A 55,880-nucleotide genomic window follows, 5' to 3' on the forward strand; every position below is an offset into this window, starting at 1 on the left:
GTTCGTGCAGGATGCAGGCGGCCAGTGCCAGACGCTGCTTCCAGCCGCCCGACAGTTCCCCCGCCAGCTGCGTGCGGCGGTTGGACAGACCCAGCCGGTCCAGCGCCTCCACCACCCGCCGTCGACGATCGGGCAGGTCGTACATGCGGGCGACGAAGTCCAAATTTTCGGCGATGCTCAGATCCTCCCAGAAGCTGAACTTCTGGGTCATGTAGCCGACCTGCCGCTTGATCGCCGCACTCTGCCGCCGAATGTCGAGGCCAAGACAGGTGCCCTCTCCCGCATCGGGGGTCAGCAGGCCGCACAGCAGCCGGATCGTCGTGGTCTTCCCCGAGCCGTTGGGGCCGAGAAAGCCATAGATCTCGCCGGCCTCCACCCGGATCGACACATCGTTGACCACGGTCTTGCCGCCGAATCGCTTGACCAGCCCGCGCACGTCGATCGCCGGGCCGCCGGTTAGAGAGGACGCATCCGTCATTGCTCCGCCCCCGCCGACGAAACAGTGGCCGTCCATACATCCACCGGCAAGCCTGGGTTCAGCAGCCGGTCCGGTACAGCCTCCACCCGGAAGACGAGCTTTTCCCGGCTGCCGACGCTGTAGATCACCGGCGGGGTGTATTCCGCCTGGGAGGCGACCCGCGTCACCCGTGCCGACAAGCCCGTCGGACAACCGTCACAACGCACCGACAGGGCACCGCCCGGCGCCACCCCCGCCATGGCGGTCTCCGGCACGAACAGCACCAGCTTCACCCGCTCCGGTGGCAGAAGCGACACGACGGGGGAGCCGGCCGGCACCCACTCGCCTGGATTGTACAGCGTATCTTCCACCAGGGCCGCCACCGGAGCGACCGGCGCCAGATCGGACAGACGCCTCTCCGCCTGGGCAAGCGCCGCGTCCGCCTGGGTCACCGCCTCGTCGGCGGCGCGCAGCTGCTCGGGGCGGGCGGGGAGTGCCGCGACCGCAAGCTGCGCCTCCGCCTCCGCCAACTGTCCACGGTCACGGTCGAAGGCGGCGCGTGCCTGATCGAGCTTGTCGGGAGAGGAGACCTTGCGCGCGACCAGTTCCTGCTGCCGCGCCAACTCGGATGCCGAATAGCGCAGAGCGGCCTCCGCCCGCGCCTTCTGCGCGGTCAGTACAGCCACCTCCTGCGCCCGCTTGCCGGTGGCGAGGTCGGCGCGCTGCGCCCTCGCCTGGGCCAGTGCCGCCGCCAGCCGGTCACGCTCCGCCCTGGCGGTGGCGCGGTCGATGGCGAACAGCGGAGCCCCCGCCTCCACCCGCGCTCCGCGGACGACCGACAGGCTTTCCAGCATGCCGGCACCGGGAGCGGCGATGCGCAGATACTCCCCCTCCACATAGCCATGGGCGAGCGGCGGCGCCCCGCCTGCCGCGAAGGGCAGACCGATCGCCAGTGCCAAGCCCGCCAGACCGTCCAGGATGCTTCCGAGAAATCCGCTCATGGCGCATCCTCCCCTGCCCTTGCCCTATCTCCCGCATCGCTCAGCAGCACCCGGCGCAGATTGCCGAGATGGACCTCCACCAGCGCCGTCACGTCCAGCGTCGGCTCGCAATCCACACCATCGAAGGAGGTCCGCCACACCGCGCTCATCAGCAGCGGTGCGACGATCAGACGCACGTTGGGGTCGATCGGCATTTCCCGGAACTCCCCGCTCTCGATTCCCCGCCGCAGCAGGGCCGCAACCACGCCGAAGCCGCGTCGGATCACCTCGCGGTGATAGAAGGCGGCAAGCTCGGGAAAATTGCCGGCCTCGGCGATCACCAGCCGCGGGATCACCGCCATTCGGGTCGTCGCGATCAGCCGAGCCACCATGCGCAGCAGCCGCTCCAGCAACGGAAAGCAGGGGCCGCCGACCGCCGCGACCAGCGCTTCGGCCTGTTCAAGGTTGGGCAGGATGGCGGCACGGATCACCGCCTTGAAAAGCTCGTCCTTGCTGGGGAAGTAGAGGTAAAGCGTGCCCTTGCTGACGCCGGCGCGGGCGGCCACCTCCTCCAGCCGCGCGGCGGCAAAGCCGCGTTCGGCGAAGACCTCCATGGCAGCGGCGACGATCTCCTGCGGACGGGCGCCCTTGCGGCGACGCCAGCGCGGAAGGTCGCCATCGGATGAGGATTCCGGTCCTGGATCGGGCGGGCGGGCGGGCATGGCACACCCCTTTTCTAACTGACCAGTCAGTTATTAGCATGAGTCCGGCCGCTTCACAAATGGCCAAGGCCATTGTGCGGCGCAGCGAAATCTATGCAAAAGGTCTTGCCTTTCGGCGAGCAGTCACGGAAACTTTCCACCGGCTGGCAGCGTACGAATGGAGTCGCGGCCGCACCCGGCCTGGAAGACAGGCTTCAAAACAGCGCATGAACAGCGTGGCCGGACCAACGGTCGCCGCAGTTTCGGGAGGTACGGATCAAGGCGCTGACGCCGGGACCCGACGCATTGTGACGCCTGGACCATACCGTCCAGACCATGCCCGGGTCCCCAGCCGAGCGAGGGGATCGATCATGCCGAGTGCTGCCCAGTCCGCGTCCTCCTCCAGCCTGGAACTGCTGACGATCTACGAGGTCAGCAAGATCCTCGGGTCGTCGCTGGACCTGGAGCAGACCCTTCGCGAGGTGCTGCGGGCACTGTCCTACCAATTGCAGATGCATCGCGGCCGGGTCTACCTCCAGGGTGAGGACGGGGCCTTGCGGCTCGTCGCCGCGCAGGGGCTGCCGAAGGACTCGCCGGCGCAGGAGATCGACTACAACCAGGGCGAAGGCATCAGCGGGCGCATCCTGAAGACCGGCATGCCGGCCGTCGTGCCCAATCTGGCCGAAGAGCCGCTGTTCAACAACCGCTCCGGCGGGCGCGACGATCTCGACGAACAGGTGGCCTCGCTGGTCGGCGTGCCGATCAAGGCGGCCGGCACCGTCATCGGCGTGCTGACCATCGACCGCATCTCCGACGACGGCCCCAGCGGCCATTTCGGCTCCGACGTCCGTTTCCTGACCATGGTCGCCAACCTGATCGGCCAGACCGTGCGCCTGCACCGGACAGTGGCGGAGGAGCGGCGCTTCATGATGCGCGAGACCTTCCGCGTCCAGAAGGAGCTGCGGCCGGTGGTGGCGCCGGTCAACGACGTGGTCTGCACCAGCCCCAACATGGTCGACGTGCTGGCCCAGGTCCACCGGGTGGCGCCCTTCAAGTCGACCGTGCTGATCCGCGGCGAGAGCGGCACCGGCAAGGAGCTTATCGCGCGTGCCATCCACAACCTTTCGCCGCGCAAGGACGCCCCCTTCATCCGCGTCAACTGCGCCGCCCTGCCCGAAGCGCTTCTGGAATCGGAGCTGTTCGGCCACGAGAAGGGGTCCTTCACCGGCGCGCAGAAGGATCATAAGGGCCGGTTCGAACTGGCGTCGGGCGGCACGCTGTTCCTCGACGAGATCGGCGACATCTCCTCCAACTTCCAGGCCAAGCTGCTGCGCGTGTTGCAGGAGCAGGAGTTCGAGCGGGTCGGCGGGTCGAAGACGATCAAGACCGACGTGCGGCTGATCTGCGCAACCAACCTGAACCTTGAGGAGGCGGTCGGTCACGGCAAATTCCGCGCCGACCTGTATTTCCGCATCAACGTGGTGACGATCCACCTGCCGCCGCTGCGCGAACGGCGCGGCGACATCGCCATGCTGGCCAAGCATTTCGTCGGCAAGTTCGGCCGCGACAATGGCCTGAACCTCGATATCGCGCCGGAAGCCCTGGAGGTGCTGAACCGCTGCACCTGGCCCGGCAACGTGCGCGAACTGGAAAACTGCATCGAGCGCGCGGCGACCCAATGCCGCAACGGCACCATCCATGTGCCCGACCTGTCCTGCAGCATGAACCTGTGCAACTCTTCGGTGCTGTTCCAGTACCGCACCATGGGCGCCGCCGTCGGCGGGTTGGCTCCATCGATGAGCGGCGCCGTGACCAACCCGGCGCAGGGCCGCGCACAGCCGTCCGCGGTCCCACCCACCATGCCGCCAGCCATGCCGGCACCGCACAACGGAACGGCGAACGGGGCACAATGGCCGGCCTGCGCGTCGGGCTGTTCCGCCGGACCGGCGCCGGCCTGTGGCGCTTCCAAACCGCTGCCGCCCTCGGCCATCCTCCCTCTGCCCAACCCTCTGCCGACGGCATCCTCGGCACCCGTCCCCTCCGCTCCGGCCCCGCAACCGGCCCTGAATCCGGCATCGGCCGGTCCGGACCTGCCCTTGGACGAGCCGGAGTCGGGGCCGCTGCGCGACCGGCTGGTCTGGGCGATGGAGCGCACCGGCTGGGTGCAGGCAAAGGCCGCCCGGCTGCTGGGCATGACGACGCGTCAGGTGAGCTACGCGCTGCGCAAGTACAACATCGAAATCAAAAGGTTCTAAGCGGCATCAAAAGGGTCCGGAGACCGACCGGGGGCTTGGCGGAAATCCCTGCCCATCGCGCCCCACCGCGGTTTCATGTTACCCTGACGGGCCTTCGGTTCGATGGCGTGCTCCCCGATCGAACGGATTTCCGTCTTGCCTTCGCTTGAGAAGCCACTCGCCCTGCTGTTCGTCGACATCGCCGACAGCACGATGCTGTACGAGCGCATCGGCAACGCCACCGCGGCCGCGCTGACGCAGCGGGTTCTGGCCCATCTGCGCCGGCTGGTGGAGGAGCATCGCGGCGGCGTCATCAAGAGCCTGGGCGACGGGCTGCTCGCCGCCTTCCCACAGTGCGACGACAGTGCCCGCACCGCCTGCGCGATGATCGACATCCAGGACCAGTACGGGCTGCGGCTGCGCATCGGCATCCATTTCGGCTCGGTGATCGAAGGGGTCGGCGACCTCTATGGCGACGCCTGCAACGTGGCGGCCCGGGTCCAGCAGATCGCCCGGCCCGGCGAGATCCTGGCGACGCAGGCATTGGTCGATGGGCTGTCGGCCGATCCGCGCGGCCGGACCAAGCCGCTGAGCAACGTCACGATGAAAGGCAAGACGGCGCCGATCCGCGTCCACCAGATCAGGACCGTCGATGACGCTGACGACGACGCCATCGACAGCACCACGTTGGGCTTCTCCCTGGTGTCGGAGGCCGGCCATAGGATGGTCACCCTGCACCTCTCCTATCGCGGCCAGGACATCACGCTGAGCCGGGCGCTGCCCCGTGTCACCATCGGGCGGGAGGACAGCAGCGGCCTGCGCATCGCATCGCGCCAGACCTCGCGCCAGCATGCGGTGATCGACTTCACCCGCGAAAGCTTCGTGCTGACCGACCATTCGACCAACGGCACCTTCATTCGCAGCGGCGGGTCGCCGCCGGTGGTGCTGCGCCGCGATGCGACCAAGCTGGTCGGCAGCGGCCTGATCGGTTTCGGGGCGGAAGCCCTGGACGAGGGGCAGGACCATGTCGTCGCCTTCCGCGGCGAGTTGGCCTGACAGCTTTGTCGGCACCCCGACAAAGCCCTCCGCCCACCCCGCCATTGTCGCAATGACGACAGCGTCCGCTACGCCGACAATTCCACCCAATCCTCTGTAACCATTACATTTTCCACTCTGGCCCCGAACTTGCTTTTCTCCATTTCGTCCAACGGTGTCGTCCGGCACGGCAGGGAAGGAGTGGATGATGGGCAACGTGGTTTCGCTCGACAGCATCTTCGGGTTGGGAGAACTGGCCCCGCCAGCCGTGATGCCGGCAGCACCCGAGGCGGCGTCCGGCTGTTCGTCGTCGTCCTGCGGATCGTCCGACGGTCCGGCCGACATGGATCCGGCGGTGTGGGAAAAGGTGAAGAACCATCCCTGCTATTCGGAAGAGGCGCATCACTATTTCGCGCGCATGCATGTCGCGGTCGCCCCGGCCTGCAACATCCAGTGCAACTACTGCAACCGCAAATACGATTGCTCCAACGAGAGCCGGCCGGGCGTCGTCTCCGAAAAACTGACCCCCGATCAGGCGCTCAAGAAGATCCTCGCCGTCGCCCAGGAAATCCCGCAGCTGTCGGTGATCGGCATCGCCGGCCCCGGCGACAGTCTGGCGGCCGCCGGCAAGAACACCTTCGCCACCTTCGAAATGCTGCAGAAGAAGGCGCCGGACCTGAAGCTGTGCCTGTCCACCAACGGTCTGGCCCTGCCCGACCATGTGGACACCATCGCGCAATACAACATCGACCACGTCACCATCACCATCAACATGGTCGATCCCGAGGTCGGCGCGCAGATCTACCCGTGGATCTTCTACAAGCACAAGCGCTGGACCGGGCTGGACGCCGCCAAGATCCTGCACGAGCAGCAGATGCTGGGGCTGGAGATGCTGACCTCGCGCGGCATCCTGGTGAAGGTGAACTCGGTCATGATCCCGGGGGTCAATGACGAGCACCTGCTGGAGGTGAACAAGGCGGTGAAGAGCCGCGGCGCCTTCCTGCACAACATCATGCCGCTGATCTCCGACCCCGCCCACGGCACCTGGTTCGGCCTGAACGGCCAGCGCGGGCCGACCGCGCAGGAGCTGAAGGTGGTGCAGGACGCCTGCGAGGGCGGGGCCAAGCTGATGCGCCACTGCCGCCAGTGCCGCGCCGACGCCGTCGGCCTGCTGGGCGAGGACCGCGGCGAGGAGTTCACCGCCGACAAGATCGAGGCGATGGGCTTCGTCGAGTATGACGACGAGGCCCGCCGCACCTACCGCGAGCATGTCGAATCCGAGCGCGCCGGCCGCAACGCCTCCAAGGCGGCGGCCCAGGCCGACGTCCAGGAGAGCATCGGCTTCACCGTCGATCCGATCCTGATCGCCGTCGCCACCAAGGGCGGCGAGCGCATCAACGAGCATTTCGGCCACGCCAAGGAATTCCAGATCTACGAGGTCGGCCCAAACGGCGCCAAGTTCGTCGGTCACCGCCGCGTAGACCAGTATTGCGAGGGCGGTTCCGGCGACGTCGACACGCTGGACGGCGTGCTGGCGGCGATCAACGACTGCACCGCGGTGTTCGTCGCCAAGATCGGCGGCTGCCCGTCCAAGTCGCTGGCCGATGCCGGCATCGAGCCGGTCGACCGCTTCGCCTTCGACTACATCGAGGAATCGGCGCTCGCCTACTTCAAGGACTACGCCGAGCGGCTCGGCCAGGGCGTCGTCCAGTCCCGCGCCGGCCAGGACGCGGTGATCCGCACCGGGGCGCTGACCGCGCGCCGCGCCTGATCCCCCTTTTACCCGTTTTCCCCTCCACAGCCATCCCATCACCGAAGGAGAGAGCCATGGCCTACAAGATCAAATCCGCCGAATGCACCGTCTGCGGCGCCTGCGAGGCCGAGTGCCCGAACATCGCCATCAGCCTGAAGAAGGGCACTTACGTCATCGACCCGGCCAAATGCACCGAATGCCAGGGCCATTTCGACAGCCCGCAATGCGCCGCCGTCTGCCCGGCCGACTGCTGCGTCCCGGCGTGACGATCTGATCCCCTCTCCCCTTGGGGAGAGGGGGGAACTCCAGGAGCACCGCGCCATGCTGGACGAGGTGGATGAGGACTGGCTCGCCCGCCGCTATTACGGTGGGGATCTTCCGCCCGAGGCGGAACGCTGCCTGCATCTGGCCGCCGCCAGCTATGCCGACAGCGAGGCGGCGCTCGCCCATCTCGCCTGCGCGGCGGAGATTGCTCCCGGCCATCGTCTCGTCGATCTCGGCCATTACAAGTTCCACTTCTACAAGGCCAACCTCGACCAGGCGCTGGTCTATGGCGAGCGCATGATCGGCCACGCCATGGCCGCGCTCGGCGTCAACCACACTGACTGGCGCAGCGTCACCCCGGCCACAGCCGATTTCCGCGGGCTGGAGCCGGTGCCCCGCCTGTTCCTGTTCGCCCTGGTCGCCATCGGCTACCTGCTGCTGCGCACCGGCCGGATCGACGCCGGGCGGGAGGCGCTGGCCAAGGTCTGCACCCTCGACCCCGAAGACCGGTTCGGCGCCTCCCGCCTGATCGCCGTCGCCGACCGCCGCGAGCATGAGGACGAGCTTGAGGAGGCCGGCGCATGAGCGACGACATCCTTGAGTCACTGGACTGGCGGGGCGAGCCGGTTGACTGCACCACCTGCCCGCACCGCGACCGCCGGCTCGATCTGGAGACCGCTGACTTACCGCCGGGCGGCAAGCTGCCCGGCCGCTGCCTGCCGCTGAAGACTTGCGTGCAGGACCGCTATGCCAAGCGGATCCAGCGCTTCTTCGAGTGGAACCCGGACCTTGCCGCCGGCCATCTCGGCCATCCCTATTTCGAGGTGCGGGCCAACGCCGCCCGCTTCGCCCCGATTTTCCAGCTTCCCCGGCTGATCGGCGATCCGGACGAGACGGTGCGCTCGGTCCTGGCCCGGCGGCTGCCGCGCCGGCTCCTGCTGAAGCTGCGCGACGATCCCGACCGCGAGGTGCGGATCGCCGTCGCCACCCGGCTGGAGGATGCCGACCTCGCCCCGCTGATGCGCGACCCCGACTGCTCGGTGCGGCTGCGGGTGGTGCGGCGGATCCCGGACGGCATGCTGCCGGCGATGATGCATGACGAAGACCCGGAGGTGCGGGTGGAGGTCGCCCGCCGCCTTGCCATGGACTGGCTGCCCAGCCTCGCCTGGGACGACAGCCCGCGGGTGCGGCTGGTGGTGGCGCAGCGGCTGCCAACGTCGAAGCTGCACATCCTGGTGCAGGATGCCGACTGGATGGTCCGTCTCGCCGTTGCCGGACGGATCGACGCCGGGCAGCTCGGGCCCCTTCTCGACGACCCGGAGGAGGAGGTGCGCGCCATCGCCCGCCAGCGCGCCGCCGGCCTCGCCATCGCCAACGACCTTCCGCCTCTCTAGCGGCCCCTCAACCGACGGAGCACCAATCCGATGACCGGTAAAGAAACCGCCGCTCCCTACCGCCGCGAACGCGCCCGCAGTGCCGAGGACACCAACGAGCTGGTCGGTCCGCCGGTGCTGGAGCAGGGATTCAAGGTGAAGGCCCTGCGCGACGTGCGCAACGACGGCACCTATCCCGGCCGCCCAGTCGGTGACTTCCTGATCCGCGAGGGCGATGTCGGCTACGTCATCTCCATCGGAACCTATCTGCAGATGTATTACATCTATGCCGTTGATTTTTATGAAAAACGGGTCGTCGTCGGCATGCGCGCGCGCGAGTTGCAGGTCATGGACGCCCACTGCAACGACCCCCAATAACCCCATCCCAAAAGCCCGGTCCTCACCTGATTCCCAGTCCCCCCTGATTAAGGAGCCTCGCGATGTCCGACGTCGAAGCCGCCGCCAAGCCCGGTTTCATCCCGCCGCGCGAACCGCTGTACGACTGGGGCCTGCGGGTCACGGTGCAGGAGGACCTGTTCAACGACGGCAGCCACCCGCAGGTGCCGGACGGCGCGCTGCTGGCACCCAAGGGCACACCGGGCACCATCGTCCGTATCGGCCGCACCGAGGAGGGCAGCCTGCCGGTCTATCTGGTTGAGTTCCCCGGCGGCACCGTCGTCGGCTGCCTGGAGGAGGAGATCGCCCCAGCGGACGGCTCGCGGCGCGGCGTGCCCGGAATCATGTGAGGGGGGTGATGCGATGACCATTTACCTCGACAACAACGCCACCACCGCCCTGGCCGCGGAAGTGCGCGAGGCGATGTTGCCGCACCTGTTCGGCGAGTTCGCCAACCCGTCCAGCCCGCATTCCGCCGGCATGGCCGCCCGCCGCGCCGTCAGCGAGGCCAAGGCCCAGGTCGCCGCATTGATCGGCGCCAAGCCGGCCGATCTGGTGATGACCGGCAGCGCCACCGAGGCGACCCATGCCGCCATCCTGGGTGCCTTGCGCGTGATCGAGGAAACCGACCACCGCCGCGATCACATCGTCACCACCGCGGTGGAGCATCCGGCGACGCTGGCGCTGTTCGACGACCTGCGCCAGCGCGGCTGGCGCGTCACCATCCTGCCGGTGAATCGCGATGGACTGCCCTCGCTGGTCGATCTCGCCGCCGCGGTGACGGAGACGACGGCGCTGGTGTCCATGATGTGGGCCAACAACGAGACCGGCGTGCTGATGCCGGTGGAGGGCGCGTCCGCCATCGCCCATGCCCATGGCGCGCTGTTCCACAGCGACGCGGTGCAGGCGGCGGCCCGTGTGCCGGTCGATTGCGGCATCGCCGATTACCTGACGCTGTCCGCCCACAAGATGCACGGGCCGAAGGGCGTCGGCGCGCTCTATGTCCGCAAGGGTGCGCCCTTCCACGCGCTGATCCACGGCCACCAGGAACGTCGCCGCCGCGGCGGGACCGAGAATGTGCCGGGTATCGTCGGCTTCGGCGCGGCCGCATCGCTGGCCGCGCTGTGGCTCGACGAGGCCGACCTGATCGCCTTCCTGCGCGACCGGCTGGAACAGGGCATCCTCGCCCGCTGGCCCGGCGCGGTGGTCAATGGTGCCGGCGCCGCCCGGCTGCCCAACACCAGCAACATCCGCTTCGCCGATGGCCGCGGCCATCCGGTCGATGCGGAGGAACTGCTGATGCGGCTCGACCGCGCCGGCATCGCCGTGTCGATGGGGGCGGCCTGTTCGTCCGGCGGCAACGAGCCGAGCCATGTGCTGACCGCCATGGGGCTGAGCGGTGCCCAGGCCGCCGCCAGCCTGCGCTTCTCGCTGAGCCGCACCACCACCGCGGCGGAGGTGGACGCCGTCCTGTCGGAACTGCCGGCCCTGCACGCCCGGCTGATCGCCGCCTGACAGAAAATACGAATCAGAACAATAGGATGGAGTGTCGGTGATGAAGGTGATGATCCGCAAGGCGTCCGAGCAATACACGATCTACGTCGCCAAGAAGGACCTGGAGGAACCCATCGTCGAGATGGAACATCCGGGCCTGTGGGGCGGCTGGGTCAAGGTCGCCAATGGCTGGACGCTCGACCTGCCGGAGATGCCGGCGGAGACCCGTCTGCCGATCACCGTCGAGGCGAAGAAACGCGGAACGGAGTGACGCCCATGCCCCTGTCTTCCGAGCGCATCGACAGCATCGCCACGCTTGCCGGCCGGCTGTTCGCCGGAGGCGGCAATCTCGACGCCGTGGTCCGCGGCGTGCGCGAGGCCAACCCGGACCTGAAGACCGTCACCGGCGCCATGGCCGCGGTGATGGCCGAGGATCCGTTCCGGGAAGAGGCGGGCTTCGACCTGCATCTGGTGGACGGCAACAACCACTGCTGGCTTATCACCGACAAGCCGGAGCTTGCCACCGGCGTCGTGATCGCCCAACGGGACGAGGACGAGTGAATGAGCGATGCCGCCGCGGTTCTGCACCAGCCCTCCCCTGGCCCGTCCGCCGCCGATGACGACGATGTGGATGACTATATCCCGCTGACCGACCCGGACATCTCCGGTGCCGAGGTCGAGATGCTCGGCCGCCTGCTGTCATCCGGGGCCTTGAGCGACGGGCGGATGGTGCGGGCGTTCGAGGATGCCTTCGCCGCCTATATCGGCCGCGACCATGCGGTGGCGGTGTCCAGCGGCACCATGGCGACGCTGCTGATGTTGAAGGGCATTGGCATCGGCGAAGGCGACGAGGTGCTGTGCAGCCCCTTCGGCTGGCATCAGGTCCAGCATGCGGTGGCGCTGTCCGGCGCCACACCGGTGCTGGTCGACATCGATTACTGGCAGCACACCATCAACCCGGAAAAGGCGGCGGCGCTGGTCACGCCGAAAACGAAAGCGATCCTGGCCGCCAACGTCAACGGCCACCCCGCCCATTGGGACGAGCTGCGCGCGCTGGCCGACGCCAAGGGCCTGATCCTGCTGGAGGATTCGACCGAGGCCATCGGCTCGACCTATAAGGGGCAGATGGTCGGCACCTTCGGTGACGCCGCGGTCTTCGATTTTTCCGAACCCGGCATCCTGCTGGCCGGCGAGGGCGGCATGATCGTCACCGACGACCGCGACCTCGCCCACCGTCTGCGCTACATGCGCCGGCGCGAGACCGAGCACCGCAACACCGTGGTCATCACCCGCACCCTGCCCTGGCAGGCGGGGATGAGTGACCTGAACGCCGCGCTGGCATTGGTGCAGCTGAAGCGCCTGCCGGAAATCCTGACCCGCCGCAATCTGGTCATCGCCTATTACGACGCGGCGATGGCGAGCTTCGAGGGGATCAAGCCGCCCTATCGCGGGCCGGGGGCGGAGGTGGTCAACCCGCTGGTCTATTGCGTCCATCTCGGCACCCGTTTCAGCGCGTCGGGCCGCCGGTCGATCATCGAGGATCTGGACACCCACGACATCGACGCCAGCGACTACGGACAGCCGCTGCACACCCAGCAATATTACATCGAAGCACTGGGTGAGCAGGGTGCCGGCCGCGGTGCCTGCCCGGTCTGCACCAAGACCGCCGACCGCGTGCTGGCCCTGCCGCTGCACCGCAAGATCACCAGGGATCAGGTTGCCTTCATCGTGGAAACGCTGAAGGACGCGAGCGTCAACACCGGCGCCGGCGCTGCAATCTATCTGTGAAGACCCAAAGGGAAGAGGCACCCATGACCGTCACCACGCTTGCACCCGATTCCGACTCCGTCACGGTTCCGGACGCCGCCGCGGCGCTGGCCGACATCGCCGCGGCGCTGGCGGCCCGGCAGGTGGTGCCCTATCTCGGCCCCGGCGCCTTCGCCCTGCTGCCGCCCGACCAATGCCCGATCCCGCGCAACTCGGCGGAGCTGGTGCAGCGCCTGAATGCCAAAGTCGCCGCCCCTGGCCGCATCCGCGCCAACCTGACTGCGGTCGCCCAGTTCATCGAGACGCGCAAGCACCGCAAGACGCTGGAAGCCATCCTCAACGAGATTTTCCGCCAGACGGTGCCGGCCACCCCGGTGCATGCCCTGCTGGCGGCGATCCCGGCCCCGCCGCTGCTGGTCGACGTCTGGTACGACAACGTGTTGGACAGTTTGCTGAGTGCGGCGGCCGACCGGACATGGGGCCAGATCCAGGGGGTGTCGCATCCGCAATCGACCGGCGAATGGGTGCGCTACTATGCTCCCGACGGCGCCGAGACGACCGCCGACGCGGCGGCCGGCTGGGACACCGTGCTCTACAAGCCGTCGGGCGCGGTGACGCCGGCCGGCAATTACCTGATCTCCGACAGCGACTATGTCGAGATCCTGACGGAGATCGACATCCAGACCCCGATCCCCGCCATCGTGAAGGACCGCCGCGCCGGCCGGCACTTCCTGTTCCTGGGTTGCCGCTTCGACCATGAGATCCAGCGTACCTTCGCCCGCCAGATCGCCAAGCGCTCCGCCGACAGCCACTGGGCGGTGATCCCCGGCGAGCTGTCGAAGAACGAGGCGCGCTTCCTGTCGTTGCATGGAATCAAGCGCATCGACATGACGCTGGAAGAGGCGGTGGAGAGGTTGCGGGCCGAGGTTTGAGAAGAGCGGGGGCAAGGCATCCGAAGCCAGCACCCCCTACCTCCAAAGAAGCCGCACCGCAGCGCAACACACTCTCCCTCCATCCGTTATCGTGCGAAACGGATGGAGCGTGCCGGAATGGTAATGAACAGCGGCCCCAGTTTGGCCGCAGCATTTGCGACCCTGCTGCTGACCGCGTCGGCTGCCACTGCACAGGAAACCACCCCTCCCCCTGGCGACGAGCCTGCAACCTCCGGTCCGGCCATCGGGTTCTGGATCGACAACGACCTGTTTGGCGGCGGGACCGACCGCTATTATACCAACGGCTTCCAGTTCTATTACTTCTCCGGTGCGCGGCCGACCTACGGCAACATCGACTGGCTGGCCAATCTTGTGCCCTGGGTCGAGCCGGGCGGGGTGAGGCGTTACGGCTTCGCCTTCGGCCAGAACATCTACACGCCGAGCGACCTGACCGCTCGCAACCCGAACCCGAAGGACCGGCCCTATGCCGGCTGGCTCTATGGCCGGGTGTCGGTGCTGAACGAGGCACCGCGGGCGGTGGACCGCATCGACCTCGACCTCGGCATGGTCGGCCCGGCTTCGCTGGCGGAGCAGACGCAGAAGACGGTGCACAAGATCGTCGACGGCGCCACTTATCCGGAAGGCTGGAATTATCAGCTGCACGATGAGCCCGGCGTGGTGCTGAGCTACGAGCATGTCTGGCGCGACGAGAAGCCCAACAGCCTCGGCCCGCTGGAATGGGATTTCAGCCCCCATGTCGCTGGCAGCGTCGGCAATGTGCTGACCTTCGCCGCAGTCGGAACCACCGTCCGGCTGGGCGGCAACATGCCGCCGCCGGTGGGCGCGCTGGTGACGCGCCCGACCGCCAGCATTCCCTATCAGGACACCCCCTATTCGGAGCGGCCGGGGCGCTTCTCCTGGTATGTCTATGCCAGCGCCGAGGGGCGGGCGGTGGCGCGGAACATCTTCCTGGACGGCAACAGCTTCCGCGAAAGCAGGTCGGTCGCCAAGCATCCGCTGGTCGGCAGCATGCAGGCTGGCCTGACGCTGCGCTACGGCCGCTACGGCCTGACCTATGCCCAGACCTTGCAGACGCCGGAATTCCAGGGCCAGAAATCCCTGACCAACTATGGGTCTCTGCGCCTGTCGGTCCAGTTCTGACCGGTTAGAGGAAAGGCAGCGGCAGGATCAGGGTGAAACCGTCCACCGCCATCAGCACCCCGGCCACGGCCAGCGCGCGGCTCGCCCACAGGATGAAGCCGCGGTTGGTGATGGCGAAGACCGACGCCAGAACGATGGCCAGTTGCAGCATCCCTTCGGCGAAGTCGAAATAAGGATCCTGGGCCGCGGCATGGTCACGCCGCACCTCCGCCGCCTTGGCCTTGGCCAGCAGATCCTTGCGGCTGTTCTTGCCCTCGTCGGCCTCCATCCGGTCAGCCGACTGGCGGTATTCGGCGGAACGCTGCAAGGCCTTGGCCTGGGCGTCCGCCGGCATGCCGGCGGACAGCAGTTCCAGTTCATCGGCGGCAAGCCGCAGGCTGATCTGGCGCTGGGTCTTGGACTGGTAATAGGCGAAGCTGTCCGACGCCTCGATAGCGCTGGCCATCAGTTCCTTGCCGGCATTGGAGCCGGCGACGCTGACGATGGCCAGCACCGCCGCCAGGACGGAGATGTAGATGGCGGTGGACATCTTCACCCCATGCCCGCCCTCGTCCGTCTCCTCGGAATGATGATGCCCGCCCGGGCGGCGCTTGGCCTGTTCCCGCTCGTGGGCTTCGTCGATCAGGTCCTTCACCTCGGCGGCTTCCATGGTTCCCTGCCCTTCGTCCAGTGCCCCGCCGTTCGGCGGATGACGAAAGAGTTAGCGAAACACGCGAGGCGAGAAAAGCCCCGGTCTTGCCCTGATGCCGGATCCTGTGCGTTGTCACCGCCGCTTGTACCCTGCCCCACCCCGGCCCATGGGAGGAGTAGCGCTCCCGAATGTCTCTAGCGTCAACATTCGCCCCTTTCATGGGCGGCCGGTTCGGGCTATGTCAGGGACCATGAACCAGTTCGCACGCTTGGCGATCGAGGCCGGCCCGCTCGCCGCCTTCTTCGTTGCCAATTCCCAGGCCGGCATCATGACCGGCACCGCGGTCTTCATGGTCGCCATCACCATCGCGCTGGCGGTGTCCTGGCGGCTGGAACGGCGCATCCCGATCATGCCGGTGGTCGGCGCCGGCTTCGTGCTGCTGTTCGGCGGACTGACCCTGTGGCTTCAGGATGATCTGTTCATCAAGATCAAGCCGACCCTGGTCAACCTGCTGTTCGCCATCGTCCTGTTCGTCGCCCATGCGACACGGCGCAACGTGATGAAGCGCCTGCTGGGCACCGTGCTGAACCTGTCGGAGGACGGCTGGCGCACGCTTGGCATCCGCTGGGCATGGTTCTTCCTGCTGCTGGCGGTTCTGAACGAAGTGGTATGGCGGAACTTCGCCACCGACATGTGGGTCAACTTCAAGGTGTTCGGCATCATGCCGCTGACCCTTCTGTTCAGCGCCTTCCAGGCGCCGCTGATCATGCGCCACCAGTTGCCGGAAGAGCCGGCGGAGAGCGGCCCGACGGCCTGACGGGGAGCGCCTTTATCACGGCGTTCCCCACGGCTCCCTCTTGTGCGGCGCGGAAGGGGCACTCACATTGGTGGCGACCGCGACGACGTCCGCTCCGACCGTTTTTCAGAGGTATTGATCGATGGGCAGTTTCAGCATCTGGCACTGGTTGATCGTTCTGGTCATCGTGCTTCTCCTGTTCGGCGCCGGCAAACTGCCCAGCGTGATGGGCGACATCGCCAAGGGCGTCAAAGCCTTCAAGGCCGGACTGAAGGACGAGGACGAGGCGCAGCAGCCCACCACGACCGCCCAGGCGACGACGACCCAGGCCCCTCCTGCCGCGATCAACCCGGCACCGGCCCAGCCGGCGCCCTCCCAACCCACAGCGACAGCCACGCCCGCCCAGCCGGTCGACCCGACCCGGCCGCATCAGGGCTGACGCTCCTTCTTTCGTGCCCCCCGACTGCCGGGCGCGACCGCATGGCGGTTTGAAGGGGCGGCAAAATACGATAAAGAGAAGGGGCTTTCCGAAGCCGGTCCGTGTTCCGCGGCCCGGGCCACTGGAAGGCCCCTTTTTCTGCATTCAGCCGGCCCGCCATGACGGGCAAGCGCAGGTCGACCGTGACGCTCAAGCCACCGTACCGGCAGGCTCCCACCCTGACCACACCGACTTTCAAGGACGAGATGACGGCCAACGGCAAATCTTCCGAGACTCCGCCGCCGGAGAACGAGGACATCGCCAAGCTGCTTCGCGCCTTGAACGAAGATCTGCGGGCCGATCCGCAGGACGACGATCTGGACTATGAGGAGGAGGAGCCGGAAGGCCGCAGCCGCCTGCCGCTGGGCAAGATCGCGCTGGCCCTGGTGGCGGCGGGCGGCATCGCCGTCGGCGTGGTGTATCTCGGGTCGGGTGATACGGCGCCGGTGACGACGGCGGCCAGCAACTCGGCGCCGATGGTGCCGGCCCCGGCGATCACCCGCGCCCCGTCCAACCAGACAGCCGCCACCCCGACGCCCGCCGCCCCGGCGCCCTCGACCGGAAGCCTGCCGACCCCGGCCACCACGCCGCCTGCCGCTGCGACGCAGGCGCCACCGGTCCAGGCTGCACCCGCCCAGACGCCTTCCCCCCAGACGGCCCCCTCCGCCGCACCGCCTCCGCCGGTCGCGGCATTGCCCGCCAGCCCACCGCCGGTTCTAAAGGTGCCGGAACCCCCGGCCGTCCCGGCCACCGCCCCTGCTGCCGCGCCAAAGCCGCGCGTCACGGCCGAAAGCGCGCCCAGCGCCCCTGCGGTCCAAAAGCCGGAGCCTCCGAAGACCGAAACGACAAAGCCGGAAGCGTCGGCGGATACCGGGTCGCTACAGGCAATGCTGGCGCCGCCCAAGGAGGCGGCAAAGCGTCCGCCCGCGACACCGGCAACCCCCGCAACTCCTCCTCCCGCTGCCTCCTCCGGCGCCGGCGAGGCGAAGCCCACCGCCAAGGCCGCCGCCCCGTCCGTACCATCCGCTCCGCCGCCGGCCGGGCGCTATACGGTGCAGGTCGGCAGCTTCTCGGTGACGGCGAACGCCGATTCCCTGCTGCAACGGCTGCAAGGCAACGGGTTCCAGGCCTATACGGTGGACTGGACGGACAGTTCCAACCGCTCCTGGCGTGCAGTCCGCGTCGGCGGTTACCCCGATCCGGCCGCCGCCAAGCGCGAAGCGGAGCAATTGAAATCGAAGATGGGACTAAATCCGGTCGTCGTCACCACCCGCTGACCCCAGGCCGGACCGGCAGGGCCAGCTGCATGGTCCTTTCCCCTGCGACACCGTGTCATACAAGCGAAAGCCCGGCGGCGACATTTGGTCGCGGCCGGGCTTTTTCTTTCGGCCTTTACCCCCGTTCTTTGGTCGGGGGAGCCGGGAGTGCCGCTTGATCCCCACTTCTCTTTGCTCGTAACATGGACATTCCAGGGGACGAACGCATTGCCCCGGCCGCAAATTGGGAAGCCGGCACAAGACCGGCGCACCGGAGGACGCCCGCCATGAAGCCGACCATCCTGGTTGTCGACGACGAGCCCAGCATCGTCCTGTCGCTCCAGGTTCTCATGCAGCGCGCCGGGTTCGACGTGCGCATCGCCCGCGATGGGGACGAGGCGCTGCGCTCGGTGGAGAACTTCACGCCCGACCTGATCCTGCTCGACGCCATGATGCCGAAGCGCGACGGCTTCGACGTCTGCCAGACGCTGCGGACCAACCCGGCCTGGAAATCGCTGCCGATCATCATGCTGACGGCGCGCAGCCGCGACGTCGAACGGCAGAAGGGCCTGGCGCTGGGCGCCACCGACTACATCACCAAGCCCTTCTCCACCCGCGACCTGCTGACCACCGTCCGCCGTCATCTGGGCCTGCCCGCCACCGGCGGGATGGAGCCGGCGCCATGACCGCCCCGGCGCTCGACGGGTCACGACCGGACCGCAAGAGCGGCGGAGCGCCGTCGTCCGCCCCCCTTCCCCGATCCTTGCCCCGCCGCATGATCCCGCTGGCCTTCCGTGCCGCCGGTCTCGGTCTGGTTGCGCTGGCGATCGGACTGGCGGTGGCGGTGCGCGGGTCCGATGCGTCGGACCCGCTGCTGACCTACGCCGTGGTGATGACGGCCGCCTGCGCCGCGGCGGTATGGGGGCTATGGCTGGCGGTCGACCGCTATCTGCTGCGCGCCGCCGAGACGCTGAGCCGCGAAGCCGGTCTGATCGCCCACGGCAATGCGGAAGGTGCGGTCGGCGGCCGGGTGCCGCTGGCCCGCTATGGCGACCTGCTGCCGATCGCCCGCGCAGTGAACGAGCTGTCTGACAAGCTTGCCCAGGTTCGCCGCGACATCGCCCGCACCGTTGCCGAGTCCACCGCCAAGGCGGAAGAGCAGAAGACGCGGCTCGCCGCCGTGCTGCGCGACCTGCATGAAGGCGTCCTGGTCTGCAATACCAGGCACCAGATCCTGCTCTACAACCAGACCGCCCTCGACATCCTCCACCTGACCGGAGAGCTTGGGCTGGGCCGCTCGCTGCTGCATTTCGTGGTGGCGGAGCCGGTGACCCACACGCTGGAACGGCTGACCCTGCGGGTGCGCGAAGGCCGCCACCTCACCCACGAACACGGCACCACCGCCCAGTTCGTCGGCGCCACCACCGACGGCCGCATCCTGCTGGAAGGCCGGATGAGCGCCATCCTGCAAGATCCCGACCCCGCGTCGGACGAGCCGCCCACCATCACCGGATATGTGCTGACCCTGTCCGACGCCACCAGCGAGTTGGCGGCATTGGGGCAGCGCGACGCCCTGTTGCGCGAGGCGACGGAGGGCTTCCGCGCTCCGATCGCCAACCTGCGCGCGGCGGTGGAGACGCTGTACGACGCGCCCGACCTGGGCCCCGGCGACCGAGCCGCTTTTGAGAGCGCGATGCTGGACTCCTGCTCAAGCCTGTCGCAAAGGCTGGAACAGGTCACAACCGCCTACCGCAACGTCGTCACCGGCAGCTGGCCGATGAGCGACATCCACTCCAACAACCTGATCACTCTCGTCGCCCACCGGGTGGGAGCCGAGTCCGCGGCAACGGTGACGCTGACCGGCCTGCCGCAATGGGTGCATGGTGACAGCCACAGTCTTGTCCTGCTGTTCGCTTACCTGATCGGGCGGGTTCAGGCGCTGACCGGCGCCACCGCCTTCGATCTGGAGGCGGCCGGGCCGCAGGATGGTGATCGCTGGGTCTATCTCGACCTCGTCTGGCAGGGGCCCGCAGTGCCCAGCGCCACGGTGGACAGCTGGCTGGACCGGACCCTGCCCGACGGACTGGGCGGGCTCAGCGCCAGCGACGTGCTCCAGCACCATCGCAGCACCGCCTGGAGCGAACCGCTGCCCACGGACGACGGCGCCGGACGCGCCCGGCTGCGCGTGCCGTTGCCGCCGGCGCAATCGTCGCGCACCGCCCAGCCGCGACCGAAGGCCGGCGCCCGGCCGGAATTCTTCGATTTCGGGCTGCTGCACCAGCCACTGGCGACCAGCGAGCTTGGCCGCACGCCGCTGGACCGGCTGCATTACGTGGTGTTCGACACCGAGACCACCGGCCTGTCGCCCAGCACCGGCGACGAGATCATCCAGATCGCCGCGGTCCGTGTGGTGGGTGGGCGCATCCTCACGGGCGAGACCTTCAACACGCTGGTCGACCCCCGCAGGCCGATCCCGGCGGAGTCGGTCCCCTTCCACGGCATCACCGATGGCATGGTGACGGGCAAGCCGACCATCGACGCCGTGCTGCCGCAATTCCGCAGCTTCGTCTCCGGCGCGGTGCTGGTGGCGCACAACGCCGCCTTCGATCTGAAATTCCTGAAGATGAAGGAACGGACGGCGGGGGTGGCGTTCGACTGTCCGGTGCTCGACACCATGCTGCTGTCGCGCATGCTGCTGGGCAATGACGGCGACCACACGCTGGACGGCATCGCCGAGCGGCTGGGCATCGAGGTGGTCGATCGGCACACGGCGCTGGGCGACAGCCTTGTGACCGCCGCGGTGTTCCTGCGGATGATCGAGATGCTGCGCGAGCGCGACGTGCGGACGCTGGACGACGCCATCCGCGGCGCCAACATCCTGGTCGAACTGGCAGCCCGGGAACGCGCCTTTTGAACGCGCCCGACCGCATCACGGGGCCCCGCCGGTACCGTGACCGGATGATCGGCCTGTTCCTGCTGGCCGCCGCCCTGTTCAACCCGCCGCTGCTCGGCCTGTTCGGGATAGAGGGCAATATCCTGGGCGTCCCGGCGCTCTATGTCTGGGTGTTCGGGCTCTGGGCGGCGGTAATCCTGCTGGCGGCGCTCGCCGGCCGCGCGCGGTAGGGGGGCGGCATGGAGGCCGGCCTGGAGGTCAAGCTGGATTGGGCCGCCGTCCTGATCGCCGCCCTTCTCTATCTCTCCGCCCTGTTCGCCATCGCCCATTGGGCAGATCGGCGGGAAGCGGCGGGGCGGAGCGTGATCGCCTCCCCCACCATCTTCGCACTGTCGCTGGGGGTCTATTGCACCACCTGGACCTTCTATGGATCGGTTGGGCGGGCGGCGACTTTGGGCATCGGTTTCCTGCCGGTCTATCTCGGCCCCACCCTGCTGATGCTGCTGGCGCCGCTGGTGCTGCGCAAGATCCTGCGCATCGCCAAGGCGCAGCGCATCACCTCGATCGCCGATTTCCTCGCCAGCCGCTACGGCCACAGCCCCCTGTTGGGCGGGCTGGTGGCGCTGACCGCCACGGTGGGGGTGACGCCCTACATCGCACTCCAGCTCAAGGCGGTCGCCGTCAGCTTCGACGCGCTGACCGGCGGCACCGGATTCGGCACGACCACCGTCCCCTTCCTTGACCAGGGTCTCCTGATCGCCGCGGTGATGGCGCTGTTCGCCATCGTCTTCGGCGCCCGCCAGATCGACGCGGCGGAGCACCATCCCGGCATGGTCGCCGCCATCGCGTTGGAGTCGCTCGTGAAGCTGGTCGCTTTCCTGGCGGTCGGCATCTTCGTGGTCTGGGGCCTGCATGGCGGGTTGGAGAGCCTGTTCGCCGCCGCGTCCGCCAAATCGGATCTCGCCCGGCTGATGGGCAGCGCGGCTGCATTGGGCAACGCCGCATCGGGCGGTGGGCCGTGGGGTGCCTGGGTCGCCACCACCATCCTCTCGGCGGCGGCGATGCTGTGCCTGCCACGCCAGTTCCAGGTGATGGTGATCGAATCGACGGACGAACGCCATCTCGACCGCGCGGTCTGGCTGTTCCCTCTCTACCTGCTGCTCATCAACCTGTTCGTCCTGCCTGTGGCGCTGTCGGGGCTGCTGATCTTCGGCGGCGCGCTGGACCCGGACCTGTTCATGGTCGGGCTGCCCCTGACCGGCGGGGCGGGATGGCTGGCCCTGCTGGCCTTCCTGGGCGGGCTGTCGGCGGCAGCCGGGATGATCGTCGTCGAGTCGGTGGCGCTGTCCACCATGCTCTGCAACGATCTGGTGATGCCGATCCTGTTGCGCACCCGGCCGCAGGCGCTGGCCCGCTCGGCCGATCTGGCACCGCTGCTGCTGGCGGTGCGCCGCGTCGCCATACTGGCGATCCTGCTGTTCGGCTACGGCTATTTCCGGCTGGCGGGGTCGGCCTATGCCCTGGTGTCGATCGGCCTGATCTCCTTCGCCGCGGTGGCGCAGTTCGCCCCGGCGCTGATCGGCGGCCTTTACTGGCACGGTGGCACCCGGCGCGGCGCCATCGGCGGCGTCGCAGCGGGAACGCTGGTCTGGGCCTACACCCTGCTGCTGCCCAGCTTCGCGCGGTCGGGCTGGCTGCCGGCCAGCTTCATCACCGACGGGCCCTGGGGGATCGCGGCCTTGCGGCCCTATGCGCTGTTCGGGCTGGAGGGCTGGGATTCGCTGGCGCATGCGCTGTTCTGGACCGCACTCGCGAACATCGGCGCCTATGTCGGCCTGTCGTTGTTCGACCAGCCAGGCGCCACGGAGCGGGCGCAGGCCGCCGCCTTCGTCGACGTCTTCCACTCGGCACCGGACGCCGCCGCCCGGCAGGGAGACGCGCTGCCAGACTGGCGCAGCGCCGCCAGCGTCGGCGACCTCACCCGCGTGGTCGCCCGCTTCCTCGGTCCCCTGCGGGCCGAGCGGGCCTTCGTCGGCGCCGATCCGGACGAGCCGGCCGGTCCGGAGCGGCTGCGGCTGGCCGAACGGCTGCTGGCCGGCGCGATCGGCGGAGCGTCCGCCCGCGTCGCCCTCGCCTCCTCCGTTTCGGCAGGTGCGGTTGAGGCGGCGGAGCTTCTGCGCATGCTGGATGAGACCAGTGACGTCATCGCCCACAGCCGCGAGCTGGAGCGCAAAACGGCGGAGCTGGAGCGCGCCACCGACGCCCTGCGCGCCGCCAATGAACGGCTGACCGAACTGGACCGGCTGAAGGACGATTTCCTGTCCACCGTCACCCATGAACTGCGCACGCCGCTGACCTCGATCCGGGCGCTGAGCGAGATCCTGCACGACGATCCCGAACTGGACGCCGAACAGCGCCGGGAGTTCCTGGCCGTCATCATCAAGGAAAGCGAGCGGCTGACCCGCCTGATCAATCAGGTGCTGGACATGGCGAAGATCGAAGCCGGCGCGCTTGACTGGCGCATCGGAACCATCGACGCCGGGCCGGCGCTGGCCGAGGCGGTCGCCGCAACCGAGGCCCTGTTCCGCGAGCGCGGCATCGCCCTGTCGGTCGAAATTCCGGACGGTCTGCCGCCGGTGCGTGGCGACGTCGACCGGGTGATTCAGGTCGTCGTCAATCTGTTGTCAAACGCCGCCAAATTCACCCCGTCCGGCGGCCGGACCCGGCTGGAAGCCCGGCAGGACCGCGACGTCCTGCGGGTGACGGTGGCGGACAGCGGCCCCGGCGTTGCGGCCAAGGACCGCGACCTCGTGTTCGACCGCTTCCGCCAATCGGGCGATACGCTGACCGGCAAGCCGGCCGGCACCGGACTCGGACTGGCCATCGCCAAGCGAATCGTCGAGCATCTCGGCGGCCGGATCGGGGTGGAGGATGCACCGGATGGACCGCCACCCGAGTCGGGCCGGGGCGCGGCCTTCTGGTTCACGCTGCCTCTCGCTGATCGTGGGATCGGAACGCCGCCGGCTTCCGGTCGGGCAGAGTGATCGGACATGTGACCGGACACCGGCCATTACAATCGTCTGGCAGCCCCACAATCCCGTGTTATCTTTCGCGGCACCCACACTCCACAGGGAACAGGGGATTGACGCTTGCGTTCCGGCCCAGGCTTACGCCGATGGCGGCATACAACCGATGGGGTGCCATACGCCACAGCCCTTCCCGTTCGGACGATGCGCGCTTATGGTGGGGTGCGCGGATCGGCGTGTGACGCGGTTCCGGCGGAACGGCCCGCTTGTCTTGCGGGTTGGCGGTAGGAAGGCGGGATGGGCAAGATACTGGTTGTCGACGACGAGCGGGACGTCCAAACACTGATCATGCAGCGCTTCCGCCGCGCCGTCCGGACCGGCGAACTGGAATTCCTGTTCGCCCATGACGGGCAGGAGGCGCTGGACACCCTGCGCGCCCGGCCCGACATCGACATGGTCCTGAGCGACATCAACATGCCCGGCATGGATGGGCTGACCCTGCTGGATCATCTGCCGCAGGTGAATTCCGATATCCGCGCGGTCATGGTCTCGGCCTATGGCGACCTCGGCAACGTGCGCGCGGCGATGAACCGCGGGGCCTTCGACTTCATCATCAAGCCGATCGACTTCGCCGATCTGGAAGCGACCATCCACAAGACGCTGGAAGCCTGCCGCGCCGTGCGCCGCCTGCGCGACGCGCTCCAGGAAACCCGCACGGCGGAGGCGGCGTCGCGTGCCCAGGCCGCCCGCATGCGCCGGGTGCTGGACGGCAGTCCGATCGGTGTCACCATCATCACCGAAGCCGGCGAACTGGTTTACTGCAACCAGCGCTGCACCGACCTGTTCGGCGCCTCCGCCGACACGCTCCAGCAACGTTGCGCCCCCGCTCTGTTCCGCCATGTGCAGGAACGGCTTCCGGAGCGGGCCTCCGGCCCCGACGCCCTGTCGGTCACCGACGAGATCCACTATCTGCGCGATGATGGGCGGACGGTCTGGATGGCGATGTCCGTCGACCGCACCAGCTACGAGAACCAGCCGGTCTTCATCGTCTGGCTCTATGACATCACCGAGCGCAAGGAGCAGGCGGAGGCGTTGCGCCGCGCCAAGGATTCGGCCGAGGAGGCGCTGGCCGATCTGGAGCGCATGCAGGCCGACCTGATCCGGGCGGAGAAGATGGCGGTGATCGCCCAGTTGATCGCCGCGGTCGCGCACGAGATCAACACACCCGTCGGCATCGCGCTGACCGCCGCCACTCATTTGCAGACGGCGTCTGAGGCCATCATCATGACCTTCAATGGCGGCCAGCTGCGCAAGAGCGACTTCCAGGACTATGTCGGCACCGCCAGCGAGGTGTCCACCCTGCTGGTCGCCAACATCGAGCGCGCCGCCGCCCTGATCCAGAGCCTCAAGCTGGTGACCGAGGGCAAGGCCAGTTCGCCACGCAGCCGCGTCGGCCTGCGCGACTACCTGTCGGACATCGTGCTGGCGGTGCAGGTCCAGCCGGCCGCCGCCGGGCATGAGCTCATGCTGGAATGCCCGGACGGGCTGGCGCTCGACACCTATCCCGGCGCCTTGACCGAGGTGCTGCTGGCCCTGCTGACCAACGCCTTCGCCCACGCTTTCGAGGCCGAGCCCGCCACCGCAGGTGCCGGCGATCCGCTGGAGGACACCATCCGCCGTCCGGGCAGAGTCACGGTTTCGGTGCGGATGCTGGGCGAGACCCGGGTGGAGCTGCGCGTTTCGGATGACGGCCGCGGCATTCCCGCCGACATCCAGCCGCGTCTTTTCCAACCCTTCACCACCACCCGCCGCGGTGCCGGCAGCATGGGGCTGGGGCTTTATGCCGTGTTCAATCTGGTCACCGGCAAGCTGGGCGGCGAGATCGACATCGACAGCGAACCCGGCCGCGGCACCTGCGTGATCCTGCGGCTGCCGCTGGACGCCCCCTGACCCTTCCGGATCGGTGGGAGAGCCCGGCGGCAGATTTCTACCGACGACATCTTCGGGATCCTGTCATGGACGACAAAGCCGACCTGCTGCGCGCGCTGCCTCCGCTGTCGCCCCATTCCCCGGAGGAATCGGTAGCGGCCTCGGTGGAGCGGGCGCAGCTCTACCATGACCAGCTGGTCGCGGCGATGCCGGGACTGATCGTCCATCGCGGCGGCGCTATCCTCCATTGCAGCGGCACGCTCGCCCGCCTGCTGGGCTATGAATCGGCGTCACAGGTGATGGGCCTGCCCGACATCATGGCGCTTATCCCGGAAGATGCCCGGCTGGCCGAGCGCACCGCCTATACCCGTTGCCTGGAAGGTCCGACCCGGGCGCTGGCCCGGCGGATCAAGCGCCACCGGGCCGATACCAGCATCCAATGGTTCGACCAGCTGCTTGAACCGGTGGACTGGGGCGGCGCGCCCGCGGTGATGGAGATGTTGACACAGATGCGCCCCGAAGCCGCCAATGCCGAGATCCCGCATCAGGGACAATTGCTGCAAGCGGCCATCGACGCCATGCCCAACGGCGTGCTGATGCTGGACCGCGACCTGCGGCTGGAGGGCGCCAACAGCGAATATTTCCGTCTGTGGGACTATCCCCCCGGCATGTTCCCGCCCGGCACGCCGGTGGCCGAAACCCTCATTTACAATCATCGGCGCGGAGATTACGGCGACGTCCCCTGCGAGGAGACCGTGGCGGAGCTGTGCACCCGTTTCCTGGTCAAGGGCGTCATCAATTCCGAACGCCAGGTGCCGTCGAACGGCCGCATCCTGGACATCCGCACCGCACCGCGCGCCGACGGCGGTTACGTCATCACCCAGCACGACATCACCGACCGCAAGCGCATCGAGGACGAGCTTCGGAAGGCCAAGGAGCGGGCCGAAGCGATCCTGAAGGAGCTGCGCGAGACCCAGCAACAGCTGATCGTGCAGGAAAAGATGGCGTCGCTGGGCCAGCTCACCGCCGGCATCGCCCACGAGCTGAAGAACCCGCTGAATTTCGTCAACAACTTCGCCGAATTGTCCGGGGAGCTGCTGGACGAGCTGCTGGAACTGCTGGGTCCGCTAAGCGGCCACCTGGACGATGCGACCCGCGCCGACGTGGACGAACTGGTCGACAGCCTGCAAAGCAACCTGCGCAAGATCGCCGATCATGGCCGCCGCGCCGACAACATCGTCAAGAGCATGCTGGCCCATTCTCGCGGCGGCGGCGGTGAATGGCAGATGACCGACCTGAACGCGCTGGTGGAAGAGGCGCTGGCCCTCTCCTACCACGCTGTGCGTGCCCAGGACCGCAGCTTCAACGCGACGCTGGAGCGCCGACTCGACCCGGCGGTGGGCGAGGTGAAGCTGGTGCCACAGGACATCTCGCGCGTGCTGGTCAATCTGTTCACCAACAGCTTCTACGCCATCCGCAAGCGCCAATTGACCTGCGGTAACTCCACCTATGGTCCGACGCTGGAAATTGCAACCGAGGCGAGAGGCCCGGACGTCTCCATAAGAATACGCGACAATGGTGTCGGCATGTCACCCGCAGTGATCGAGAAGCTTTTCACGCCCTTTTTCACCACAAAGCCCACCGGGGAAGGAACCGGGTTAGGCCTTTCACTCAGCTACGACATCGTGGTACATCAACACAGAGGTCGTTTCGACGTATCCAGCATCGAAAACGACCATGCCGAGTTTACCATCACGCTGCCACGGACCGTGACGGCCATGTCGCTAGGGGAGCGCCGAAAGACATGACCCTGGGAATCCTCGTTGTCGACGACGAACCGGATATCGAGGATCTGTTCCGCCAGCGCTTTCGCGCAGAGTTGCGCCGCGGTGAACTGGCGCTTCACTTTGCTTCCTCTGGTGAAGAAGCTCTCGAAAGCTTGAACACAGGTCTGCAACCGGAAGCTGTTCTTGTCCTGAGCGATATCAATATGCCTGGGATGAGTGGCCTTGACTTCCTGAGGCGCCTTCGCGCCGAAGCCCCGCATGTGCCGGTCATCATGGTGACCGCCTACGGCGACTCCGAGAACCGCCGCCGCGCCCTGGACATCGGTGCGACCGAGCTGGTGACCAAGCCGGTCGATTTCGTCGCCCTGAAGAAGCTGGTTCAGAGCGTCATCCTCCAGAAGACGGCGGCTTAACCCGCCCCCTCGCCTTTCGCCAACCATCGGTCGGCCCGACGGCGGAACAGGGGACGCGCCGCCGTCTCCGTCACCCCGCACAGACCGCCGCGATGTCGGTCAGCTCCGGACGGGCACCGGCGGAGCAGGACGGGCAGTCCGGATCGACCGGAACCGCGATCTCGTTGAACTCGCCACGCAGGCCATCATAGAGCAGCAGCCGGCCGGCCAACGGTTCGCCGAGGCCGAGCAGCAGTTTGATCGTCTCCGCCGCCATGATGGTGCCGATCACCCCGGGCAAAACCCCCAGCACGCCGGCCTCGGCGCAGGACGGGGCGTATTCGGCCGGCGGCGGCTCCGGGAACAGGCAGCGGTAGCAGGGATGCACCCCCGGCGTAGCGCCGCCGAACACCGACACCTGCCCTTCAAAGCGGAAGATGGCGCCATAGACGTTCGGCACGCCCAGCCGCAGACAGGCATCATTGACCAGATAGCGCGTCGGCAGATTGTCCGATCCGTCGACCACGACGTCGTGCCCGGCCAGCAAATCCAGCACATTGGCGGCCTCCAGCCGCGTATCGTGCGACACCACCTCGATGGTCGGGTTGAGGTCGAGCAGGGCGGCCCGGCCGCTCTCCACCTTGCGCTGGCCCAGCCGGCTTTCGGCATGCAGGATCTGGCGCTGAAGGTTGCTGCGCTCCACCCGGTCATCGTCGATCAGGGTCAGGCGCCCCACCCCGGCGGCCGCGAGATAGAGCGCGATCGGCGAACCAAGCCCGCCGGCCCCGATCAGGGCGACCCGGCTGCGCAGAAGCCTGTGCTGGCCGGCCTCCCCCACCTCCGGCATGGTCAGATGGCGGCGGTAGCGCTCGCGCTGGGCGGCATCGAGCTGCGGCGGTACCTCCACCGGCAGTCCGGCGGCCTTCCAGGCGGAAAAGCCGCCGGCGACCGACCGCACGTCGCCATAGCCCAGCCGCAGCAGATCCTCCGCCGCGAACAGCGAGCGGGTGCCGCCGGCGCACATCAACAGGAGGGGGCGCGCCGGGTCAGGCGCCTTCTCCTCGATCCGCAATTCCAGAAAACCGCGCGGCAGGCGCAGCGCCCCCGCCGGGCTTCCGGTCGCCGTCTCCTCGTCCTCGCGGACATCAACCAGCAGGGCACCGTTCCGTTGCAGGGCCAGCGCATCGGCGGCGGCGACTTCCGGAATGCGGGCACGCAGGTCGGCAAGGCGCCGGTCCTTCAGGCTCATGACACGAAGCTCCTCAACCGCCCGCCAGGGCAACCATCAGGGTCAGGGTGGCGCCGGCCGGCAAGGCCGCCTCCAGCCCGCCCAGCCGCCGCACATCGTCGCGGCCGAGATAGACATTCACGAAACGGCGCAGGTCGCCTTCCGCGGTGAACAGCCGGTCGCGGAAGGCATCCTGTCCGGCGGTCAACGCCGACAGCGCCTCGCGCACGGTAGCGCCGGGCACCGTCACCTGATCGCGCCCGCCGACGAAGCCACGCAGCGGGGTCGGCACGCGGATGGTCACCTCTGCGTTGGTCACGTCTGCATCTCCATTTCCGACACGGGGCCGTCCTGCACCGCCGGCTCCGACACCGACAGGGGAGCCAGCGCCTCTTCCGCCTCCGCCGCGAGCTGGCGGAACAGGTCACGCACCTGCTTGGCCCGCATCAGGTCGATTCGCAGGTCCAGCAGGTCCTTGAAGCCATATTCATACGACCAGACGTCGGCGGACGCATCAACCCGGCAGTCGGTGAGGGCGACATGCTCGGCCAGCAGCTGTTCGACAGACTCCTTCGGCTGCCGGCTGGGATCGCCGAAATGCAGCTCCATCACCCGATCGATCAGCGCCGCCTCCTCGGCGGTGAATTCATAGAGTCCGCGCAGGCGCAGTTCGTTCAGCACCGGCTTGGTCGTGCGCGCCAGGAAACGGCGCGGGATCAGCCAAAGCCGCATCGCCCGTTCGATGGCCAATTCGGTCATCAACTCCGAGAATTCGGGGTCGGTCAGATCATTGCGGCGGCACCAGTCGGCCAGCGCCTCCGGCCCTTTCAGGCCGCGCATCGCGCAGAACCGCTGGGTTTCCGTGCGTACCGCGGCCTCGTCCACGGTGACGCCCATCACTTCGGCAAACTGGCGGATCAGCAGGCGGCCGAGTGCGGCGTTGTTGATCTCGGCGAAGTCCGGCCGGTGCAGGGCGGCATGCGACGCGATCTCCGACAACGGCACGCTGTTGCCGCCGTGGCTGACACGGCGGTCGCGCTCGTACAGGACATCGAAATAGTGGGAGGCGTTGAAGTCGAACGGCGCCGGCCGCGGTGGCATGATGAGGCTGGCGAGATGGACCAGCAGCGCCTCGGCATCGCGGCGCTTCTGGTCGACGGCACCGGTCTCCAGGAAGCGTTCCAACCGCTCCGTCTCCTCCCGGCTTAGTCCGGATTCGGCGAAGATGCGGTCGCGGGTGCGTTCGGTGAAATACAGGCCCTTGGCTGAGGCGACCACCCGGTCGTGCGTCGCCACATCGACCGCGCCGGCGGCCAGCGCCGCAGCCATGCTGGCACGCAGGTTCACCAGCGGCTCAGACAGCGGAAACCAGCCGTCCTCCGGCCCGGCATGGGCCAGCGCCACCTCGTCGTCGCCAGTCAGCCGGCCCTCGACATAGCCGCGCGCCACCTCGCCGACCGGGATCATGCCGAAGGGATGACATTCGGCCGCCCGCAGGGCGCCCATGCTGGACGCGCCATAGACCGCGATGCCCTTGTGCAGGGCATAGAGGATTTCCTTGTGCCAGACCGACAGCGACTGGCCGAACACCCCATCGACGAGGGCGATGACGTCCGGCCGGTGGATGGTCATGGCGCTGATGACGTCGGCCTGCGCGGCCGGCGGCAGATAGACCGCGCCGGGCAGGATTCTGCGGGCATCCTCCACCGGCATGGTGGGTCCAAGGAACACACAGATCTTCATGCGACCGTTCCCATCTGGCCTGCCTGCGCCCCGACCTGTGCCGCATGCGTCTGCAAGGCTTCGGCGAAGGCCAGCGGCCGGGCTCCCGGAGTGTAGAAGTCGAACTGGTAGCCTTCCAGCCCCGGCACCAGCACCCGCACCACCGGAATGCCGATTTCCGGCAATGTCAGGTCGAAAACGAGCGCCTGCTCGATTCCGGCGCGACGCAACACGGTCAGCAGAACGGTGATGTCGCCTTCGAAGGTCGGCGTGGCATGGTTCAGGTGGCGACGGCCGTCGGTGGTGACCGGTGTGGCCTCCAGCGCCGCGATTTCGGCACTGCCGTCGGAATTCTGGTTGCGCACCATGTCGCGGCGGAAGAAGTCGTCGCGCGAACCGGCGATCAGGACCAGTCGGGATTGCACCGCCTCGGTCAGGGCACGGCACATGGCGACCGCCGGCTCCAGATGGCTGCCATAGCCGCGGTTCATCCCGGTCTTGCGTATCTCGCGGTCATAGACGATCGCCATGTAGCTCGGCACGCCCATGTCCGTGGTGACGTCGAACAGCAGCGGACGGATGCCCGCGAGGTCGAAGCGGTGCAGCAGATCGCGCACGGTCGGCGCATCGATGCTGTCCAGATCGACCCGTGGCGTCGGCCAGCTGAAGCGTTCGCCGACATAGCGCCAGCAGGCGACGGAATCGCGCTCGATCACCTCATACAGGCCGGCGGCGACCGCCTCCAGGATGTGGTTGCCGCTGGCCAGCCCATTGGTGCCCATGGCGTAGAAGCTGCGGGCACCCGGCTTGGTGCCCGGCGGCATGCTGTGGAGCCCGACCGCGGTCCAGGGTGCCGCAACCGGACGGCCACCGATCAGATCCCAGCCCCAGGTCCAGATCTCCGGCCGGTCCGGACGGAAGGAACCATGCTTTGTGCCCGGCAGCCGGTCCAGCGGAATGCGCCCGTCGGCCGGAAGCTCGTTCCAGGCCGCTTCGACATGGGGTAGCCGCAGATGCTCGGCATGGTGGAATTCGATCGCCTCCATCGCGGCGGAGACGGTGGCGGCGGCGAGGCTGAACCCCTTGCCGGCGCTGCCCGACAAGGTCGGACTGTTGGGCCTGTGACCGATGACCGTGTGGATGCCAAGCCGGTCCAGCCCGGTCACATCGGCCAGCCGCGTGATGCCGCAGCGGGCGAAATGGGGCGATATGCGTGCCAACGTCTCTTCCGGCGTCGCCGTGCGGTGGGTGCCGATGAAGAAGCGCTTGGCGGCGCGGTGGACGGTGTCGCCCAGACGAATGCCGGGAAACTCCGGATAGACGGTATCGGGCGATGCGCTGTCAGCCATGGGATGGGTCAGGACTTACGGCTCCGGCCGGTTCGGGTGGATGTGGGCCTCCGCCCTGCGAGGTGCGGGAAGAAGGTCGGTGACCGGAGTCGGCCTCTCCCGAGGGAAAGGCCGGCTCCGGTCCTCCGATCAAGCTTCGGTCGTCGGATCGTCGCTCGCCGCCGCAGGACCCTGCGATGCGGAAGCCGACGCTCCCGGGGTGGCAGCGGCGGAGGTCGCCGAAGCAGACTGCGCCGCAGCGGAGGTGGCCGACGCAGACGTTGCCGAAGCCGACATCGCCGATGCCGAGTGAGCCGAGGCCGGTGCGGCGACCGCGGAGAAGGCCGGTGCCGGGACCGCAGACGCCGACTGCGCAGCGGCCGAGAACGCCGAAGCCGGGGCAGCCACCGCCGAGAAGGCCGGTGCCGGGACCGCAGACGCCGACTGCGCAGCGGCCGAGAACGCCGAAGCCGGAGCAGCCACCGCCGAGAAGGCCGGTGCCGGGACCGCAGACGCCGACTGCGCAGCGGCCGAGAACGCCGAAGCCGGAGCAGCCACCGCCGAGAAGGCCGGTGCCGGGACCGCAGACGCCGACTGCGCAGCGGCCGAGAACGCCGAAGCCGGAGCAGCCACCGCCGAGAAGGCCGGTGCCGGGACCGCAGACGCCGACTGCGCAGCGGCCGAGAACGCCGAAGCCGGGGCAGCCACCGCCGAGAAGGCCGGTGCCGGGACCGCAGACGCCGACTGCGCAGCGGCCGAGAACGCCGAAGCCGGGGCAGCCACCGCCGAGAAGGCCGGTGCCGGGACCGCAGACGCCGACTGCGCAGCGGCCGAGAACGCCGAAGCCGGGGCAGCCACCGCCGAGAAGGCCGGTGCCGGGACCGCAGATGCGGATTGCGCAGCGGCGGATGTCGCAGACGCCGAGGTTGCCGAAGCGGAGGCCGATGCCGACTGCGCGGAGGCAGAGAAGGCGGGAGCCGGAGATGCAGATGCGGAGGCGGAAGCCGAAGTTGCCGAAGCCGAAGTTGCCGAAGCCGAAGTCGCAGAGGCAGACGCGGCAGAAGCCGAAGTGGCGGAGGCAGAGGTCGCGGACGCAGACGTCGCTGATGCAGAGGTGGCCGAAGCGGAGGCGGCGGTCGCGATCGACTCGACCGCTACGGCGCTATCCAGGCCGCTCTCTTTGCCAGTCAAGGAACTGAAGGCCTCGGCGGCGGCATTGCGGACATGGTCAGGCAGGACACCACCGAACCCGCTCTGTGCCAGCAGGGCTTGCTTGCCCTGAATATCAAGAACGTTCAATTGATTACGGAATTCGCCATCGGTGGCGAGGCGCTTGATAAGGGCGAGAGCCTGTTCCTTGGCCATTGCGTGGCCCCTCCTGCAATCGATCAGCCAATAGGAGCGCTGCGAATAGGACGCAACGACTAAACCAATAGCATAGGCAATCTGCAAGATTTCTAGTGAAAATGCACAAGAATGTTAAATTGGGCGCGAAATTTAACGCCCCATGCCGATACGCTTTCGGCATGCAGAAAAGCGATGCACAGTCACCATGTCCGATGGACATCGAAACCGTGCATCGCCCCTCCAAACAGGCAAAAGACGCTTCAAACCAACAACCTTACCCGGCCACCTTCATAGTGGCCGGCGCACCGAAGCCCGCAGATGCATTGGCCGGAACGCCGAACCCAGCGGCAGCACTCGCCGGGGTGCCGAACCCAGCGGACGCATTGGCCGGAACGCCGAACCCAGCGGCAGAGTTTGCAACGACGACGCTGCCGGCATTGTCCGTCCAGGCGGCAATGGAGGGCTGCGGTGTACTTTGCGGCGTCACCGCACGAATGTCGGCGGCCATCACGTCTGCAAAGCCTTCAGTCGCGAGCAAAGTGCGCGCGTCCTGGGAGTTCATGTCATTCAACCGCTTACGGAAATCGTCATCGGTTGCAAGGCGCTTAATCAGGTCGAGTGCGTTCTTCGATGCCATAACCACTCCCACTGATGCATGACTGAGAAATTTCAGCCATAAGTGGAAAATTATGCGGATAGTTTTTCCCCGTCAAGCGGCAACACGCCCAGCGGGAACATGTCTCCCTGCATCTTCGATGGACAACTCGCGCCCTTGTACTCAGCCATTATTCCGATTGAAGCCGACCGCAAAGACGCAAGAGGCAGGAGAACCCAACTAAAAATTTACCGGAACGTTGGAGATCACCGCCTACGCAATTTTTGGGCGCGCCACTCTTCACGTGTCTGGTGCCAGACGTCCGCTTCCGGCGGATTGACCGGCTCGGGAAGAAGCGTGGTGCCGCGCAACTGTGCCCCCAACTTTCGCGCCACGCTTTGTGAGGAGGAATTGCGGGGATGGATGGTGTGGATCACCTCAGTCCAACCGAGATGCTCGAACACCCAGTCGATGGCGGCAATCGCACTTTCGACCGCATAGCCGCGGCCCCAGCAGTCACGCATGATGGCCCAGCCAACCTCAGGCCCTGGCCAGCCTTCCGGCACCCAGGGACCGACGCGGCCGACCCAGCGGCCGGTTTCCTTCTCGATCACCGAAAACATGGCGAAGCCCTGGATGGACCAGGCGCCGGCCATCGACAGGAAGCCGCGCCAGGCAACCGGACGCGATTGCAGGCCGCCGATGAACTCCGTTGCCTCCGGGTCCGCCATCATCGCCGCCCAACCTTCAAAATCCTCCGCCCGGGTCGGCCGCAGGATCAGACGAGCGGTTTCCAGCATCGGTTCACCCATGGACGCCATCGTCGCGCTGCCCCGACCATCAGCAAAGAACGCACCCATATAAAGCACACCACCTTCATTGCATCACCCAGGCGAAGAAGCCAGGGCAGAAACTTCACAACCGAAGCGTATTCAGGCCACCCGCTTCATCAACGGATGCAAGAAAGATCATTCACAAGCAGCGAACCTGCGTCCAGAGCGAACTGTCGGCACCACCACCGCACAGCGTGACCTTGACCGAATACCCTAGGCTTTCTGTGCTAGGGCGACGCGGTGGATCGGATCCCATATAATGCCGCGACCGCCGGTCGCTCCAAGCGCCCGGACGGACAAAAAGAACAGAGACAAGTACGGAGCACAACGATGTCGCGGTTTCGGATGGCGATTCTGGCCCTGGCGGCGGTGAGCGGCACGACCCTGGCCCTCCCCGGTTTCAGTGGTGGCGCCGCAGCGCAGTCAAAGCTGGATTCCTCGGGCCAGCCCGTGTGGGACGATAGCCACAACCAGCGTCCGACCGCGCCCGCCGACCGGGCGCTGCCGGCCGGCGTGGTGACCCTGCGCACGGCGACCTCCGCACCCGGCCTGCTCGGCGTCTATGCCCGCAATGGCCTTCCCTTCGACATCGTGTTGAGCCGTGTCGACGCCACCCAGTGCGTCAACATCGTGGCGGAGGATTGCGGCCTGCTCGGCACCGACATCCGCGTCGCCACCGGTGCGGAGGTGCTGGTGCGCAGCGTCCGGCAGGCGGACATGTCGCGCACCTATGGCGTCGTCCCGGTCTACAGCTGGCGCCCGGCCGTCGCCGCCAAGTAACCTTGGCCACATTGCCCCGGCTTGGCCGGCGGGACCGCGGCCACGCTCTCGCGGCGGTCCCGCCACCTTGACCACGCCTGTCTATTTCCTTGACTTCCCGTCGTCTGCGGGCTGAATGCCCGGGAGATCAGACGGGTTGCCGGCGATGATGTCCTTGTCCAAGATTCTTCTTCTTGCGCTGGTGATCGGCGCGGTGTGGTTCGGCTGGCGCTGGGTCAACCGCGTGCAGGAGATCGGCCGCGCCCGCAACGCCGCCCGCCGGCAGGACGGTGGACGCGATGCGGCCGCAAGCGCCCCACCGCGCGCCGAGCGCGGCCGCGCCCCGGCCATGGAGGCGGAGGATATGGAGAAGTGCCCGGAATGCGGCGCCTATGTCGCCCCGCGCTCCGCCGTGTCCTGCGGCCGTCCGGCCTGCCCCTACGGACGCTGAGCGCGATCCGCGCAACGCCTTGACCGCGCTCCGCGCCACTGCTTAGCCGCGCTCCGCGCTGCGGCTTGATTTGACGGTGCCACCCGCCTATCGTGCGGCGCGTTTTCAACATTTCTCATTGTGGATCGTCCATGGCCTCCCAGATCGGGACTTCCGACGGCGGGAATTCCGCCGACCGCCGCGGCCTGTCGTTCCAGGCCCTGATCCTCAAGCTCCACCAGTTCTGGTCGGAGCGGGGTTGCGTCATCCTGCAGCCCTACGACATGGAGGTCGGCGCCGGCACCTTCCACCCGGCGACCACGCTGCGTGCGCTGGGCCCGGATGCCTGGAAGGCCGCCTATGTCCAGCCGTCGCGCCGGCCGAAGGACGGCCGCTATGGCGAGAACCCGAACCGCCTGCAGCATTACTATCAGTACCAGGTCATCATGAAGCCCTCGCCGGCCAACGCGCAGGAGCTCTACCTGGACAGCCTGCGCGCCATCGGCATCGATCCGGCGCTGCACGACATCCGCTTCGTCGAGGACGACTGGGAAAGCCCGACGCTGGGCGCCTGGGGTCTGGGCTGGGAAGTGTGGTGCGACGGCATGGAAGTGACGCAGTACACCTATTTCCAGCAGGTCGGAGGCATCGAATGCGACCCGGTCGCGGTCGAGCTGACCTATGGCCTGGAACGCCTCGCCATGTATGTGCAGGGCGTCGAGAATGTCTATGACCTGGACTTCAACGGCCAGGGCGTGAAGTACGGCGATGTGTTCAAGCGCGCCGAGGTCGAATACTCGAAGCATAACTTCGAGTTCGCCAACACCGACATGCTGCTCCAGCATTTCAAGGACGCCGAGGCCGAATGCCAGGCGCTGGTGGCGCAGAACCTTGCGCTGCCCGCCTATGACCAGTGCATCAAGGCGTCGCATCTGTTCAACCTGCTGGACGCCCGCGGCGTGATCAGCGTTGTCGAGCGCGCCGCCTATATCGGCCGCGTGCGCGCGCTGGCCAAGGCCTGCTGCGAAGCCTGGACGAGGGCGAAGTAATCCCATGACCGAACTCCTGATCGAATTCTTCTCCGAAGAAATCCCCGCCCGCATGCAGGCGCGGGCCGCCGACGACCTGAAGCGCCTCGTCACCGACAAGCTGGCGGCGAACGGCCTGACCTTCACCACGGCCGAAGCCCATTCCACCCCGCGCCGTCTGGCCCTGGTGGTCGACGGCTTGGCCGACCGCACCGCCGATGTGCGCGAGGAAAAGAAGGGTCCGCGCGTCGGCTCGCCGGAGCAGGCGGTCGCCGGCTTCCTGAAATCGGCTGGGCTCGACAGCCTCGACCGGTGCGAGCAGCGCGACACCGGCAAGGGCGTCTTCTATTTCGCGGTGACCGAGAAGAAGGGCCGCGAGACCGCCGAGGTTCTGGCGGAGATCATCCCCGCCGCCATGGCCGAGTTGCCCTGGCCGAAGTCGATGCGCTGGGGCACCGGCACCGTGCGCTGGGTCCGTCCGCTGCACTCGATCATCGCCCTGTTCGGTGGGCGCGTGCTCGACGGCGGCTATGACATCGGCGGCACCCAGGGACGGGTCGTCTTCGGCAACTCCACCCGCGGCCACCGTTTCCTGGCGCCCGACGCCTTCACGGTGGAGAGCTTCGCCGACTACAAGGAAAAGCTGCGCGCCGCCAAGGTCGTGCTGGACCGCGAGGAGCGCAAGGCCAAGATCAAGGCCGACGCCGAGGCTCTGGCCAAGGCCCAGGGTCTGACCCTGTCGCCCGACGACGCCCTGCTGGAGGAGGTCGCCGGCCTCGTCGAATGGCCGGTCGTGCTGATGGGCGGCATCGACGAGAGCTTCATGGACGTGCCGTCGGAGGTCCTCATCACCTCCATGCGCACCCACCAGAAGTATTTCGCCGTGCTGGACGCCGAGGGCCGGATGGCTCCGCGCTTCATCGTCGTGGCGAACACCGAGACGCTGGACGGCGGCAAGGCCGTGGTCGCCGGCAACGAGCGCGTGCTGCGCGCCCGCCTGTCCGACGCCAAGTTCTTCTGGGACCAGGACCGCAAGACCAAGCTGGAAGCCCGCGTCCCGGCGCTGGAGAAGATCACCTTCCATGCCAAGCTGGGCACAGTGGCCGAGAAGGTCACCCGCGTTCAGCTGCTGGCCGCCGAGATCGCCCGCGCCATCGGTGCCGACAGCGACGCCGCCAGCCGCGCCGCCCTGCTGTGCAAGGCCGATCTGGTGACCGAGGTGGTGGGCGAGTTCCCCGAGGTCCAGGGGATCATGGGCCGCTACTATGCCCTGGGCCAAGGCGAGAGCGCCGACGTCGCCAACGCAATCGCCGACCATTACAAGCCGCTGGGTCCGTCGGACAGCTGCCCGACCGGGCCGGTTTCGGTTTCGGTGGCGCTGGCCGACAAGATCGACACGTTGGTCGGCTTCTTCGCCATCGACGAGAAGCCGACGGGCTCGAAGGACCCCTACGCGCTGCGCCGCGCCGCGCTGGGCGTGATCCGCCTGGTGCTGGAGAACGGGCTGCGGGTGAAGCTGGGGGAAATCTTCACGGCTGCCTACAGCGCTTACAAGGTCAGCGGTTTCGCCCCGGCCGGCAGTGTCGGCGGCGACCTGATGTCCTTCTTCGCAGACCGCCTGAAGGTGGTGCTGCGCGAGCAGGGCGTCCGTCACGATCTGGTCGATGCCGTCTTCGCGCTGGGTGGCGAGGATGATCTGGTGCGGTTGCTCGCCCGCGTGAAGGCCTTGCAGGCGTTCGTCGGCTCCGACGAGGGCGCCAATCTGGCGGCGGCCTACAAGCGCGCCTCCAACATCGTCCGCATCGAGGAGAAGAAGGACGGTGCCGCCTTCGACCAGCCGGTCGATGCCGCCCGTCTGCCCCAGGTCGAGGAAAAGGCGCTGTTCGCCGCGCTGAACGAGGCCTCGGCCACCGCCAAGCCGCTGCTGGACGCGGAGGACTTCACCGGCGCCATGGCGGCGCTGGCGAAGCTGCGCGGCCCGGTGGATGCCTTCTTCGACAAGGTCACGGTGAACGCCGAGGACAAGGACCTGCGCGCCAACCGCCTGCGCCTGCTGACGCAGATCCGCACGACGCTGAACGCGGTGGCCGACTTCTCGAAGATCGAGGGGTAATGGGGACCGGGGGGCGTCGATGACGCCCCCTTCTCACAATCCAGCCAAAGCCCGCCGGATCGCCTCGCGGAAGGCGTCGAGCGAGGCGATGTCCAGCAGGAACAGCGCGTGACCGCTGGCATCGCCGGCGGCCAACGCCATGTCGATGCGCACGAACAGCACAGGGTCGATGGCAGAGCCGATCACCGCCGATGGCGCCCCGGTGCCATAGCCCGGAACGGCCCCCGACAATTCGCCGCCGATCAGGTTCGACAAGCTGGCGAGGCAGCCGTTCAGGATGATGTTGCCGATCTCGGTCAGCGCATCCTGCTCCATCTCGCCCGGCGACTCGACCGTGGGATCGACGGGAACGAGGCGGCCGACCAGGGCCAGCGTGCCGCGTTCGGGAAAGATCAGCATCGCTTCGCCGGTGAAGGGACCGGTGAAGGCGCCGCGCACGGCACAGACAGGCTGGTCACCCTCCAGCTCGTCTCCCACCTCGCTGGTGATGCGGGCACGGGTCGATACGGCGAAGGACGGCACCGACAGATGCACCTCCTCCCCCAGCATGGAACTGAGGGCGGCGGCCGGCTCGCCCATGCCGATGTTGAACAGCTCGGCGATGGCGTCGGCCTCGTCGGCATCGAGGCGAAGCGGATCGTCCGACGGCGGGAGGGGGGCGGACCCGGAGGTTCCGGACGTGGCCATCGCCGTCACTGCCCGGCCGCGGCGAGGAAGTCGCGGATCTTGTCGGACGTGATCGGCTTGGCGATGAAGCGGATGCCCAGCGCCTCGGCCTTGCGCTTCAGCGTGTCCTGGACATTGGCGGTCAGCAGGCCGATCGGCAGGCCGGCGAAGCGTTCCGTCAACCGTTCGGCAAGCACCAGCCCGTCCATGCCCGGCATGTTGTAGTCGACGATGGCGGCGACCGGCGGCACCTCGCCGACGATCTGCAGCCCCTCCTCGCCGCTTGCCGCGGTGACGATGGTCCAGTCCGGCCGCAGAGAGGCAATGACGCTGGAAACCATGTTGCGCGCAAGTCGGCTGTCGTCGACAACGAGAATGCTGGTCATGCCGATACTTCCGTCCTAAAGAATCCGTTCACAGCTTGCCGGGTTATTACCGTAAAGCGTCCCTGCCCACAACAGACGCTTCGACTCAGGCCCGACAACTTCAACCGCCATGGCCCCGCACTATAGCCCCAAAATATATCAATGTTCAGTCACGACAATACCACCGGCACGCTTTACCCGACCGGTCAGGCGCCGGTCCGGGCCGTGCTCGACACCAACATCCTGGTGGCCTATGCGCTGCTCGGGCAAGCCACGGCACGCCGCCATGACGCGATCCGCCGCTGCGTGGAGCGGGTGCGCAGGGATTGCGGGCTTATCGGCAGCGGCGCAACACTGGCCGAACTGGAGGAGGTGCTGATGCGCCCGACCTTCGACCGCTATACCGCTGCGGCCGATCGCCGCGCCTTTCTGGATCGGATCAGGGCGGAGACGACGCTGGTCGCCCCGGCCATGGTCGGACGGCTCTGCCGCGATCCCGAAGATGACATGTTCCTGGCGGCAGCCGTCGGCGGCTCGGTCCCCTGGCTGGTGACGGTCGATCGGCAGCTCCTGTCGGTACGGCAAGCCGGCACCACACGGGTATTGCGGCCCGAACGGTTTCTGGAGGCGGTCGCCGCCCAACATGGCCCTGAGGCATAGAGCACAGAATCCCCTCGACAAACCGGGCGCTCTTCCTAGAATGAAAAGAGAACACATCGCAAACCGCGAGTGAACAGTGATTGGCCGCCGCAGCGCTGGCGGCATTGATGGAGCGCAGGGGGCATCTGCAGCGATGAGCGTCCAACGGCTTCTGTTCGACGACCTGCCGGAAAGCGAACCGGCGCGCAAGCCGCGCCGCGGACGGGCTGCCGCGGCCGGTGCAGCGCCCTCGACCATGGCCGCCCAGGTCGCGGTGGACATGGTACGGGAGGCGGCACCCCGGCCCAGAGCGTCGGCGATGGCCGTTAACGTCGCCACACTGCCACTTGCCCCGCCGGCGCCCCTCCCTCCCCCGCCGGCCTTCGATCCGGCGGCACTGTCGAACCCGGAACTGCGGGCGCTGGTGCAGGCCCTGCCCGACCAGCGGCTCGCCCATCTGCTGATCGAGGCGGCGCGCGAGCTGAAACGCCGCGCCGCGCCGGATCCCGGCGATGCCGACGGCGAGGACGGGGATGTCCCGATGGAGCCGAACCCGGCACTTCTGCGCGCCGCGCGGCAGGCGGTGGGGGAACTTTCGGGCGAGGATTTCTGAGCAGCGTCTCACTGCTGGGGCTGTCCCTTAGTCAATAAAGTTTCCGAGACAAACGACGCGGCTTTATGTCATGATCCCTCCCAGCCCACGCTCTACATGCCGCAACGCACAATAAAGCGGCCTTGAAGCGCAATCGGGCACGCTGAACCCACATGCGACGTCTCCCGGAGGGAGCTTTGGACTGGATTACGTGGTTGCAGGAATGGGGGAACGCCTTTTACCCGATGGCCTTTATCTGGGCCTTTTTTGAAGGTGAAACATTTGTAATCTTCGGCGGGATGGGCGCCAAGCTCGGCATAGTCAATCTCTATTGGCTGGTCGGCTCGGTGTGGGTCGGCAGTTTCCTTGGCGATCAGGTCTGGTTCTGGCTGGGGCGCCGGTGGGGCAAGAAGGCACTGGCCCGTTTCCCATCCGCCGACGCCCATGCCTGCCGGGTGCTGCGCTGGCTTGAGAAGTACGGCGTCGCCTTCATCCTGGTTTTTCGCTTCCTCTACGGTGTTCGGAACATCGCATCGGTCGCCATCGGCACCTCCGGCATGCCGTGGTCGCGCTTCCTGTTCTGGAACTTCATTGCCGCCGGCATCTGGGCCTGGAGCTTCGCCGGCGCGGGCTACCTGTTCGGCGAGGCCGCCGCCGCCATCGGCGAGGATGGCCCGAAGATCCTGCTGCTGAGCGGTCTTGCCATCGGCGGCCTGTGGCTCGCCATCAAGAGCATCCGCTGGGTCCGCCGCCGTGCCCTCGCCGCGACCAACCCGGCAGAGTGACCCAACGAGGGTGGCCCAACGCTCAAAGGGGGGGCTGATCTGCCACCCTCTCCTGTTTTCCCTTCACACCTCCAGCGTCTCCTGATCCTTCAGCCGCTCCCAGATCGCATCGAACTCCGCATGGCGGGTGGCGAACAGCGATAGCAGGCGTGGGTCGAAATGGATCCTCGGATCTAGACGGTCGTCGCCGTTCAGCAGGATGTCGACCGTCTTTTCATGACTGAATGACGGTTTGTAGGGCCGCGCACTGCGCAGCGCGTCATAGCAGTCGGCAATGGCGACGATGCGGGCTGCCAGCGGGATTTCCTCCCCCTTCAGGCCATTGGGGTAGCCGGTGCCGGCCCATTGCTCGTGATGGTACAGCGCGATCTCGGCGGCCATCTTCAGCCGGTCGGACGCGATCAGGATGTCGTGGCCGTAGACCGGATGGCGCCGCATCTCCGCCAGTTCGCGGTCGTCGAGCCGCCCCTTCTTGTGCAGAACCGCCTGATCGACGCTCATCTTCCCGACATCGTGCAGCGCGGCGGAAAACCGGATTTCGTTGCAGAAGGCGCGGCTGCAGCCGGCCCAACCGGCCAGCGCGTAGGAATATTCGTTGACGCGCAGGATGTGGTTGCCGGTGTCCTCGTCATGCACCTCTGCGGCGCGGGCCAGCAAATTGACCGACACCATGAAGGCGCGCTCGGTTTCGGCCTGAAGCTCGGCGACGCGGCGGCGCTCCCGGGTCAGCGCGCGGTTGCGCTCGGTCAGCCGCTCCAGCGTCGCTGCGCGTTCCAGGGCGCGGCCGACGATGTGGTTGACCGGGGCGATCATCTGCTCGTGATCGGGCAGGAAGGCGTTGCCCGGACCTGTGGACGGCCCGTCCTGCGGACGGCGGTTGATCAGCTGCACCACGCCGATCGGCCGGTCGCGGAACCCCTTCAGGGCAAAGGCCATGATGGACCGGGTGCGGAAACCGGTACGCTGGTCGAAGGCTGGGTTGAAGCTGTAGGGCCGGTCCGCCGGGATGGCATAGGCATCCTCCAGCAACAGAGTCTCGCCGGTCGCCGCGACATAGCCGACGATGGAAGTCTGGCTGACCGGCACCGAAAACAACGTCGGCTTGGCGCGGATCACGTCGTTCTGGGCGCTGACCGCGTCCAGATGCCTATGCCGGCCCTGCCCGCGCAGCATGAAGATCGTGCCGGCTTCCGCACCCGTCAGTTCGCGGCATTTGCGCAGCACCCGGTCACTCAACGAACGCAGCGATTGGTTCGGGGCACTTTCGATAAATTCAAGGAATTGGCCTACCAAACCCACAGCGCTCCCCCACCCCGACGCACATACAGCGGTGCGCCGGACAGAGTACCCCAATTGTCGCACCCGGCAGAAGAGGCTTGCGGAACCGAAGATCACGCCGTGATCGCAGTCCGCTCCTTACAGACCCATCCAGCCGCCGGCCCACAGCCACACCGCGGCCACCGCCATCGACAGCAGCGCCATCGGCACGCCGCAGCGGGCATGTTCGACGAAGCCCAGCTTGACCCCGGCCGCAGCCGCCCGCTCCGCCACGATGATGTTGGCAAGGCTGCCCGGCAGAAAAAGATTGCCGGCCAGGGTCGACAGCAGCGCCAGACCATAGAGTGCTCCTTCCGGCGGCGACGGCCAGGCCGCCAGCAGCAGGATCACCGCCGGGACGTTGCCGATGCTGTTGCTGCCGGCAAGCGACAGCGGCAGCATCACCGCCAGCCGGTCGGGCAGCCAACCGGCCGCCCGCAGATCATCGACCAGGGCCGCCGGGATACCGGTCATGCCAAGCGCATGATTGATGGCGAAGAGTGCTGCGAACAGCACCAGAAGATGCCAGTCGACCATGCCCAGCATGTCGCGGCTGGCCATCCGGCGGCTTACCATCATGACGCCGGCGATCAGCAGCACCGCATGTTCCTGCGGGATGTCGCGGGTGAACAGCGCCAGCAGAACCAGCGTCGCCGCCACCGCCTTGCCCAGTTGCCAGCGGTCGAGCTTGGGGGCCGCCTGCCCGGCTCCCTCATGCCCCTCCTCCGGCATGCCGAACCGGCCGCGCCAGACCAGCCAGACGGTGACATAGGCGATCGCCATCGCCGCAAGCGCCGGACCACCGCACACCACCAGGAAACGCCAGAAATCGAGATGGCCGACCTGCCCGATCAGGATGTTCTGCGGATTGCCGATCATCGTCGCCGCCGACCCGGCATTGGCGGCTCCGGCCAAGCCGATCAGGTAGGGCCGCGGGTCCAGCTTGCGCGCCTGCAGCCCCAGGCACAGCATCGGCGTCATTGCAAAGACGACCACGTCGTTCGCCAGAACCGCCGACAGGCCGCCGGCGACCAGCACGATCACCGCCAGAAGCCGCGCCGGCGACTTGGCCGCCTGTGCCACCTTCAGCGCGCACCAGTCGTAGAAGCCGCTGCCGGCATATTGCGCCGACAGGATCATCAGCCCCAGCAGGATGAAGATCGTCGGGAAATCGATCGCCGAAACAGCGGCGGCGGTGTCGAGCGCCCCGGTCGCCAGCAACAGGATCGCAGCGACCAGCGCGATGCCGGTGCGGTCGATGCGCAGGCCGGGAAAGCCACCCAGCGCCATGCCCAGATAGGTGGCGGTGAACAGAATCAGGATGGTTGCGGTCATGATGCCCGATGCGCTGGAAATGTCAGTCGAGGGAGATGGTGGTTCCCTCGCGCGCGGCAAAGCAGTTTGGGAACTCTGCCTTGGCCGCCGCCTCGATTCGCTCCATCGTGGCGTCGTCGTGGTCAGGATCGTGGTGGAACAGGCCCAGCGTCTTCACATGGGCGGCACGGGCGATCCGCACCGCCTCCATCCAGGTGGAATGGCCCCAGCCGATCCGCTGCATCCATTCCTCGTCGGTGTAGGTCGAGTCGTAGAGCAGCAAATCCACCCCATCGACAAGGTTCAGGATGTTGCGGTCGGGATGGTCGGGCACATGCTCGGTGTCGGTGACGTAGGCGACCGAGCGCCCCTGATACTCGATGCGGTAGCCGGTGGCGCCATCGGGATGGTTCAACGCCGCGGTGTGGATGCGCACCCCGCCCTCCAGCTTGAAACTGTGGCCGGGCGGCACCTCCAGGAAGCTCAGATCGCCGCCCATGGTGCGCAGCGGCACCGGGAACAGTGGTCGTTCCATCTGGCGCGCCATCACCGATTCGATGTCGGGGCCGCCATTGAGATGGCCGGAGATGACGCGGAGGCCGAAGCCCTTGGTGTAGGCCGGCGCGAAAAAAGGAAAGCCGCTGATGTGGTCGAGATGGGTGTGGCTCAGCAGCAGCGTGGCGCTGGTCACCCCGTCGGCCAGAAGCTTGCGGCCCAGCATCCGCAGCCCGGTGCCGGCATCGATGATGATCCGTTGCTTTCCCGCCTGCACTTCGACGCAGGAGGTGTTGCCGCCGAAACCCAGATGCGAGGCCATCGGGCAGGGAATCGTGCCGCGCACGCCCCAAAAGGTGACTGAAAACCCCATTCCCCCGCCTCCAGGCGCACTCATTTGCCGATCCGGCCCCTTGGAGCGGCGAGTTTAGCGCGATTTACCGGTATGTACACGATAGAGCATGGCCGATGGAGCATGGATGGTGGCGGCCGGCGAAGTCCTGCCGATCGACCCGTCCGCAGGAAATGCAACGGGGCCGCTTCGCCTGAAGCAGCCCCGTCGATCACTCCACAGTCAGGCCGCCTTGCGACCCCCGGCTGTCTTACAGCTCGGCCGCCATATAGTTCGGCAGCCAGCCTTCATTGGCTTCGCGCAGGCGCTTCAGCGAGACGATGTCGCCACCACGGCCCGACAGCGCGGTGCCGCGGGTCTCGCCCAGCACGCTGACCGGGACGCCGGCCGCCTTGGCCTTCTCCTGCACCGCCGCTGCGACGTCCGGACGGACGGCCAGGACGTAGCGGCCCTGATCCTCGCCGAACAGTACGCGCGGAGACGCGCCGTCGAAGGCGGTCAGATAGGCGCCGATGCCGCCGGCCAGCGCCATTTCGGCGATGGTGACGATCAGGCCGCCGTCGGCCACGTCGTGGCTCGACACCACCAGACCCTCGCGGATCAGACCACGGACGAAATCGCCGTTGCGGCGCTCGACCGACAGATCGACAGGCGGGGGAGCCCCCTCTTCGCGACCGAGGATCTCGCGCAGGAAGATCGACTGGCCGAGATGGCCTTTCGTCTCGCCAACACTGAGGATCACGTCGCCCTCGCCACGGAAGGCGATGCCGACGGCGATCATCGCGTCCGGCATGATGCCGACGCCGCCGATGGCCGGGGTCGGCAGGATCGCCTCACCGTTCGTCTCGTTGTAGAGCGAGACGTTGCCCGACACGACCGGGAAGTCCAGCGCCTTGCACGCTTCGCCGATGCCCTGAACGGCGCCGACGAACTGGCCCATGATCCGCGGCTTCTCGGGGTTGCCGAAGTTCATGTTGTCGGTGATGGCGAGCGGCAGAGCGCCCACCGCCGACAGGTTGCGCCACGCCTCGGCCACCGCCTGCTTGCCGCCCTCGACCGGGTCGGCGAGGCAATAGCGCGGGGTGCAGTCGGTGGTGATGGCGACCGCCTTGGTCTGGCCCGGCACGCGGACGACCGCGGCGTCGGCCTGACCCGACATGAAGCGGGTGTCGCCGCCGACCAGGCTGTCATACTGCTCCCAGATCCAGCGCTTGGAGGCCAGATCGGGGCAGCCGAACAGCTTGGTCAGCGTGTCGCCCAGGTCGCCGGAATAGCCCGCCAGCACGCTGTCGTCGACATCCGAAGCCTTCGGCGTCGGTTCCCACGGGCGGTTGTATTCCGGAGCGGCGTTGGATACCGGGGCGATCGGCATGTCGCACCAGGTCTCGCCATACATCTTGATGACGAGGTTGCCGGTGTCGGTCAGGTGGCCGATGACGGCGAAGTCCAGCTCCCACTTGTCGAAGATGGCCTTCGCCACCTCCTCGCGGCCGGGCTTCAGGATGATCAGCATGCGCTCCTGGCTTTCGGAGAGCATGATCTCATAGGGAGTCATCGCCTGTTCGCGCATCGGCAGGGTATCGAGCGTCAGCTCGATGCCCAGCCCGCCCTTGCCGGCCATCTCGACCGACGAGGAGGTCAGGCCGGCGGCACCCATGTCCTGGATGGCGACGATGGCGTCCGTCTCCATCAACTCCAGGCAGGCTTCGATCAGCAGCTTCTCAGTGAAGGGGTCGCCGACCTGCACGGTCGGGCGCTTCTCCTCCGAATCCTCGGTGAATTCGGCCGACGCCATGGTGGCGCCGTGGATGCCGTCGCGGCCGGTCTTGGAGCCGACATAGACGACCGGATTGCCGATGCCGGCGGCGGCCGAATAGAAGATCTTGTCGGTCCTGGCGACACCCACGGTCATGGCGTTGACCAGGATGTTGCCGTTGTAGGCCGGGTGGAAGTTGGTCTCGCCGCCCACGGTCGGAACGCCGACGCAGTTGCCGTAGCCGCCGATGCCGGCGACCACGCCCGACACCAGATGGCGGGTCTTGGGATGGTCGGGCGAGCCGAAGCGCAGCGCGTTCATGTTGGCGATCGGACGCGCACCCATGGTGAACACGTCGCGCAGGATTCCGCCGACGCCCGTCGCCGCACCCTGGTAGGGCTCGATGTAGGACGGGTGGTTGTGGCTCTCCATCTTGAAGATGACGGCGTCGCCGTCACCGATATCGACCACGCCGGCATTCTCGCCGGGGCCGCAGATCACCTGGGGGCCGGTGGTCGGCAGCGTCTTCAGCCAGACCTTGGACGACTTGTAGGAGCAATGCTCCGACCACATGACCGAGATGATGCCCAGCTCGGTGAAGGTCGGGGTGCGGCCCAGGATGTCCAGGGCGTTCCGGTATTCCTCGGCGGACAGGCCGAACTCCTTGGCGAGTTCGGCATTGACCGGACGCTCCTGCGCCTTGGTAGCTTCAGCGCTCACGACAGGGCCTCCACCAGACCTTCGAACATGGGCTTGCCGTCGGTGTTGCCGTGCAGGGCCTCCACCGCGTCCTCGGGGTGCGGCATCAGGCCCAGCACGGTGCGCTTGGCGTTGAAGATGCCGGCGATGTCGGACACCGAGCCGTTCGGGTTGCCGCGCGGATCGGCCCGCGCCTCGTCGGCGACATAGCGGAAGGCGACCTGGCCTTCGCCGTCCAGCCGCTTCACCGTCTCCGCGTCGGTCCAGTAGTTGCCGTCGCCGTGGGCGACCGGGAAGCGGACGATCTGGCCCTTCGCGTATTTCTTCGTGAAGGGGCTGTCGGTGTTCTCCACCCGCAGATGCTGGACGCGGCAGACGAACTTCAGGGCGCCGTTGCGCATCAGCGCGCCGGGCAGGAGCCCGGCCTCGGTGATGATCTGGAAGCCGTTGCAGACGCCGAGGACGCGCACGCCCTGATCGGCCCGCGCCTTCACCTCGCGCATGATCGGCGAATGCGCCGCCATGGCGCCGGAGCGCAGGTAATCGCCATAGGAGAAGCCGCCGGGCACGACGATCAGGTCGACCTTTGGCAGTTCGGTGTCGCGGTGCCAGACCAGATGCGGCTTGGTCCCGCTGACGGCCTCCAGCGCGGCGACGGCGTCGCGTTCGCGGTTGGAGCCGGGGAAAACGACGATGGCGGCCTTCATGGGGCGGTCAAAATCCGGCGTCGTGAGGGGGAGGAGTTCGCGCCGGACACTAAAGCCGCCGCCCCGGCAAAGCAAGAGTCGGCCAGGGGGCGGCGGCGTTGTGCGCGGCGCATTACATGCCCGGCGCGTCCTCTTCCGGGTAGGCGGTGATGTGGTGCAACGACAGGTCGGCGCCCTTGTACTCCTGCTCGGGGTCGAGACGGATACCGACGGTGACACGCAGCAGACCGTAGACCGCCAGACCGGCGGCGAAGCCGAAGCCGACGCCGCCTGCCGTGCCGACGATCTGGCTGAGGATCGACACGCCGCCCAGGCCACCCAGCGCCTCCTGCCCGAAGACGCCGGCCAGCAGGCCGCCGGTCAGACCGCACAGCCCGTGCAGCGGCCAGACGCCGAGCACGTCGTCGATCTTCCAATCGATCTGGCACTTGTTGAAGGCCCAGACGAACAGCAGCCCGGCGATGCCGCCGGTGACCAGCGCCCCCAGCGGGTGCATCACGTCGGAGCCGGCGCAGACCGCCACCAGACCGGCGAGCGCGCCATTGTGGACGAAGCCGGGGTCGGTGCGGCTGATGATCAGCGAGGTAACGATGCCGCCGACCATCGCCATCAGCGAGTTCAACGCGACCAGCCCGGTCACGCCGTCCAGCACCTGGGCGCTCATCACGTTGAAGCCGAACCAGCCGACGCAGAGCACCCAGGCGCCAAGCGCCAGGAACGGGATGTTGGACGGCGGAATGGCGATCAGCGAGCCGTTGGGACGGTAGCGTCCCCGGCGGTTGCCGAGATTCAGCACCGCGCCCAGCGCCACCCAGCCGCCGAAGGCATGGACCACGACCGACCCGGCGAAGTCATGGAAGGGCTGGCCGAAACTCGCCGCCATCCAGCTTTGCAGGCCGAAGCGGGTGCCCCACACCGTGCCTTCCAGCAGCGGGTAGAACAGCGCGATCAGCGCCAGCGTGGCGCCGGCCTGCGGCCAGAACTTGGCGCGCTCGGCGATGCCGCCCGACACGATGGCCGGCACCGCGGCGGCAAAGGTCGCCAGGAAGAAGAACTTCACGAGATCGTAGCCATAGGCCGCGAAGCCGCCGCTTCCCTTGCCGACCAGCGTGTGGGCATCGGCGAAGAAATCGATGCCGTAGGCCACCGCATAGCCGACGAAGAAATAGGCGATGGTCGACATGGCGAAGTCCGACAGGATCTTCACCAGGGCGTTCACCTGATTCTTGCGCCGGACCGTCCCGACCTCCAGCAGGGCGAAGCCGCAATGCATCGCCAGCACCATCACCGCGCCCATCAGCACGAAAAGGACGTCGCCACCCGTCTTTGCCGCATCCATTTGCACAAACCTTCAGCATGTCGCTCAAAAAAGCGGCAGACTGCTAACAGATCAGGCAAATATGCGCAAGGGCCTAGCTGACGTTTGGACAGGCAGAGTGGCGGAAATGCAGCACAAAAAGCGGGCGAACCCGCTTTGGGTTGCCCGCTGTCTGCGCAAGAACGATGCCAAGTGATGAAGAGGTGGGCGGATATGCCTCCGTCCAGCCAATTACATGCCCGCGATGGTCATGCCGTCGATGCGCACGGTCGGCGCATCCATGCCGAAGCGCAGCTCCAGGTCGTCGGCGGCCTCCATGTTCAGGAACATGTCCTTGAGGTTGCCGGCGATGGTGATCTCGTTGACGGGATAGGTGATCTGGCCGTTCTCGATCCAGAACCCGCCGGCGCCGCGGCTGTAATCGCCGGTGACCCCGTTGACACCCATGCCCATCAGGTCGGTGACGTAGAAGCCGTCCTTGATCTCCGCCAGGATGTCGGCGCGGCTGCGCTTGCCGGCCGCCATATAGACGTTGGCCGGTGCCGGACCCGGCGGGCCGGAGGTGCCGCGCGCGGCATGGCCGGTGGTCGTCAGGCCGAGCTGCCGGGCCGAGCGCAGGTCGAGCAGCCATGTCGTCAGCACGCCGTCCTCGATCAGCGTGCGGCGCGACACTTCGACGCCCTCGGCATCGAAGGGGCGGGACCGCAGGCCGCGCTTCACATGCGGATCGTCGATGATGGTGATGGAGGGCGCGAAGATTTGCTGCCCCATCTTGTCTTTCAGGAAGCTGGTGCCACGGGCGATGCTGGGGCCGCTGATAGCGCCGGTCAGGTGGCCGAGCAGGCCGCGCGACACCCGCGGATCGAACACCACAGGAACCTTGCAGCTCTTGACCCGGCGCGGGTTCAGGCGGCGGACGGCGCGCTCGCCGGCCTCGCGGCCGATCTCGGCGGCATCGCGCAGGTCGGTGCCATAGACCTTGCTGTCATAGTCGTAGTCGCGCTCCATCCCCGTGCCGGTCCCGGCCAGGACGGAGGCCGACAGCGACTGGCGCGACACGCCGTAAGTGCCGGCGAAGCCGTTCGACGCGGCGATCGCGATGGTCGAGCGGCTCCAGCCGGCGTCGCCCCCTTCGGAATTGGTGACGCCCGGAACCGCCAGCGCCGCCTCTTCGGCGATTCGCGCGCGCTCGATCAGCGTTTCCGCCGACGGTTCCTCATCATCGCAGATGTCGAGGTCGGGCCAGCTGCGGGCGAGCTGCTCCGGATCGGCGATGCCGGCGAAGCCATCCTCCGGCACCACGCGGGCCATGGCGATGGCGCGCTCCACCAACTCGTCCAGGGCCTTGCCGCTGCGGTCGGTGGAGGAGACGATGGCCTGACGCTTGCCGACGAACACCCGCAGGCCGAGATCGCCGGATTCGGAGCGCTCCAGCTTCTCGGTCTTGCCCAGCCGATGGGCGAGGGACACGGACGCGCTGTCGAACAGCACGGCATCGGCGGCATCGGCACCGGCGGCGCGCGCCTTGGCGATCAGGTCGTCCAGCAGGTTCAGGACCCCGGACGGATCCGTCCGGTGCTGGTCGTTCGGCGAAACGGTCATCAGGCTCTCCGGTTGGTCTTCGTCCTGTCTACCAAATGGGACGGCGACGCGGAACGGGGAAGAGGCAAATTGCCCCCTCCCCGTTCCGCGTGGCCGCCAAATACCAGTTTTGGTTGCGGATCAGACCAGTTCGCGACGGGCGGCCGGAGCGCCGAGCGCCGGAACCTTCAGGGCGAAGGCGCCCTCGCCCAGCAGAGACTGCACCACCAGCAGGAGCGTCCAGAAGGCCGGGAATTCCCAACCACCGCCCGGGGCGTTGAAGACCCAGCCATTGCCGACATGCTGCAGCGTAGCGCCGATCATGATCGGCAGCAGGGCCAGCGCGATCCAGCGGGTGTAGACGCCGGCGATCAGCAGCAGCCCACCACCGATCTCGCCCAGGATCACCAGATAGGCGAAGAAACCGGGATAGCCGATGCTCTCGAAATAACCGACGGTGCCGGGAATGGTGAAGGTCAGCACCTTCAGCACCAAGCCGTGGGCCAGGAAGAGCATGCCCAGGGCAACACGCAGCAGGAAGGCGGCGTACAGGGCGGTGCGGATGTCGATCATGGTCAGGGTCTCCTCAGTCAGGGTGGCCGGCGAGGGCCGCGTTTCGTCTGAAGAGGAGATTAGCCGGATCAAAGGACGGGATAATCAACGGAAATGGCGAAGGGTTGTTGCGGAATAAGGAACAATGGCGAAGAAGCACGTGCCTTGCCAAGACGCCACGCCACGCGCCCCCCTCACCCTAACCCTCTCCCAAGAGGGAGAGGGGATCCTCACCTCACCCCCGCTTCCAGGTCGTGCCCTGGGGACCGTCCTCCAGAACGATACCCTTGTCGGCCAGCTCCTTGCGGATACGGTCGGCCTCGGCGAAGTTCTTCGCCGCACGGGCGGCTTTGCGGTCGGCGATCAGCTGTTCGACGTCGGCGTCGCTCAGTCCCTCGTCCCCGCCGGTCGGCGCCCAGCGGAACCACGCCTCAGGGTCCTGCTGCAACAGGCCGAGTTGTTGCCCGGCCGCCAGCAGCGCGCCCTTGGCCGCAGCCTTCTCCGCATCGCTCTTCGCCTTGTTCACCGCGGTCGCCAGCTCATGCAGATGCGCGATGGCGAGCGGGCTGTTCAGGTCGTCTTCCAGTGCCGCCAGCACGTCGAAGGGCACCTCGCCCGCCGCCGGTACCGGCTCGCCGCGCAATGCCTGATACCAGCGGTCGAGCGCGCCCTTCGCCTGCCGGATGCCCTCGCGGGTGAAATCCAGCGGCTGGCGGTAATGGGCGCTCAGCAGGGTCAGGCGGATCGCCTCGCCGGGGAACTCGTCCAGCAGGTCGTGCACGGTGAAGAAGTTGCCGAGAGACTTCGACATCTTCTCGCCTTCGACCGTCACGAAGCCGTTGTGGACCCAGGTGCGCGCCAGCCGGTCGGTTCCGTTGGCGCAGCAGCTCTGCGCGATCTCGTTCTCATGGTGCGGAAAGATCAGGTCCAGCCCGCCGCCATGTATGTCGAAGGTGGCGCCGAGATGCTCCTTCGCCATGGCGGAGCATTCGATGTGCCAGCCCGGCCGGCCGCGGCCCCATGGGCTGTCCCAGCCGGGTTGCTCCGGCGTGCTCGGCTTCCACAGCACGAAGTCGGAGGCATCGCGCTTATAGGGCGCCACCTCCACCCGCGCACCGGCGATCATGTCCTCCAACGAGCGGCGGGACAGCTGGCCGTAGCTCGGCATCGACGGCACGGAGAACAGCACATGCCCCTCGGCGGCATAGGCGTTGCCCCGCTCGATCAGCGTGGCGATCAGCGCGATCATCTGACCGATATGCTGGGTCGCCCGCGGCTCGATGGTCGGGCGCAGGGCGTTCAGCGCGTCCATGTCGGCATGGAACAGGCTGGTGGTGCGCGCGGTCAGCGCATCGATCGGCTCGCCGCTGTCCCGCGCACGGTCGATGATCTTGTCGTCCACATCGGTGATGTTGCGGACATAAGTCACCGCCGGATAGAGCCGCGACAGCAGCCGGAACAGCAGGTCGAACACCACCACCGGCCGGGCATTGCCGATATGGGCGGTGTCGTAGACGGTCGGACCACAGACATACATGCCGACATGGTCCGGGCGAAGCGGCTCGAAGCGCTCCTTACGGCGGGTCAGCGTGTTGTAGAGGTCCAACGGCACGGTCCGAACTCCTGGGAAATAAGAGGTGTCAGGCGGTTTCGCCGGCGAGTCGCCGCAGGCTGCGCGCCCGTCCGATCAGGGGTAGCAGGTTCTTCAATTCCGGTCCATGGTCGCGCCCGGTCAGTGCCCGGCGCAGAGGAAGGAACAGATCCTTGCCCTTGCGGCCTGTTGCCCCCTTCACCGCATTGGTCCAGGCGCCCCAGGTGCCGAGGTCCCACGGCTCATCGGGCAGAAGTGCTGCCGCCTGTGCCAGGAAAGCGGCGTCCTCGACGACCGGCGTCACCGGCGCATGGGTTACCGCCCACCACTCGCGCGCGTCGCCAAGCCGCGCCAGATTGGGCCGCACTGCGCCCCAGAAGGCGGCATCGGCACCGGTCAGCCCCAGCGCCTCCAGCCGGGACGCCACTGCGTCGAAGGGCGTCAGGTGCAGGATGCGGGCGTTCAGCCGGCCCAGCTCCTCCGGATCGAACTTCGGCGTGCCGCGGGCGATCTTCGACAGATCGAACTCCGCCACCAGCTCGTCCAGCGTCAGCCGCGCCTCGATGGGATCGGAGGTGCCGAGCTTCGCCAACAGGCTGTTGACCGCCATCGGCTCGATGCCGTCCTCGTCGCGCAGGCTGCCGACCGACAGGCTGCCCAGCCGCTTCGACAACCCCCCGCCACCTGCATCGGTCAGCAGCGGCAGATGGGCGAAGGTCGGCACCGCAGCGCCGAGCGCCTCAAAAATCTGGATCTGCACCGCGGTGTTGGCAACATGGTCCTCGCCGCGGATGATGTGGGTGATGGCAAAATCGGCGTCGTCGACGACGCTGGTCAGGGTGTAGAGCGGTCGGCCATCCTCGCGGATCAGCACCGGGTCGCTCAGCACCGTGCCCTCGAACCGCACAGGCCCACGGACCAGATCGGTCCATTCCACCGGAGTCGGGGTCAGCTTGAAGCGCCAATGCGCCTTGCGCCCCTCCCCCTCCAGCCGGGCGCGATCCTCGTCGGTCAGGCGGAGTGCTGCACGGTCGTAGATCGGCGGACGGCCCTGCGACACCAGGCTGGCGCGCTTGAGGTTCAACTCCTCCGGCGTCTCGTAGCAGGGATAGAGCCGGCCGGCGACCTTCAACGCCGATGCAGCCTCGTCATAGCGCGGGTAACGGTCGCTTTCGCGGGCGAAACGATCCCAGGTCAGGCCCAGCCAAGTCAGATCGGCGGCGATGGCGTCGGCAAATTCCTGGGTCGAACGCTCCTCGTCGGTGTCGTCGAGCCGGAACATGAAATTCCCGCCGGTCTTGCGCGCGAACAGCCAATTGACAAGCGCGAGGCGCACATTGCCGACATGGATACGGCCGGTCGGGCTGGGAGCGAAACGGACGGCGGTGGACATGGCTGGACTCGATTGCAGACAGGACAGGCGGGCAGTCCTAGCACGGCCGGCGCGCCTTCCGAAAGCCGTCCGCACTTCCGAATGCAGCCTCAGGAGTGTTCCCTGGCACCCGGCGCGGCAGGGTTGGCCGGCACCGCCTCGTCCCAATCGCCCAGCGCCCGGAGCAGCGAGCGCACCTGCCGGTTCAGCGAACCGATCTGCGCCAGATCCATCCCCGACCGTTCGACCAGAGTCCGGCTCAGGCAGGTGCTTTCATCCACCATCGCGCGGCCGGCATCGGTCAGCCAGACCTGAACCTGCCGTTCATCCATCCGGCTGCGCCGCCGCTCGACCAAACCCGCCTGCTCCAGCCGCTTCACCGGCGGCGTGACGGTGCTGGATTCCAACGCCAGCCTTTCGGCGATCGCACCGACGGTCGCTCCGTCCACCTCCCCCAGCACGCTGAGGATGAGATACTGCGGATATGTGATCCCCATGGCGTCCAGCATCGGCTTGTAGGTGCGGGTGATGGCCATGCTGGTCATGTAGAGGGCAAAACACAGTTGGTCGTCCAACGGAACGCGGGGCGGAACGGGGGGCGGGTTTTCGGGCGGTGCGGACATGGGGCGTCCTCCTGGCTGATCGGGTCCGGATTTTTTAT

The 55,880-nt window shown here is 67.4% G+C and carries 55 protein-coding genes (1 of these 55 running past the window's edge); 32 read left to right on the forward strand and 23 right to left on the reverse strand.

The window, feature by feature from the left end:
• The 3 genes in view from E6C72_RS01120 to E6C72_RS01130 are tightly spaced (each overlapping or abutting the next) and all read right to left on the reverse strand, a layout consistent with a single transcriptional unit that may run on beyond the window.
• On the reverse strand, positions 1-478 hold the beginning of the coding sequence (locus tag E6C72_RS01120) for an ABC transporter ATP-binding protein (protein WP_109444183.1). It extends 497 nt beyond the left edge of the window; the window shows 478 of its 975 coding nt (coding positions 1-478); its start codon is at positions 476-478; its stop codon lies off the left edge, out of view.
• A complete protein-coding gene (locus tag E6C72_RS01125) occupies positions 475-1,458 on the reverse strand; it encodes an HlyD family secretion protein (protein ID WP_109444184.1) in 984 nt (327 codons plus the stop codon). Before E6C72_RS01125 ends, E6C72_RS01120 begins: the two co-directional genes overlap by 4 nt.
• A complete protein-coding gene (locus tag E6C72_RS01130; protein WP_136700622.1) occupies positions 1,455-2,159 on the reverse strand; it encodes a TetR/AcrR family transcriptional regulator in 705 nt (234 codons plus the stop codon). The genes E6C72_RS01125 and E6C72_RS01130 overlap by 4 nt, the downstream gene beginning before the upstream one ends.
• 350 nt (positions 2,160-2,509) lie before the next feature.
• Here E6C72_RS01130 and nifA point away from each other — a divergent pair, with 350 nt between their 5' ends.
• The 14 genes from nifA to E6C72_RS01200 all read left to right on the forward strand — a co-directional run bounded on the left by nifA (position 2,510) and on the right by E6C72_RS01200 (position 14,547).
• On the forward strand, positions 2,510-4,393 hold the full coding sequence (gene nifA / locus E6C72_RS01135) for a nif-specific transcriptional activator NifA (RefSeq protein ID WP_109864987.1): 1,884 nt from the start codon (positions 2,510-2,512) through the stop codon (positions 4,391-4,393).
• A gap of 135 nt (positions 4,394-4,528) precedes the next feature.
• On the forward strand, positions 4,529-5,428 hold the full coding sequence (locus tag E6C72_RS01140) for an adenylate/guanylate cyclase domain-containing protein (protein ID WP_247876110.1): 900 nt from the start codon (positions 4,529-4,531) through the stop codon (positions 5,426-5,428).
• Between the two features lie 184 nt (positions 5,429-5,612).
• Positions 5,613-7,178, forward strand: a complete 1,566-nt coding sequence (gene nifB / locus E6C72_RS01145; protein ID WP_199228971.1) for a nitrogenase cofactor biosynthesis protein NifB — start codon at positions 5,613-5,615, stop codon at positions 7,176-7,178.
• Between the two features lie 56 nt (positions 7,179-7,234).
• Positions 7,235-7,426 carry a 4Fe-4S dicluster domain-containing protein gene (locus E6C72_RS01150; RefSeq protein WP_109864984.1) on the forward strand — a complete coding sequence of 64 codons (192 nt, stop codon included), beginning with the start codon at positions 7,235-7,237 and terminating at the stop codon, positions 7,424-7,426.
• Positions 7,427-7,481: 55 nt separating this feature from the next.
• Entirely contained in the window at positions 7,482-8,009 is a 528-nt protein-coding gene (locus tag E6C72_RS01155; protein WP_109864983.1) for a hypothetical protein, read from the forward strand.
• Entirely contained in the window at positions 8,006-8,818 is an 813-nt protein-coding gene (locus tag E6C72_RS01160) for a 4Fe4S-binding leucine-rich repeat protein (protein WP_109864982.1), read from the forward strand. Before E6C72_RS01155 ends, E6C72_RS01160 begins: the two co-directional genes overlap by 4 nt.
• Before the next feature lie 30 nt (positions 8,819-8,848).
• Positions 8,849-9,175 (forward strand): nitrogen fixation protein NifZ, encoded by a 327-nt coding sequence (locus E6C72_RS01165; RefSeq protein ID WP_109864981.1) that lies wholly within the window; start codon positions 8,849-8,851, stop codon positions 9,173-9,175.
• 62 nt (positions 9,176-9,237) lie between these two features.
• Positions 9,238-9,543, forward strand: coding sequence for a nitrogen fixation protein NifZ (locus E6C72_RS01170; protein ID WP_042696135.1), 306 nt, complete (start codon positions 9,238-9,240; stop codon positions 9,541-9,543).
• Between the two features lie 13 nt (positions 9,544-9,556).
• Positions 9,557-10,708, forward strand: a complete 1,152-nt coding sequence (locus E6C72_RS01175; protein WP_109864980.1) for a cysteine desulfurase family protein — start codon at positions 9,557-9,559, stop codon at positions 10,706-10,708.
• 40 nt (positions 10,709-10,748) lie between these two features.
• Positions 10,749-10,958: a putative nitrogen fixation protein NifT gene (gene nifT / locus E6C72_RS01180; RefSeq protein WP_109864979.1), complete on the forward strand. Its 210-nt coding sequence runs from the start codon at positions 10,749-10,751 to the stop codon at positions 10,956-10,958.
• A 5-nt stretch (positions 10,959-10,963) separates the two neighbouring features.
• Positions 10,964-11,248 (forward strand): hypothetical protein, encoded by a 285-nt coding sequence (locus E6C72_RS01185; RefSeq protein WP_109864978.1) that lies wholly within the window; start codon positions 10,964-10,966, stop codon positions 11,246-11,248.
• Complete coding sequence (locus E6C72_RS01190; protein ID WP_199228963.1) at positions 11,249-12,475, forward strand: DegT/DnrJ/EryC1/StrS aminotransferase family protein; 1,227 nt, start codon at positions 11,249-11,251, stop codon at positions 12,473-12,475.
• A 23-nt stretch (positions 12,476-12,498) separates the two neighbouring features.
• Entirely contained in the window at positions 12,499-13,386 is an 888-nt protein-coding gene (locus E6C72_RS01195; protein ID WP_109864977.1) for an SIR2 family protein, read from the forward strand.
• 117 nt (positions 13,387-13,503) lie between these two features.
• On the forward strand, positions 13,504-14,547 hold the full coding sequence (locus E6C72_RS01200) for a lipid A deacylase LpxR family protein (protein WP_109864976.1): 1,044 nt from the start codon (positions 13,504-13,506) through the stop codon (positions 14,545-14,547).
• A gap of 4 nt (positions 14,548-14,551) precedes the next feature.
• On the opposite strand, the gene E6C72_RS01205 is transcribed toward E6C72_RS01200, so the two are convergent.
• Positions 14,552-15,196 carry a DUF4337 domain-containing protein gene (locus E6C72_RS01205; protein WP_109864975.1) on the reverse strand — a complete coding sequence of 215 codons (645 nt, stop codon included), beginning with the start codon at positions 15,194-15,196 and terminating at the stop codon, positions 14,552-14,554.
• Between the two features lie 232 nt (positions 15,197-15,428).
• Here E6C72_RS01205 and E6C72_RS01210 point away from each other — a divergent pair, with 232 nt between their 5' ends.
• From E6C72_RS01210 to E6C72_RS01255, 10 genes are all read left to right on the forward strand, one after another.
• Positions 15,429-15,995, forward strand: a complete 567-nt coding sequence (locus tag E6C72_RS01210; protein WP_109864974.1) for a septation protein A — start codon at positions 15,429-15,431, stop codon at positions 15,993-15,995.
• 121 nt (positions 15,996-16,116) lie between these two features.
• Positions 16,117-16,413 (forward strand): twin-arginine translocase TatA/TatE family subunit, encoded by a 297-nt coding sequence (locus tag E6C72_RS01215; RefSeq protein ID WP_109864973.1) that lies wholly within the window; start codon positions 16,117-16,119, stop codon positions 16,411-16,413.
• A 182-nt stretch (positions 16,414-16,595) separates the two neighbouring features.
• Positions 16,596-17,729, forward strand: a complete 1,134-nt coding sequence (locus E6C72_RS01220) for an SPOR domain-containing protein (RefSeq protein ID WP_247876109.1) — start codon at positions 16,596-16,598, stop codon at positions 17,727-17,729.
• A gap of 266 nt (positions 17,730-17,995) precedes the next feature.
• The gene (locus E6C72_RS01225) at positions 17,996-18,394 is read left to right on the forward strand and encodes a response regulator transcription factor (RefSeq protein WP_109864971.1); all 399 of its coding nucleotides are present in this window, start codon (positions 17,996-17,998) and stop codon (positions 18,392-18,394) included.
• Positions 18,391-20,622: an exonuclease domain-containing protein gene (locus E6C72_RS01230; RefSeq protein ID WP_169055115.1), complete on the forward strand. Its 2,232-nt coding sequence runs from the start codon at positions 18,391-18,393 to the stop codon at positions 20,620-20,622. Before E6C72_RS01225 ends, E6C72_RS01230 begins: the two co-directional genes overlap by 4 nt.
• The gene (locus E6C72_RS01235; protein ID WP_109864970.1) at positions 20,619-20,831 is read left to right on the forward strand and encodes a hypothetical protein; all 213 of its coding nucleotides are present in this window, start codon (positions 20,619-20,621) and stop codon (positions 20,829-20,831) included. Before E6C72_RS01230 ends, E6C72_RS01235 begins: the two co-directional genes overlap by 4 nt.
• 9 nt (positions 20,832-20,840) lie before the next feature.
• A complete protein-coding gene (locus E6C72_RS01240; RefSeq protein ID WP_169055116.1) occupies positions 20,841-23,645 on the forward strand; it encodes a sensor histidine kinase in 2,805 nt (934 codons plus the stop codon).
• Positions 23,646-23,924: 279 nt separating this feature from the next.
• A complete protein-coding gene (locus E6C72_RS01245; RefSeq protein ID WP_109864969.1) occupies positions 23,925-25,577 on the forward strand; it encodes an ATP-binding protein in 1,653 nt (550 codons plus the stop codon).
• A gap of 65 nt (positions 25,578-25,642) precedes the next feature.
• Complete coding sequence (locus tag E6C72_RS01250; RefSeq protein ID WP_109864968.1) at positions 25,643-27,364, forward strand: PAS-domain containing protein; 1,722 nt, start codon at positions 25,643-25,645, stop codon at positions 27,362-27,364.
• A complete protein-coding gene (locus E6C72_RS01255) occupies positions 27,361-27,756 on the forward strand; it encodes a response regulator (protein ID WP_109864967.1) in 396 nt (131 codons plus the stop codon). The genes E6C72_RS01250 and E6C72_RS01255 overlap by 4 nt, the downstream gene beginning before the upstream one ends.
• Positions 27,757-27,826: 70 nt before the next feature.
• On the opposite strand, the gene moeB is transcribed toward E6C72_RS01255, so the two are convergent.
• The 4 genes from moeB to E6C72_RS01275 are packed head-to-tail and all read right to left on the reverse strand — an operon-like array spanning position 27,827 to position 32,034.
• Complete coding sequence (gene moeB, locus E6C72_RS01260) at positions 27,827-28,984, reverse strand: molybdopterin-synthase adenylyltransferase MoeB (protein WP_109864966.1); 1,158 nt, start codon at positions 28,982-28,984, stop codon at positions 27,827-27,829.
• Between the two features lie 13 nt (positions 28,985-28,997).
• A complete protein-coding gene (locus E6C72_RS01265; RefSeq protein ID WP_169055117.1) occupies positions 28,998-29,282 on the reverse strand; it encodes a MoaD/ThiS family protein in 285 nt (94 codons plus the stop codon).
• Positions 29,279-30,706 carry a TfuA-like protein gene (locus E6C72_RS01270; protein ID WP_109864965.1) on the reverse strand — a complete coding sequence of 476 codons (1,428 nt, stop codon included), beginning with the start codon at positions 30,704-30,706 and terminating at the stop codon, positions 29,279-29,281. The genes E6C72_RS01265 and E6C72_RS01270 overlap by 4 nt, the downstream gene beginning before the upstream one ends.
• Positions 30,703-32,034, reverse strand: coding sequence for a YcaO-like family protein (locus tag E6C72_RS01275; protein ID WP_109864964.1), 1,332 nt, complete (start codon positions 32,032-32,034; stop codon positions 30,703-30,705). Before E6C72_RS01275 ends, E6C72_RS01270 begins: the two co-directional genes overlap by 4 nt.
• A gap of 1,203 nt (positions 32,035-33,237) precedes the next feature.
• Here E6C72_RS01275 and E6C72_RS01280 point away from each other — a divergent pair.
• A complete protein-coding gene (locus E6C72_RS01280; protein ID WP_136700624.1) occupies positions 33,238-33,441 on the forward strand; it encodes a hypothetical protein in 204 nt (67 codons plus the stop codon).
• A gap of 193 nt (positions 33,442-33,634) precedes the next feature.
• Here the strand turns inward: E6C72_RS01280 and E6C72_RS01285 are convergent, their stop codons facing one another.
• Both E6C72_RS01285 and E6C72_RS01290 read right to left on the reverse strand, forming a co-directional pair.
• The gene (locus E6C72_RS01285) at positions 33,635-33,997 is read right to left on the reverse strand and encodes a hypothetical protein (protein ID WP_109086750.1); all 363 of its coding nucleotides are present in this window, start codon (positions 33,995-33,997) and stop codon (positions 33,635-33,637) included.
• 224 nt (positions 33,998-34,221) lie between these two features.
• The gene (locus E6C72_RS01290; RefSeq protein ID WP_247875814.1) at positions 34,222-34,815 is read right to left on the reverse strand and encodes a GNAT family N-acetyltransferase; all 594 of its coding nucleotides are present in this window, start codon (positions 34,813-34,815) and stop codon (positions 34,222-34,224) included.
• 303 nt (positions 34,816-35,118) lie between these two features.
• Here E6C72_RS01290 and E6C72_RS01295 point away from each other — a divergent pair, with 303 nt between their 5' ends.
• The 4 genes from E6C72_RS01295 (at position 35,119) to glyS (ending at position 39,118) form a co-directional block, all read left to right on the forward strand.
• Positions 35,119-35,568, forward strand: coding sequence for a hypothetical protein (locus E6C72_RS01295; protein ID WP_109086748.1), 450 nt, complete (start codon positions 35,119-35,121; stop codon positions 35,566-35,568).
• Positions 35,569-35,716: 148 nt separating this feature from the next.
• Complete coding sequence (locus E6C72_RS01300) at positions 35,717-35,998, forward strand: hypothetical protein (RefSeq protein WP_247875815.1); 282 nt, start codon at positions 35,717-35,719, stop codon at positions 35,996-35,998.
• A 131-nt stretch (positions 35,999-36,129) separates the two neighbouring features.
• Positions 36,130-37,026, forward strand: a complete 897-nt coding sequence (locus tag E6C72_RS01305; RefSeq protein ID WP_109086746.1) for a glycine--tRNA ligase subunit alpha — start codon at positions 36,130-36,132, stop codon at positions 37,024-37,026.
• Between the two features lie 4 nt (positions 37,027-37,030).
• Complete coding sequence (gene glyS / locus E6C72_RS01310; protein WP_109086745.1) at positions 37,031-39,118, forward strand: glycine--tRNA ligase subunit beta; 2,088 nt, start codon at positions 37,031-37,033, stop codon at positions 39,116-39,118.
• Positions 39,119-39,151: 33 nt separating this feature from the next.
• On the opposite strand, the gene E6C72_RS01315 is transcribed toward glyS, so the two are convergent.
• Both E6C72_RS01315 and E6C72_RS01320 read right to left on the reverse strand, forming a co-directional pair.
• On the reverse strand, positions 39,152-39,805 hold the full coding sequence (locus tag E6C72_RS01315; protein ID WP_109086752.1) for a chemotaxis protein: 654 nt from the start codon (positions 39,803-39,805) through the stop codon (positions 39,152-39,154).
• Between the two features lie 5 nt (positions 39,806-39,810).
• Positions 39,811-40,170 (reverse strand): response regulator, encoded by a 360-nt coding sequence (locus tag E6C72_RS01320; protein WP_109086744.1) that lies wholly within the window; start codon positions 40,168-40,170, stop codon positions 39,811-39,813.
• A gap of 141 nt (positions 40,171-40,311) precedes the next feature.
• On the opposite strand from E6C72_RS01320, the gene E6C72_RS01325 reads away from it, so the two are divergent.
• The 3 genes from E6C72_RS01325 (at position 40,312) to E6C72_RS01335 (ending at position 42,165) form a co-directional block, all read left to right on the forward strand.
• Entirely contained in the window at positions 40,312-40,809 is a 498-nt protein-coding gene (locus E6C72_RS01325; RefSeq protein ID WP_109086743.1) for a putative toxin-antitoxin system toxin component, PIN family, read from the forward strand.
• A 133-nt stretch (positions 40,810-40,942) separates the two neighbouring features.
• Complete coding sequence (locus tag E6C72_RS01330; protein WP_109086742.1) at positions 40,943-41,401, forward strand: hypothetical protein; 459 nt, start codon at positions 40,943-40,945, stop codon at positions 41,399-41,401.
• A gap of 278 nt (positions 41,402-41,679) precedes the next feature.
• The gene (locus tag E6C72_RS01335) at positions 41,680-42,165 is read left to right on the forward strand and encodes a DedA family protein (protein ID WP_247882064.1); all 486 of its coding nucleotides are present in this window, start codon (positions 41,680-41,682) and stop codon (positions 42,163-42,165) included.
• Positions 42,166-42,228: 63 nt separating this feature from the next.
• Here the strand turns inward: E6C72_RS01335 and E6C72_RS01340 are convergent, their stop codons facing one another.
• The 11 genes from E6C72_RS01340 to E6C72_RS01390 form a co-directional block, all read right to left on the reverse strand.
• The gene (locus tag E6C72_RS01340) at positions 42,229-43,527 is read right to left on the reverse strand and encodes an HD domain-containing phosphohydrolase (protein ID WP_256379116.1); all 1,299 of its coding nucleotides are present in this window, start codon (positions 43,525-43,527) and stop codon (positions 42,229-42,231) included.
• A gap of 54 nt (positions 43,528-43,581) precedes the next feature.
• Complete coding sequence (locus tag E6C72_RS01345) at positions 43,582-44,817, reverse strand: SLC13 family permease (protein ID WP_109086739.1); 1,236 nt, start codon at positions 44,815-44,817, stop codon at positions 43,582-43,584.
• A gap of 22 nt (positions 44,818-44,839) precedes the next feature.
• The gene (locus E6C72_RS01350) at positions 44,840-45,664 is read right to left on the reverse strand and encodes an MBL fold metallo-hydrolase (protein ID WP_109086738.1); all 825 of its coding nucleotides are present in this window, start codon (positions 45,662-45,664) and stop codon (positions 44,840-44,842) included.
• Positions 45,665-45,893: 229 nt separating this feature from the next.
• On the reverse strand, positions 45,894-48,119 hold the full coding sequence (purL, locus tag E6C72_RS01355) for a phosphoribosylformylglycinamidine synthase subunit PurL (RefSeq protein ID WP_109086737.1): 2,226 nt from the start codon (positions 48,117-48,119) through the stop codon (positions 45,894-45,896).
• Positions 48,116-48,805 (reverse strand): phosphoribosylformylglycinamidine synthase subunit PurQ, encoded by a 690-nt coding sequence (gene purQ, locus E6C72_RS01360; protein ID WP_042693196.1) that lies wholly within the window; start codon positions 48,803-48,805, stop codon positions 48,116-48,118. Before purQ ends, purL begins: the two co-directional genes overlap by 4 nt.
• A 112-nt stretch (positions 48,806-48,917) precedes the next feature.
• Positions 48,918-50,144: an ammonium transporter gene (locus tag E6C72_RS01365; RefSeq protein WP_109086736.1), complete on the reverse strand. Its 1,227-nt coding sequence runs from the start codon at positions 50,142-50,144 to the stop codon at positions 48,918-48,920.
• Between the two features lie 210 nt (positions 50,145-50,354).
• Positions 50,355-51,725, reverse strand: a complete 1,371-nt coding sequence (locus E6C72_RS01370) for a TldD/PmbA family protein (protein ID WP_109086735.1) — start codon at positions 51,723-51,725, stop codon at positions 50,355-50,357.
• Positions 51,726-51,845: 120 nt separating this feature from the next.
• Entirely contained in the window at positions 51,846-52,277 is a 432-nt protein-coding gene (locus tag E6C72_RS01375) for a DoxX family protein (RefSeq protein WP_109086734.1), read from the reverse strand.
• A gap of 214 nt (positions 52,278-52,491) precedes the next feature.
• Entirely contained in the window at positions 52,492-53,868 is a 1,377-nt protein-coding gene (gene cysS, locus E6C72_RS01380; protein ID WP_109086733.1) for a cysteine--tRNA ligase, read from the reverse strand.
• A gap of 28 nt (positions 53,869-53,896) precedes the next feature.
• Positions 53,897-55,240, reverse strand: a complete 1,344-nt coding sequence (gene gltX, locus E6C72_RS01385) for a glutamate--tRNA ligase (RefSeq protein WP_109086732.1) — start codon at positions 55,238-55,240, stop codon at positions 53,897-53,899.
• A gap of 89 nt (positions 55,241-55,329) precedes the next feature.
• Positions 55,330-55,842 carry a MarR family winged helix-turn-helix transcriptional regulator gene (locus E6C72_RS01390; RefSeq protein WP_109086731.1) on the reverse strand — a complete coding sequence of 171 codons (513 nt, stop codon included), beginning with the start codon at positions 55,840-55,842 and terminating at the stop codon, positions 55,330-55,332.
• Positions 55,843-55,880 lie beyond the last annotated feature (38 nt).

Origin of the sequence: Azospirillum sp. TSH100, from assembly GCF_004923295.1 — a bacterium.
Taxonomy (GTDB): domain Bacteria; phylum Pseudomonadota; class Alphaproteobacteria; order Azospirillales; family Azospirillaceae; genus Azospirillum.

What these genes read in the sequence shown, in the direction of transcription:
- E6C72_RS01125 (WP_109444184.1), bottom strand. Translation starts at nt 1,458, where the DNA reads ATGAGCGGATTTCTCGGAAGCATCCTGGACGGTCTGGCGGGCTTGGCA.
- E6C72_RS01130 (WP_136700622.1), bottom strand. Translation starts at nt 2,159, where the DNA reads ATGCCCGCCCGCCCGCCCGATCCAGGACCGGAATCCTCATCCGATGGC.
- nifA (WP_109864987.1), top strand. Translation starts at nt 2,510, where the DNA reads ATGCCGAGTGCTGCCCAGTCCGCGTCCTCCTCCAGCCTGGAACTGCTG.
- nifB (WP_199228971.1), top strand. Translation starts at nt 5,613, where the DNA reads ATGATGGGCAACGTGGTTTCGCTCGACAGCATCTTCGGGTTGGGAGAA.
- E6C72_RS01150 (WP_109864984.1), top strand. Translation starts at nt 7,235, where the DNA reads ATGGCCTACAAGATCAAATCCGCCGAATGCACCGTCTGCGGCGCCTGC.
- E6C72_RS01155 (WP_109864983.1), top strand. Translation starts at nt 7,482, where the DNA reads ATGCTGGACGAGGTGGATGAGGACTGGCTCGCCCGCCGCTATTACGGT.
- E6C72_RS01160 (WP_109864982.1), top strand. Translation starts at nt 8,006, where the DNA reads ATGAGCGACGACATCCTTGAGTCACTGGACTGGCGGGGCGAGCCGGTT.
- E6C72_RS01165 (WP_109864981.1), top strand. Translation starts at nt 8,849, where the DNA reads ATGACCGGTAAAGAAACCGCCGCTCCCTACCGCCGCGAACGCGCCCGC.
- E6C72_RS01170 (WP_042696135.1), top strand. Translation starts at nt 9,238, where the DNA reads ATGTCCGACGTCGAAGCCGCCGCCAAGCCCGGTTTCATCCCGCCGCGC.
- E6C72_RS01175 (WP_109864980.1), top strand. Translation starts at nt 9,557, where the DNA reads ATGACCATTTACCTCGACAACAACGCCACCACCGCCCTGGCCGCGGAA.
- nifT (WP_109864979.1), top strand. Translation starts at nt 10,749, where the DNA reads ATGAAGGTGATGATCCGCAAGGCGTCCGAGCAATACACGATCTACGTC.
- E6C72_RS01185 (WP_109864978.1), top strand. Translation starts at nt 10,964, where the DNA reads ATGCCCCTGTCTTCCGAGCGCATCGACAGCATCGCCACGCTTGCCGGC.
- E6C72_RS01190 (WP_199228963.1), top strand. Translation starts at nt 11,249, where the DNA reads ATGAGCGATGCCGCCGCGGTTCTGCACCAGCCCTCCCCTGGCCCGTCC.
- E6C72_RS01195 (WP_109864977.1), top strand. Translation starts at nt 12,499, where the DNA reads ATGACCGTCACCACGCTTGCACCCGATTCCGACTCCGTCACGGTTCCG.
- E6C72_RS01200 (WP_109864976.1), top strand. Translation starts at nt 13,504, where the DNA reads ATGGTAATGAACAGCGGCCCCAGTTTGGCCGCAGCATTTGCGACCCTG.
- E6C72_RS01205 (WP_109864975.1), bottom strand. Translation starts at nt 15,196, where the DNA reads ATGGAAGCCGCCGAGGTGAAGGACCTGATCGACGAAGCCCACGAGCGG.
- E6C72_RS01210 (WP_109864974.1), top strand. Translation starts at nt 15,429, where the DNA reads ATGAACCAGTTCGCACGCTTGGCGATCGAGGCCGGCCCGCTCGCCGCC.
- E6C72_RS01215 (WP_109864973.1), top strand. Translation starts at nt 16,117, where the DNA reads ATGGGCAGTTTCAGCATCTGGCACTGGTTGATCGTTCTGGTCATCGTG.
- E6C72_RS01225 (WP_109864971.1), top strand. Translation starts at nt 17,996, where the DNA reads ATGAAGCCGACCATCCTGGTTGTCGACGACGAGCCCAGCATCGTCCTG.
- E6C72_RS01230 (WP_169055115.1), top strand. Translation starts at nt 18,391, where the DNA reads ATGACCGCCCCGGCGCTCGACGGGTCACGACCGGACCGCAAGAGCGGC.
- E6C72_RS01240 (WP_169055116.1), top strand. Translation starts at nt 20,841, where the DNA reads ATGGAGGCCGGCCTGGAGGTCAAGCTGGATTGGGCCGCCGTCCTGATC.
- E6C72_RS01245 (WP_109864969.1), top strand. Translation starts at nt 23,925, where the DNA reads ATGGGCAAGATACTGGTTGTCGACGACGAGCGGGACGTCCAAACACTG.
- E6C72_RS01250 (WP_109864968.1), top strand. Translation starts at nt 25,643, where the DNA reads ATGGACGACAAAGCCGACCTGCTGCGCGCGCTGCCTCCGCTGTCGCCC.
- E6C72_RS01255 (WP_109864967.1), top strand. Translation starts at nt 27,361, where the DNA reads ATGACCCTGGGAATCCTCGTTGTCGACGACGAACCGGATATCGAGGAT.
- moeB (WP_109864966.1), bottom strand. Translation starts at nt 28,984, where the DNA reads ATGAGCCTGAAGGACCGGCGCCTTGCCGACCTGCGTGCCCGCATTCCG.
- E6C72_RS01270 (WP_109864965.1), bottom strand. Translation starts at nt 30,706, where the DNA reads ATGAAGATCTGTGTGTTCCTTGGACCCACCATGCCGGTGGAGGATGCC.
- E6C72_RS01275 (WP_109864964.1), bottom strand. Translation starts at nt 32,034, where the DNA reads ATGGCTGACAGCGCATCGCCCGATACCGTCTATCCGGAGTTTCCCGGC.
- E6C72_RS01280 (WP_136700624.1), top strand. Translation starts at nt 33,238, where the DNA reads ATGGTCAGGCAGGACACCACCGAACCCGCTCTGTGCCAGCAGGGCTTG.
- E6C72_RS01285 (WP_109086750.1), bottom strand. Translation starts at nt 33,997, where the DNA reads ATGGCATCGAAGAACGCACTCGACCTGATTAAGCGCCTTGCAACCGAT.
- E6C72_RS01290 (WP_247875814.1), bottom strand. Translation starts at nt 34,815, where the DNA reads ATGGGTGCGTTCTTTGCTGATGGTCGGGGCAGCGCGACGATGGCGTCC.
- E6C72_RS01295 (WP_109086748.1), top strand. Translation starts at nt 35,119, where the DNA reads ATGTCGCGGTTTCGGATGGCGATTCTGGCCCTGGCGGCGGTGAGCGGC.
- E6C72_RS01300 (WP_247875815.1), top strand. Translation starts at nt 35,717, where the DNA reads ATGTCCTTGTCCAAGATTCTTCTTCTTGCGCTGGTGATCGGCGCGGTG.
- E6C72_RS01305 (WP_109086746.1), top strand. Translation starts at nt 36,130, where the DNA reads ATGGCCTCCCAGATCGGGACTTCCGACGGCGGGAATTCCGCCGACCGC.
- glyS (WP_109086745.1), top strand. Translation starts at nt 37,031, where the DNA reads ATGACCGAACTCCTGATCGAATTCTTCTCCGAAGAAATCCCCGCCCGC.
- E6C72_RS01315 (WP_109086752.1), bottom strand. Translation starts at nt 39,805, where the DNA reads ATGGCCACGTCCGGAACCTCCGGGTCCGCCCCCCTCCCGCCGTCGGAC.
- E6C72_RS01320 (WP_109086744.1), bottom strand. Translation starts at nt 40,170, where the DNA reads ATGACCAGCATTCTCGTTGTCGACGACAGCCGACTTGCGCGCAACATG.
- E6C72_RS01325 (WP_109086743.1), top strand. Translation starts at nt 40,312, where the DNA reads ATGTTCAGTCACGACAATACCACCGGCACGCTTTACCCGACCGGTCAG.
- E6C72_RS01330 (WP_109086742.1), top strand. Translation starts at nt 40,943, where the DNA reads ATGAGCGTCCAACGGCTTCTGTTCGACGACCTGCCGGAAAGCGAACCG.
- E6C72_RS01335 (WP_247882064.1), top strand. Translation starts at nt 41,680, where the DNA reads ATGGGCGCCAAGCTCGGCATAGTCAATCTCTATTGGCTGGTCGGCTCG.
- E6C72_RS01345 (WP_109086739.1), bottom strand. Translation starts at nt 44,817, where the DNA reads ATGACCGCAACCATCCTGATTCTGTTCACCGCCACCTATCTGGGCATG.
- E6C72_RS01350 (WP_109086738.1), bottom strand. Translation starts at nt 45,664, where the DNA reads ATGGGGTTTTCAGTCACCTTTTGGGGCGTGCGCGGCACGATTCCCTGC.
- purQ (WP_042693196.1), bottom strand. Translation starts at nt 48,805, where the DNA reads ATGAAGGCCGCCATCGTCGTTTTCCCCGGCTCCAACCGCGAACGCGAC.
- E6C72_RS01365 (WP_109086736.1), bottom strand. Translation starts at nt 50,144, where the DNA reads ATGGATGCGGCAAAGACGGGTGGCGACGTCCTTTTCGTGCTGATGGGC.
- E6C72_RS01370 (WP_109086735.1), bottom strand. Translation starts at nt 51,725, where the DNA reads ATGACCGTTTCGCCGAACGACCAGCACCGGACGGATCCGTCCGGGGTC.
- E6C72_RS01375 (WP_109086734.1), bottom strand. Translation starts at nt 52,277, where the DNA reads ATGATCGACATCCGCACCGCCCTGTACGCCGCCTTCCTGCTGCGTGTT.
- gltX (WP_109086732.1), bottom strand. Translation starts at nt 55,240, where the DNA reads ATGTCCACCGCCGTCCGTTTCGCTCCCAGCCCGACCGGCCGTATCCAT.
- E6C72_RS01390 (WP_109086731.1), bottom strand. Translation starts at nt 55,842, where the DNA reads ATGTCCGCACCGCCCGAAAACCCGCCCCCCGTTCCGCCCCGCGTTCCG.